The following is a 53,773-nucleotide window of genomic DNA, read 5'->3' on the forward strand; positions in this document are numbered from 1 at the left end:
GCTCCGAAAAGGCGCCGATCGTTCTCGAACGCATGGAATTCCCCGAGCCGGTTATCGAACTGTCGGTCGAACCCAAGACCAAGGCCGACCAGGAGAAGATGGGCGTCGCGCTCAACCGTCTCTCGGCCGAGGACCCCTCGTTCCGCGTCACCACCGACCACGAGTCGGGCCAGACGATCATCAAGGGCATGGGCGAACTTCACCTGGACATCATCGTCGACCGCATGCGTCGCGAGTTCAAGGTCGAAGCCAACGTCGGCGCTCCGCAGGTCGCCTATCGCGAATACCTCGCCAAGGCTGTCGATGTGGACTACACCCACAAGAAGCAGTCGGGTGGTACCGGTCAGTTCGGTCGCGTGAAGATCAAGGTCACGCCGGGCGAGCGCGGTGCGGGCATCACCTTCAAGGACGAGATCAAGGGCGGTAACATTCCGAAGGAATATATCCCCGCGATCGAAAAGGGCATGCGCGAAACCGCTGCCTCGGGCTCGCTGGTCGGCTTCCCGATCATCGACTTCGACATCGTCCTCTACGACGGTGCCTACCACGACGTCGACTCGTCGGCCCTGGCCTTCGAAATCGCCGGTCGCGGTGCTATGCGTGAAGTCGCCCAGAAGGCCGGCATCAAGCTGCTAGAGCCGATCATGAAGGTCGAAGTCGTCACCCCCGAGGAATACCTCGGCGACGTCATCGGCGACATGAACAGCCGTCGTGGCCAGATCCAGGGTACCGACAGCCGCGGTAACGCTCAGGTTGTCGAGTCCATGGTTCCGCTCGCGAACATGTTCGGCTACGTGAACCAGCTCCGCTCGTTCACCCAGGGCCGTGCAAACTACTCGATGTTCTTCTCCCACTATGACGAAGTCCCGGCGAACGTCGCGGCCGAGGTCAAGGAGAAGCTTGCCTAATCGGCAAGATCATTCTAGGGGCGGCGCCTGTTTCGGCGGGCGCTGCCTCACATTCCCGCAGATTACAATTCAAGCAAAGAAGGTTTGAAAATGGCGAAGGCAAAATTCGAGCGGAACAAGCCGCACTGTAACATCGGCACCATCGGTCACGTTGACCACGGCAAGACCACCCTGACGGCCGCCATCACCAAGGTGATGTCGGAAACCTTCGGCGGTGAAGCCGTTGACTTCGCGAACATCGACAAGGCTCCGGAAGAGCGCGAGCGCGGCATCACGATCTCGACCGCACACGTCGAGTACGAGACCGAAGCACGTCACTACGCGCACGTCGACTGCCCGGGTCACGCTGACTACGTGAAGAACATGATCACCGGTGCTGCCCAGATGGACGGCGCTATCCTCGTTGTGAACGCTGCTGACGGCCCGATGCCGCAGACCCGCGAACACATCCTGCTCGCTCGCCAGGTCGGCGTGCCGCAGCTGGTCGTGTACATGAACAAGGTCGACCAGGTCGACGACGCCGAGCTGCTCGAGCTCGTCGAACTCGAAGTTCGCGAACTGCTCTCGTCGTACGACTTCGACGGCGACAACATCCCCGTCATCAAGGGTTCGGCTCTGGCCGCCCTCGAAGGCCGTGACGACGAAATCGGCAAGAGCTCGATCCTCGAGCTCATGAAGGCTGTCGACGAGTTCATCCCGCAGCCCCCGCGTCCCACCGACAAGGCATTCCTGATGCCCGTCGAAGACGTGTTCTCGATCTCGGGTCGTGGTACGGTTGTGACCGGCCGCGTCGAAACCGGCATCGTCAAGGTTGGTGAAGAAGTCGAAGTCGTCGGTATCCGCGACACGCAGAAGACCACCGTCACCGGCGTCGAAATGTTCCGCAAGCTGCTCGACCAGGGTGAAGCCGGCGACAACATCGGCGCGCTGGTTCGTGGCCTGAAGCGCGACGACGTTGAGCGTGGCCAGGTTCTCGCCAAGCCGGGCACCGTGACCCCGCACACCGAGTTCTCGGCTGAAGTCTACGTCCTGTCGAAGGACGAAGGCGGCCGTCACACGCCGTTCTTCGCGAACTACCGTCCGCAGTTCTACTTCCGCACCACCGACGTGACCGGCGAAGTGATCCTTCCCGAGGGCACCGAGATGGTCATGCCTGGCGACAACGTCTCGCTGTCGATCAAGCTCATCGCTCCGATCGCCATGGACGAAGGTCTCCGCTTCGCAATCCGCGAAGGCGGCCGCACCGTCGGTTCGGGCGTCGTTGCCACGATCACGAAGTAATTCGTCGATCGTCAGCTTCGGCTAACGTGATTGGCCCGGCGTCTCGAAAGAGGCGCCGGGCTTTTCGCGTTGATGGGGTTTGAAGTTTGGCGGGCGCCTTTATCGCGCCCGCAATTCGCCTTGCCCGATCTTCCAGGCATCCGAACCCTTGGGGGCTTCGGGAATGGAACTGAGGTCGATGTAGTAGACCGGCTCCGGCACGCGGCCGAACGGGATTGTGATGCAGGGGCCGAGGCAGCCCGGCAGGTCCCAGAGGTCCGGCGGGTAGGCCGCGCCCGTGCGGGTGCTTTCGTCCAGCGACTTCGAGGCCGGAACCCGCTGGTTGGTGCCGTCGCCGCCGTGGGAGCAGACGACGATCGTGCCGTCGTTGCCGCCATTGCTTGCGCGGGCGGCTTCGCGGCAGGCATCGTCCACGGCGCCGCCCGTGGCATCGGGCATAGCGGCGTGGGCGGTAAGCACGTCGGTGTCGTCGAGGTTGATGGGGGTGCCCGTTCCGCTGGGGGTGTAGGCGGATCTGTCGGCTGCACTGGCACCGGGCGCCAGGTATGCAAGGGTCAGCGCGGCAAGCGCACTGGAAATTTTCGTGGCGATGGGGGACATGGAAAGCGGCTTCTGTTAGGCGTCGCCGGGTCAAGGTAGGATTCGGACCGGGCGCAGGGAAGGGCGGATGCGACGAACTGCGCCATCGGCCTTCTGGAAACCTGCGTGGCGGCGTGAAATCAGGGGTTGCCCGACTCGCCTTCACCGTGTAGGGGCGCGGTTCGAATTTGACGGGACTTCTGGTCCTATGGCTCTTTCTCATCGGTAGTAGGTAATGGAAGCTCAGAACATCCGTATCCGCCTCAAGGCGTTTGACCATCGCGTGCTCGACCAGGCCACTGGCGAAATCGCTGACACGGCCCGCCGCACCGGCGCTCTGATTCGTGGGCCCATTCCGCTTCCGACCAAGATCGAGAAGTTCACGGTCAACCGTGGTCCGCACATCGACAAGAAGTCGCGTGAGCAGTTCGAAGTCCGCACCTACAAGCGTCTGCTTGACATCGTGCAGCCGAACGCAGCTACCGTCGACGCTCTGATGAAGCTCGACCTGGCTGCCGGCGTGAACGTCGAGATCAAGCTGGCCTGAGCCGGTTTTTCGGGGTGACCTTCCAGGTTGCCCCGACAGTCTTTTGATCGGACTTGAAACGATCGGTGAATTTCGGATCCTCGGATCCAGATTACCTTGTCGGCCATGAGGCCGGCTTTGCGGGCGAAAGCCCGCAGAGACAGCGCCCCGAGAGGGGACACAAGGGATACCTCCGCCGTCTCCTTCGGGAAGCGTCGGGAATGCGTCCCCCGTCTCGTTTCCGCGGTCCATAGTGGGCTTGCAGGGAACACCTGACCCGGACGGGGTTCGTATCATAACAGGGTTGGACACGCGTACGAGGGATGGTCCTGCGTACGCCTCTGTAAGGAGAAAGGTCATGCGTACAGGCGTGATCGCCAAGAAAGTCGGGATGACCCGCCTGTTCCAGGAGGACGGTCGCCACGTGCCCGTCACTGTCCTGGCACTTGAAGACTGTCAGGTGGTTTCGGTTCGTACTGCTGATCGTGACGGCTACGTCGCGGTTCAGCTCGGTGCGGGCGAAGCAAAGCAGAAGAACGTTGCCAAGCCGCAGCGTGAACACTTCGCTAAGGCGCAGGTTCCCCTCAAGATGCGCGTCGCGGAATTCCGCGTCGCCGACGACGCCCTCCTCGAAGTTGGCGCCACGATCGCTGCCTCGCACTTCGTGCCCGGCCAGCTGGTCGACGTAGGCGGCCACACCCAGGGTAAGGGTTTCCAGGGCGCCATGAAGCGCTGGGGCTTCGGCGGTATGCGCGCCACCCACGGTGTTTCGATCTCGCACCGTGCGCACGGTTCGACGGGTAACCGTCAGGACCCGGGCAAGGTGTTCAAGAACAAGAAGATGGCCGGCCACATGGGCGACCGTCAGCGCACCCAGCAGAACCTCGAAATCGTCCGCGTGGACGACGAGCGTGGCCTGATCTTCGTCAAGGGCTCGGTCCCCGGTTCGAAGAACGCCTGGCTCACCGTTTCGGACGCCGTCAAGGTCGACCGTCACGCCGAGGCTCCGTACCCCGCCGGCATCAAGTCGGCCAGCAACACCAATGATACGGCCGCTGCCGTGACCCCGGCCGAAGCCGCGGCTCCCGAAGCGACCGAAGGCCAGGAGGGCTAATCATGAAGGTTCAGGTCCTCAACATCGACGGTTCGGCCGCCAACGCCGACATCGAACTGTCGGACGACGTGTTCGGTCTCGAACCGCGCGCGGACATCCTGCACCGCGTCGTCACCTGGCAGCTCGAAAACCGTCGCGGCATCGCCCGTGCGACCCGCGAGCGTTCGGACGTTGCCCGTACCGGCAAGAAGTTCGGCCGCCAGAAGGGTGGCGGTACTGCCCGTCACGGCGACCGTGCCGCTCCCGTCTTCATCGGCGGTGGTAAGGCTCACGGTGCCCGTCGCCGCGAGTTCAACATCTCGCTAAACAAGAAGATCCGTGCACTCGGTCTGAAGATGGCTCTTTCGGCCAAGGCTCAGAACGGTCTCGTGATCGTCGACTCGCTCGACGTTTCCGACGCCAAGACCAAGGCGCTCGCCGGTCAGCTCGCCAAGGCGAACTTCGGCAAGAAGGTTCTCGTCATGGACGGTGAGCAGGTCAACGAGGGCTTCGCCCTGGCTGCCCGCAACATCGTCGGCGTGAACGTGCTCCCGGCTGTCGGCGCGAACGTCTACGACATCCTGAAGCATGATACGCTGGTGTTGACGCGCGCCGCTGTCGAAAAGCTGGAGGCGCGTTTCAATGGCTAAGACCGTGGACATCCGTCACTACGACGTGATCCTCTCGCCGCACATCACCGAGAAGTCGACCCTGCTCTCCGAGCAGAACGCCGTCGTCTTCAAGGTTGCTGATAAGGCGACCAAGCCCGAGATCAAGGCCGCCGTCGAAGCTCTCTTCGACGTCAAGGTCACCGGCGTGAACACGCTGGTCGTCAAGGGCAAGACCAAGCGCTGGCGCGGTAAGGCTTACCGTCGCAGCGACGTGAAGAAGGCGATTGTCACGCTGGCCGAAGGCCAGTCGATCGACATCACCGAAGGCGCGCGGGGTTAATTTCCGATGGCACTCAAGCATTACAACCCGACCAGCCCCGCACGCCGCGGCCTGGTCCTCGTCGACAAGTCGTCGCTCTGGAAGGGCAAGCCCCTCAAGGCGCTGACCGAAGGCAAGAGCAAGACCGGCGGCCGCAACAACAAGGGTCACGTGACCTCGCGCGGCATCGCTGGCGGCCACAAGCAGAAGTACCGCTTCATCGACTTCAAGCGTCGTAAGTGGGACATGGAAGCGACCGTGGAGCGTATCGAATACGATCCCAACCGCACCGCTTTCATCGCGCTCGTGAAGTACACCGACGGTGAACTGACCTACATCATCGCGCCGCAGCGTCTCGCCGTCGGCGACGTCGTGATCGCCGGTGAGAAGACCGACGTGAAGCCCGGCAACGCCATGCTTCTGTCGCAGATGCCGGTCGGCACGATCTGCCACAACGTCGAAATGAAGCCCGGCAAGGGCGGTCAGATCGCACGTTCGGCAGGCACCTACGTCCAGGTCGTCGGTCGTGACCGCGGCATGGTCATCGTTCGCCTCAACTCGGGCGAGCAGCGCTACCTGCGTGGCGACTGCATGGGCACCGTTGGCGCCGTGTCGAACCCCGACAACGCCAACCAGACCCTCGCCAAGGCCGGTCGCGGCCGTTGGCTGGGCCGTCGCCCGCTGACCCGTGGTGTTGCCAAGAACCCGGTCGACCACCCGCACGGCGGTGGTGAAGGCCGTACCTCGGGCGGCCGTCACCCGGTCACTCCGTGGGGCAAGCCGACCAAGGGCGCTCGTACCCGCAACAACAAGCAGACGGACAAGATGATCATCCGTTCGCGCCACGCCAAGAAGAAGAGGTAAGACACGATGGCACGTTCCGTCTGGAAAGGCCCCTTCGTCGACCTGTACCTTCTCAAGAAGGCCGAGGTCGCGCAGGATGCCGGTGCAAAGGCTGCTCCGATCAAGACCTGGTCGCGTCGCTCCACCATCCTTCCGCAGTTCGTTGGCCTGACCTTCCAGGTCTACAACGGACACAAGTTCATCCCGGTCTCGGTCAACGAGGACATGGTCGGTCACAAGCTCGGTGAATTCGCGCCCACGCGCACCTTCCCGGGCCACGCTGCCGACAAGAAGGGCAAGCGCTAATGAGCAAGCAGGCAGCACCCCGCCGCGTCGGCGAGAAGGAAGCTCTTGCGGTCGGCACCACCATCCGTGGTTCCGCCCAGAAGCTCAACCTCGTCGCCGCCCTGATCCGCGGCCGCAAGGTCGAAGACGCGATGAACATCCTGGCCTTCTCCAAGAAGGCGATGGCCCAGGACGCGCGCAAGATCCTCGCTTCGGCGATCGCGAACGCGGAAAACAACCACAACCTCGACGTCGACGCTCTCGTCGTCGCCGAGGCGTCGGTCGGCAAGTCGATCACCATGAAGCGTTTCCATGCTCGTGGTCGCGGCAAGTCCACCCGTATCCTCAAGCCGTTTTCGCGCCTGCGGATCGTCGTTCGCGAAGTCGAGGAGGCCTGATCCATGGGTCATAAGAGCAATCCGATCGGTCTGCGTCTGCAGATCAACCGTACCTGGGACAGCCGCTGGTTCGCGGAAGGCCGGGACTACGGCAAGCTGCTTGAGGAAGACCTCAAGATCCGCAAGTTCATCGTCGCGAAGCTGCCCCAGGCCGCTATCTCGAAGGTGGTGATCGAGCGTCCGGCCAAGCTGTGCCGCATCTCGATCTATGCAGCCCGTCCCGGTGTGATCATCGGCAAGAAGGGTGCGGACATCGAGAAGCTCCGCAAGGAGCTGGCGAAGATCACCAGCAGCGAAGTGAAGCTGAACATCGTCGAGATCCGCAAGCCGGAAGTCGATTCGAAGCTCGTCGCTCAGGGCATCGCCGATCAGCTGATCCGCCGCGTTGCATTCCGCCGTGCGATGAAGCGCGCCGTTCAGTCGGCCCTTCGTCTCGGCGCCGAAGGTATCAAGATCACCTGCGGTGGTCGCCTTGGCGGTGCGGAAATCGCGCGTACCGAATGGTACCGTGAAGGCCGCGTGCCGCTTCACACCCTGCGTGCAAACATCGACTATGCCGAAGCCGAGGCGCTGACCGCCTATGGCATCATCGGCATCAAGGTCTGGATCTTCAAGGGCGAAATCCTTGGCCACGACCCGATGGCGCAGGACCGCCTGATGATGGAGGCACAGACCTCCGGCGTGCGTCCGGCACGCGATGACCGCAGGAACTAAGAGTCATGCTGCAACCGAAGAAGACCAAGTTCCGCAAGGCCTTCAAGGGCCGGATCAAGGGTGATGCCAAGGGCGGCACCGACCTGAACTTCGGCTCGTACGGCCTCAAGGCTCTCGAGCCCGAGCGGATCACCGCCCGCCAGATCGAAGCGGCTCGCCGCGCGATCACGCGTCACATCAAGCGCCAGGGTCGTCTCTGGATCCGCGTCTTCCCCGACGTGCCGGTTTCGAAGAAGCCTGCTGAAGTCCGTCAGGGTAAGGGCAAGGGTTCGGTCGAATACTGGGCAGCCCGCGTCAAGCCGGGCCGCATCCTGTTCGAACTGGATGGCGTCGCTGGCCCCCTCGCAGCCGAGGCTTTCAGCCGCGCTGCGATGAAGCTGCCGATCAAGACCAAGGTCGTGGCTCGCCTCGGCGACACCTCGCACCTTGGCGGCGAGTAAGGAAGTCGAATCATGGCTAACAAGATCGAAGACCTTCGCGCCAAGACCGACGACCAGCTCGCCGCTGATCTCGTCGAGCTGAAGCGCGAGCAGTTCAACCTGCGGTTCCAGGCCGCGACCAGCCAGCTTGAAGCGCCCGCGCGCATCAAGCAGGTGCGTCGTGACATCGCCCGCATCAAGACGCTCCAGGCCGAGCGTTCGGCGCAGGCCTAAGGAGGAAACACGATGCCCAAGCGTATTCTGATCGGGACCGTCGTTTCCGACAAGACCGACAAGACCGTGACCGTGCTGGTCGAGCGCAAGGTGAAGCACCCCCTCTACGGGAAGATCATCCGTCGCTCGAAGAAGTACCACGCTCACGACGAAGATAACGCCTTCAAGACCGGCGAACGCGTCCGGATCGAGGAGACGAAGCCCTTCTCGAAGACCAAGACCTGGAAGGTTCTTGACCGTCTTCAGGCGAGCAAGGGTACCGCGCTCGAAGCCGAGGTATAAGATTTGGACCGGCCATGTCCCTGAAGACATGGCCGGTTTGATCTGCCTCGGCCTCAGGGCCGGACAAGAGTGTTGACCTGGACGGACGAATGCGTCAAATGCGCGCACTTCGCCCGTCGGGGCGACTCGGGCCCCTCGTGGGCCTGTCTTTTTAGGAACTGCCGGACTTGTTCCGGCAAGCCAGTTGAGAAGGACTCGGATCGATGATCCAGATGCAATCCAATCTCGACGTCGCGGACAATAGCGGCGCAAAGCGCGTTCAGTGCATCAAGGTGCTGGGCGGGTCGAAGCGTCGTTTCGCAGGCGTCGGCGACATCATCGTGGTGTCGGTGAAGGAGGCGCAGCCCCGCGCTCGCGTCAAGAAGGGCGACGTTCACCGTGCGGTGATCGTGCGTACCCGCAAGGACGTCCGTCGTACCGACGGCAGCGTCATCCGCTTCGACAGCAACGCAGCGGTGCTCATCAACAAGAACGAGGAGCCGATCGGCACCCGTATCTTTGGCCCCGTCGTGCGCGAGCTTCGCGGCAAGGGCTTCATGAAGATCATCTCGCTTGCTCCGGAGGTGCTGTAATGGCTGCCGCGAAGATCAAGAAGGGTGACTCCGTCGTCGTCCTGTCCGGCAAGGACAAGGGCCGCACCGGCACCGTGCTTCAGGTTCTCCCGAAGGACGCCAAGGTCGTGGTCGAGGGCGTGAACGTCGCTACCAAGCACCGCAAGCCGACCCAGCAGAACCCGCAGGGCGGCATCGAGCGTACGCCGGCTCCGATGGCGATCTGCAAGGTTGCCGTTGCCGACAAGGACGGCAAGCCGACCCGCGTTCGCTTCGAAACCAAGGACGGCAAGAAGGTCCGCGTGGCCGTGAAGTCCGGGGAGACCATCGATGGCTGAGAAGTACACTCCGCGTCTGCGCTCGAAGTACGACGCTGAAATCGCGAAGGCGATGACCGAGAAGTTCGGTTACAAGAACGTGATGGAAGTGCCGAAGATCGAGAAGATCACGCTCAACATGGGCGTCGGCGAAGCGAGCCAGGACAAGAAGAAGGTCCAGACCGCTGCTGCCGAGATGGAAGCCATCGCCGGTCAGAAGCCCGTCGTGACCAAGGCCCGCAAGTCGATCGCACAGTTCAAGCTGCGCGAAGGCATGCCGATCGGCTGCAAGGTGACGCTCCGTCGTGAGCGCATGTACGAGTTCCTCGATCGTCTCGTCACCATCGCAATGCCCCGCATCCGCGACTTCCGTGGTCTGAACCCGAAGTCGTTCGACGGCCGCGGCAACTACGCGATGGGTCTCAAGGAGCAGATCATCTTCCCGGAGATCAGCTACGACAAGATCGAGAAGGTGCGTGGCATGGACATCATCGTCACCACCACCGCGAAGACCGACGAGGAAGCACGCGAACTGCTTCGTCTGTTCGGTTTCCCGTTCCCGGCTGAAGAGTCGGAACAGAAGGAAGCGGCGTGAGCCGCTGAGGAAGAGAGCTTAAGTCCATGGCGAAACTGAGTTCCGTGAACAAGAACGAGCGTCGCAAGAAGCTCGTCAAGAAGTATGCAGGCAAGTACGAGCGCCTCAAGGCGGTCGCTGACGATGAATCGCTCGATGAAACCGAGCGTCTCATTGCTCGCCTGAAGCTGGCCGAGATCCCGCGCAACGGCAACCCGACCCGGGTTCGCAATCGCTGCGCAACGACCGGCCGTCCGCGCGGTTATTACCGCAAGTTCGGCCTGTGCCGCGTCGAGCTGCGTGATCTTGCCAACAAGGGCATGATCCCCGGCGTGACCAAGTCGAGCTGGTAAGGGTTAGAAGCAATGGCATTGACCGATCCCCTGGGTGATATGCTCACCCGCATCCGTAACGGACAGCAGGCGAAGAAGGACACCGTCCTGTCGCCCGCTTCCAAGCTTCGTGCTCGCGTGCTCGAAGTGCTTCAGCGCGAAGGCTACATCCGTGGCTTCAGCGATGACGCCACCGGCGCGCACCCGCAGCTTCGCATCGAGCTGAAGTACTTCGAAGGCGAACCTGCCATCAAGCACATCGCTCGCGTCTCCAAGCCTGGCCGCCGCGTTTACTCGGGTTCGAAGGAACTCCCGGTTGTGCGCAACGGTCTCGGCATCACCATCGTCTCGACGCCCCGCGGCGTGCTTTCGGATGCCGAAGCCCGCTCGCAGAACGTCGGCGGCGAAGTGCTGGCGGAGGTGTTCTAATGAGCCGCATCGGCAAGAAGCCGGTCGTGATCCCTGGCGGGGTCACTGCCGCCATCGACAACGGCGTGCTCAGCGTGAAGGGTCCCAAGGGCACCCTGACGCTGGGTCTGTCGGATCTCGTGACCTACTCGGTCGAAGAAGGTTCGATCGCCGTTCAGCCCGCCAACCAGACCAAGGCTGCCCGCAGCCACTGGGGCATGCAGCGTACCCTCGTTTCGAACCTCGTTGAAGGCGTGACCAACGGCTTCTCCAAGGTCCTCGAAATCAAGGGCGTCGGCTACCGCGCCGCGGCTCAGGGCAAGAACCTGAAGCTCCAGCTCGGCTATTCGCACGACGTGGACATCGCTGTGCCGGAAGGCATCGAGATCAAGACCCCGGATAACACCACGGTCGAAATCTCGGGTATCGACAAGCAGAAGGTCGGCCAGCTCGCGGCCGAGATCCGTCGCTGGCGCAAGCCCGAACCCTACAAGGGCAAGGGCATCAAGTACCGCGGCGAATTCATCTTCCGCAAGGAAGGGAAGAAGAAGTAATGGCCAAGCTTTCCCTTTTCGAGCGCCGTCGCCGGCGCGTCCGCACGGCCCTCAAGGCCCGTGCGGGTGGTCGTCCCCGTCTGTCGGTGCACCGCACCGGCCGTCACATCTATGCGCAGATCATCGACGATGCGCAGGGTCACACCGTAGCTGCCGCCAACACGCTTGGCGCCAAGGGCACCGATACCGATGCCGCAGTTCGCGTTGGCAAGGAACTCGCCGAGGCCGCCAAGAAGGCGGGTGTTACCTCGGTTGTGTTCGACCGTGGCGGTTTCCTCTTCCATGGCCGCGTCAAGGCGCTGGCCGAAGCCGCCCGTGAAGGCGGGCTGGAGTTCTGATCATGGCTGACGAAAACACCGAAATCCAGACCGACGTTCCGGCCGCTGAAGGCCAGGAAGTCCGTGAAGGTCGCGGTCGCGGTCGCGGCCGTGGCGAACGCGGCGAGCGTGGCGGCCGTGGCCGTCGCGACGACCGTCGTGGTCGTGGCAACAACGAGGAAGAACAGGGCGAGGAGCTCATCGAGAAGCTCGTCCACATCAACCGCGTTTCGAAGACCGTGAAGGGCGGCAAGCGCTTCGGTTTCGCAGCTCTCGTCGTCGTTGGCGACGGCAAGGGTCGCGTCGGCTTCGGCCATGCCAAGGCTCGCGAAGTTCCCGAGGCGATCACCAAGGCCACTGCTTCTGCCAAGAAGAAGATGGTCCGCGTGGCGCTCAAGGAAGGCCGCACGCTTCACCACGACGGCAAGGGCCACTTCGGCGCCGGCAAGGTGAACGTGCGTTCGGCTCCGGCCGGTACCGGCATCATCGCCGGTGGCCCGATGCGCGCCGTCTTCGAGAGCCTCGGCGTCGCTGACGTCGTGACCAAGTCGGTCGGCACCTCGAACCCCTACAACATGATCCGCGCCACCTTCGACGCGCTCGTCAACCAGACTTCGCCGAAGTCGGTTGCCCAGCGTCGTGGCAAGAAGGTTGCCGACCTGCTGGGTCGCGGCGGCGCAAGCGAAGCAGAGGCCGAAGCCGCTGCTGAAGCCATCGCGGAGTAATCAGTCATGGCGAAGATCAAGATCAAGCAGATCGGTTCGCCGATCCGTCGCCCCGAAAGCCAGAAGAAGATCCTTATCGGTCTTGGCCTCGGGAAGATGCACAAGGTCGTCGAGCGCGAAGACACCCCGGAAGTCCGTGGTGCGATCGCCAAGCTGCCGCACATGGTTGTGGTGGTCGACTGATCGACCTGCTTCAGGCAAACAGTGAAAAGGCCCCGGCGGAAACGTCGGGGCCTTTTCTCGTTTCGGGGCTTTCGTTTACGCTGTGCTTATCGAGGCGGCGTAAAATCGTTCATTGGTTGCGTCTCTACCTCCCCTAACCGCCCGGACCTGTGCTAAGCGCGGCCAGATTTGGATTTCCCTGGGGGATACATTGCTTCGCAGGACCATCGCGGCCTCATCCTTGTGCCTGGCCGCTCTTGCCCTTTCCTCGTGCGAAGGCAGCGAGCCGAGCGATAATGGCGAGACTTACGTGCAGGAAAGCCCGGCAGCCGAGCCGGCGTGCAACGATCCGCTCGCCGATCCCGCCACGCTGGAGCGAGACCGCCTTGCCGACAAGGCGCTGAAGGGGCTGTTGGCCATGGGCAAGGCCGATCCCGTAGCGGAAGCGCACAAGGCCGCTGCGGCGGGTGATTTCCGCCTCGTGGCAGCCGTGACGCAGGACGGCATCGATACCGCCGAATTCGGCGCGCAATGCGTGCTGCGAGGGGGGCTCTCCCCGCGCATGGCCCGCGTCGTGACCTATTTCGGCGAAGATGCCGAGCCGACGCCCGCGCCCAGCGAGGCGCCGGGCGCCGCGGGTGAGGACAAGCTCGGCACGTTCGCGCGCACGTTCAACCAGACGCTGATTGCCGACCCGGCCTATCCCTATCGCGATGTCTGCCGCGCCGTTGCGGTTCCGGACGAAGCCGAGGGCGAAGAGGGGGCTGAGAAAACCGCAAAGGTGGCGGACAAGGACGCCGCCAAGGCCAAGTCCGTCGTTAAGGCCGCTACCAAGAGGCCGAAGCGGACTTACGGTTATGCCGATCTCGGGCCGATGCCGGAGAACCCGACACTTGCCGACGCCGCGCGCCGGGGCAATGTCGCGGTGCTGCGCCGTCTGCTGGAAGAAAAGCCATCGGCAGAGGCAACGGGCGATGCTCTGGACGCGCCGGCGACGATCGATTCGCCTGACCTCTTCGGCATGACGCCGCTTGCCTGGGCCATGGCCTATCGCCGCGACGCCGCCGTGCGCTTCCTGCTCTCGCGCGATGCCAGCCCCTCAGGCGCGCAGTGCCAGGCGCTGGTCGATCGCGATTCGCCGATGCAGATCGCGCGCGCGCAGCTGTGGCTGGCCATGGTGCAGCGTATGAAGGCGCTGGTCCCTGAGCAGGACTATGCAGGCCTTGCAGAAGACCCGGCGCTGCTTGACGGCAGCAAGGGCGCGTTCAATGCCGAACTTGCCAAGCTGGGCGAGCGGTACGGCACGATCTTCAACAAGGATTCGATGACGCGGCACGAATTGAAGTTCACCGTCGACCCCAAGGGCGCAGTCAAATCCTGCACTTTCGAGCCGAAGACGGTCTCGCCGGAATTCGATGCGGACATCTGCAAGCTGGGCCGCGAACAGCTCAAGTGGACGCCTGCTCGCGATCCCGAAGGACGCGTGGTCGCCGGAGGCACCAAACTCATGATCCGCCTGCGCGGGAGCTGAGGCCAGCTGTCCCACGCTGCTTTCCGATTCTTGAGGGGGTGACAACGAGGCGCGCTTCGCTTATGGGCGCGCCTTCCCATTAGCGCGACTAAAAGCGAAAGCGAGTGCAGACTATGAAACTGAATGATATCCGCGACAATGCTGGCGCCCGTCACCGTCGTATCCGCGTCGGTCGCGGCATCGGCTCGGGCAAGGGCAAGACCGCTGGCCGCGGCCAGAAGGGTGCCAAGGCACGTTCGGGCGTCTCGATCAACGGCTTCGAGGGCGGCCAGATGCCGCTTCACATGCGTCTTCCGAAGCGCGGCTTCTCGAACAAGAAGTTCGCCAAGGACTACGCAGAAGTGAACCTCGGCATGATCCAGAAGGCGATCGAATCGGGCAAGCTCGACATCTCGGGCGTCGTCGATCACGCCGTTCTCCAGTCCGCTGGCCTGGCCCGTGGCGGCAAGGACGGCGTGCGCCTCCTCGCCAAGGGTGAACTGACCGAGAAGGTCGAGTTCAACGTTGCCGGTGCTTCGAAGAGCGCCGTCGCCGCGGTCGAGAAGGCCGGTGGTTCGGTGATCCTTCCTGCCAAGGAAGCCGCCGAGGCCTGAGGCATCGCAACCGCGATATGCTCATAGGGAGAGGGCGGGCGCCATGCGCTTCGCCCTCTCTTTATTCCGACTTCCCGCCCGTTGTCTTTCCAGGCAGCTCTTCACGATACGGCGCGAATGTCTATATGGGCGGACCAGAACCGGGGTTCGACAAGCCTTCTTGCAGTCGCTAAGGCAGACCCGAACCGACTATCGAGGCTTTAAACATCGTCATGGCTTCACGCGCCGACAATATCGCCAGCACACTGAGCCTGGCCAACTTCTCGAAGGCGACCGAGCTCAAGAACCGAATCTGGTTCACCATCGGCGCCCTGATCGTTTTCCGCTTCCTCAGCTTCGTGCCGCTACCCGGCGTGAATCCGCTGATCCTGTCTCAGCTCTACAGCAAGACCCAGGGCGGCATTCTCGATCTCTTCAACACTTTCTCGGGCGGCTCGCTTTCGCGCATGAGCCTGATCGCGCTGGGTGTGATGCCTTACATCACCAGCTCGATCGTCGTGCAGCTTGCGGCCTCGCTCCACCCGGCGCTCGTCGCGCTGAAGAAGGAAGGCGAGGCCGGTCGCAAGAAGCTGAACCAGTACACGCGCTACGGCGCCGTGCTGCTCTGCGCGATCCAGGGCTGGTTCCTGGCCGTCAGCCTCGAAGCCTATGGTGCGTCGAGCGGTCTCCAGGCTGTGGTCGATCCGGGCATGGTGTTCCGAATCGGTGCGGTGATCTCGCTGGTCGGCGGCACGATGTTCCTGCTGTGGCTGGGTGAGCAGATCACCTCGCGCGGTATCGGCAACGGTGTTTCGCTGATCATCATGGCGGGTATCGTCGCGCAGATGCCGACGTTCGCCAGCAATGTCGGCCAGGCCTACAGCGCCGGTGATACCGGTTCGATCCTTATCATCTTTCTGATCGTGCTGATCGTGGCGATGATCCTGATGATCTGCTTTGCCGAGCGTGCGCAGCGCCGCCTGCTGATCCAGTATCCGAAGCGCGCGACCCAGCGCGGCATGATGCAGGCCGATCGCAGCCACCTGCCGCTGAAGATCAACACCGCGGGCGTGATCCCGCCGATCTTCGCCAGCTCGCTGCTGCTGCTGCCGCTGACCATCACGCAGTTCGCGGGCAAGTCGCTGAATCCCGAATCGACCGGCGGCAAGATCGTGATCGCGCTCAACCAGTACCTCGGTCACGGCAAGCCGCTCTACATGCTGCTCTATGCAGCCGGCATCATCTTCTTCTCGTTCTTCTACACCGCTGTCGTCTTCAATCCGGAGGAAACGGCCGAGAACCTGAAGAAGAACGGCGGCTTCATCCCCGGCATCCGTCCGGGCAAGAACACCGCGAACTATCTCGATTACGTGCTGACCCGCGTGACCGTGATCGGCGCGATCTACCTGACCATCGTCTGCACCGTTCCCGAGTATTTCCTCTCGATGACCGGGCTGCCGCTGCTGTTCATGGGTGGGACGAGCCTGCTGATCGTCGTCAACGTCACCGTTGACACGATCACCCAGATCCAGTCGCACCTGCTGGCGCACCAGTATGGCGACCTGATCAAGAAGGCGAAACTGAAGGGCCGTATGCGCTGAGGGCGCATTCAGGGACAGATGAGGGGTAAGACGTGAATATCATCCTGTTGGGCCCGCCGGGGGCGGGCAAGGGTACGCAGGCGCAGCGTCTGGTCGAGCGGCACGGCATGCGCCAGCTCTCGACCGGTGACATGCTGCGCGCCGCCGTCAAGGCGGGTACGCCCACGGGTCTTGAAGCCAAGGCGGTGATGGAGCGCGGCGAACTGGTGTCCGACGCCATCGTCTCGGCGCTGATCGGCGACGAACTCGACGCGATGGGTGCCGACACCGGCGCAATCTTCGACGGCTATCCGCGCACGGCCGCCCAGGCCGAATCGCTGGATGCGATCCTGTCTGAACGTGGTCGCAAGCTCGATCACGTCGTCGAACTGGAAGTGAACGAGGATGCGCTAGTCGAGCGCATCACCGGCCGCTTCACTTGCGCCACGTGCGGCAAGGGGTACCACGACAAGTTCGAGCAGCCGAAGGTTCCGGGTGTCTGCGACAAGTGCGGCGGTACGGAGTTCAAGCGCCGTCCCGATGACAATGCGGAGACCGTCCGCACCCGTCTGGCCGAATACCGCGCGAAGACCGCGCCGATCCTGCCGATCTACGAGGCGCGCGGGATCGTCGCCAAGGTGGACGGCATGGCGGACATGGATCACGTTTCCGCAGCGATTGAAGCTGTTTTCAAGTCCTGACATAACCGGCCGGGCTTTAGGTTCGGCCGGTAACAGGGGACTTATAATGGGAAGCGCCCGGCTTGGTTTCGTCGCCCTTCTGGCGGCAGGTGCTTTCTTCGGGCCATCCGCGCAGGCGCGGGTTGCCGAGACTTCGGATCAGGGCATCGTGCTGCGCTATGTCGCCGCGGTGCCCGGTTCTCCCGACCAGGCATGGAATGTTCTGGTCGCCCCCGCATCGTGGTGGGACGGCGCACACAGCTATTCCGGTGATTCTGCCAATCTGACCATCGATCCGCGCGCGGGCGGATGCTTTTGCGAAAGGCTTCCGGCGCCTGCAGGGGAGGGCGCAGGTGTGAGCGATCGCGGCAGTGTCGCGCACATGCGCGTCATCCACGCCGACAAAGCCAGGCTGCTGCGCATGAGCGGGGCGCTTGGTCCGCTTCAGGCCGATGCTGTGCAGGGCACGATGACCTTCAGTCTTTCGTCGATTCAAGGTGGCGGAAGCGCCGGCACGCGGATCGTCGTCGAATATGTCCTTGGCGGCTATCTCCGAGCCGGTCTTCCCCGAGTCGCACCGGCAGTCGATGCCGTGCTTGGTTCCCAGATCCAGCGGCTCGCCCGCAAGCTCGGCGGCCGGATCGAGCCGGAGGTGGCACAATAAAGTGCGGCACTGGCGGTGTGGATTCCCGCAAAGCGCCATATCGCCTTGCAACACCTGCCGATTCTTTGACTAAACTTCGCGGATACGGTACACGGTTTATGCGCAGTCGCTCTCCCAGGTTCGATGATGGGCCGGGATCGAGCGACCATAACTCGCAAGGATTGACTTGCCTTGCGAATCGTTTTATGCGCGCCCTTCACTCAAAAGGTTTCGGCTGGTCCGGATGGCGTTGGCATCATGTATGCTGCCGGACGGACTTTCGTCATTTATGCCTGGCGGGTGAATAAGCGTTGAGATAGGGGTCGTCCCTAGGGCGCTCCCTGTGGAGCATGGAGAATTAAGTGGCTCGTATTGCCGGGGTAAACCTCCCCACCAACAAGCGCGTTATCATCGCGCTCACCTATATCCATGGTATCGGTCGTACCAAGGCTCTCGAAATCGCCGACAAGCTCGGCATCGATCACAGCCGCCGCGTACAGGACCTGTCGGACGCCGAAGTCCTGCAGATCCGCGAAACCATCGACGCCGACCACACGGTCGAAGGTGACCTCCGTCGCGAAACCGCGATGAACATCAAGCGTCTCATGGACCTCGCTTGCTACCGTGGCCTGCGTCACCGCAAGGGTCTGCCGGTTCGTGGCCAGCGCACGCACACCAATGCGCGCACCCGCAAGGGCAAGGCCAAGCCGATCGCCGGCAAGAAGAAGTAAGCCGCTGGGGCCGAGCGATCGGCCCAGTCGGTTTCCCTCAGCGATTTTTCGACAGGATACACGGATATGGCACGCGAACCTCAGCGCATTAAGCGCCGCGAGCGCAAGAATATCACGAGCGGCATCGCGCACGTGAACGCAAGCTTTAACAACACCATGGTGACCATCACCGACGCCCAGGGCAACGCGATTTCGTGGTCCTCGGCCGGCATGATGGGCTTCAAGGGCAGCCGCAAGTCGACTCCCTACGCCGCCCAGGTTGCTGCCGACGATGCCGGCAAGAAGGCCGCCGAGCACGGCGTCCGCACTCTCGAAGTCGAAGTCAAGGGCCCGGGTTCGGGCCGTGAGAGCGCCCTGCGCGCCCTCCAGGCTGTCGGCTTCACCATTACCTCGATCCGCGATGTGACGCCGATCCCGCACAATGGCGTGCGTCCTTCCAAGCGTCGCCGCGTCTGATCGAGCTAATCCGGACGGCGAACCGGTCGCTGTCCGGCTTCGGAACGTCCCAGGCCCCTCCACCGGGCCTCGGGGCGTAACCGCCATCACTCCCAGGGGAAGTCCATGACTGTCAACATCAAGAACTGGCAGGAACTCAAGAAGCCGAACAGCCTTGAGATCAAGCCGGGACCCGACCCCAAACTGAAGGCGACGTTCGTTGCCGAACCGCTGGAGCGTGGCTTCGGTCTGACGCTCGGCAATGCGCTGCGCCGCGTGCTGCTCTCCTCGCTTCAGGGCGCCGCGATCACCTCGATCAAGATCGAGAACGTGCTGCACGAATTCTCGTCGCTTGCCGGTGTGCGCGAGGACGTCACGGACATCGTCCTGAACGTCAAGCAGATCGCTCTCAAGATGCAGGGTGAAGGCCCGAAGCGTCTCCAGCTCTCGGCCACGGGTCCGGCGGCTGTGAAGGCCGGCGACATCGCCGTCTCGGGTGACATCGAGGTCATGAACAAGGACCTCGTGATCTGCCACCTCGACGAAGGTGCGACGCTCAACATGGAACTGACCGCCGACACCGGCAAGGGCTACGTCCCCGCCGTGTCGAACCGTCCGGTTGACGCGCCGATCGGTCTTATCCCGGTCGACTCGCTCTACTCGCCGGTTCGCCAGGTCAGCTACAAGGTCGAGAACGCCCGTATCGGCCAGGAGCTCGACTTCGACAAGCTGAGCCTCACCGTCGAGACCGACGGCACCGTGGCTCCGGAAGACGCCGTGGCCTATGCCGCGCGCATCCTCCAGGACCAGCTGGCGCTGTTCGTCCACTTCGAGGACATCGCTCCGGTTGGTCAGTCGCCGATGATCGGCATGGCTGCCGGCGGTGCTGCCGCCTCGGAAGAGAGCGACACCAACCAGCTCAACCGCTACCTTCTCAAGAAGGTGGACGAGCTGGAACTGTCGGTCCGTTCGGCCAACTGCCTCAAGAACGACAACATCATCTACATCGGCGATCTGGTCCAGAAGACCGAAGCCGAGATGCTGCGCACGCCGAACTTCGGCCGCAAGTCGCTCAACGAGATCAAGGAAGTCCTTTCGTCGATGGGCCTGCGCCTCGGCATGGACATCCCGGGCTGGCCGCCCGAGAACATCGAAGAGATGGCTAAGAAGCTGGAGCAGGAACTGCTCGGCTGATCGGCACTCCCGATACCGAATTGAAGAGGGCCTCGCAGCGATGCGGGGCCCTTTTTCTTTGCCTTGAGATCGTGTGGTGCCGAAGCCTCTGGCGCGATGCGGCGGGACCCGTTTAGGATATCGTCATGACAGAACCCCTCGACGCGCTCTCACCCGAGATGCTGCCGGTGCAGAGCCGTTTCAGCCTTGCTGCGCGCCTGAAGAGCTTCACTTATGCGGTTCGGGGATTGCGCTGCCTGGTTCGGGATGAGCACAACGCCCGCCTTCATCTCGGCGCCTCTCTCGGCGTCATCGCGGCAGGCTGGTTCCTCGATGTTTCGGCAGAGGACTGGCGATGGCTGTTTCTGGCGATTGCGCTGGTCTGGCTGGCGGAGGCCTTCAATACGGCAATCGAAGTGCTTTGCGATCGGATCGAGCCGGGGTTCGATGAGGCGATAGGTCGCATCAAGGACATTTCGGCAGGCGCGGTGCTTATCGCTTCCATCGTTGCGGCGATCATCGGCGTTCTTACCCTGTGGCCGCGGATTCCTGCACTTCCGGCTTAGAGCCTGCCCTATGTGCTCTTGACTCTTCCGACGATTTCGTCTTGAGGGCAGCGCTTCACGATATGTGAGCTGGTTTTGGGCGGTGGCCGTACCACACCGCCCGGCAGGCAGTACCTGAAACGGCTGCCTGACGAACGGAGAAGAAATCATGCGTCATAAAATGGGCGGCCGCAAGCTGCAGCGCAAGTCCGGCCACCGCACTGCGCTGCTGCGCAACATGGCCGCTGCGCTCATCAAGCACGAGCAGATCAAGACCACCACGCCCAAGGCGAAGGAACTGCGCCCCTACATCGAGAAGCTGATCACGCTTGCAAAGCATGGCGGCCTTTCGAACCGTCGTCTTGCGCACGCGCGCATTCTTGACGAAGCACAGGAAGCCAAGCTGTTTGAAGTGCTCGCAGAGCGCTACAAGGGCCGTGACGGCGGTTACACCCGCATCATCAAGGCCGGCATCCGCGCTTCGGACGCCGCTCCGATCGCGATCATCGAACTCGTTGACCGCGACGTTTCGGAAAAGGGCAAGGACTCGGGTCCGGTTGCCGCCGAAACCGAAGAATACGCAGAAGCCTGATAGCTTCTGAGGACCGCTTTCCACAGGAAGGCGGACCGGACATTGCAAGGGCGGTCGCGAGTGCTAGGCTCGCGGCCGCTTTTGTTTTTTGGTTTCAGGGGAATGGGATGCCTTGGAAGGGTGGGCTCGGCGGGGCCCGAGGTGCGATCGCGTGCGTAACCACGTTGAGTTTGCTTGCAGCCATGCCGCTATCGGCCAAGACGGTGACGACGATGAACTATCCGGAAACCCGCCGCGACGACGTCGCCGAAACCCTCTTCGGGGAGCGCATCGCCGATCCCTATCGCTGGCTCGAAGCCGACGTTCGCCACGATGCCAAAGTCGCCGACTGGGTGGACCGCGAATCCCGCTTTACCGAAGCCTATCTCGAAACCCTGCCGCAGCGCGACTGGTTCAAGCAGCGGGTCAGTGCGCTGATGAACTTCGAGCGCTTCGGCCTGCCGATGAAGGCGGGGAAGCGCTATTTCTACACGCGCAATACCGGGCTCCAGAACCAGTCGCAGCTTTTCGTGCGCGAGGCGCTTCACGGCGAGGCGCGCATGCTGCTCGACCCCAATGCCTGGGCCAAGGACGGCGCGACCGCGCTCGACGCCTGGGTGCCGTCGCAGCAGGGCCGCTATCTGCTCTACAGTGTGCAGGACGGCGGCAGCGACTGGCGCATCCTCCATGTGATGGACGTGGCCAGCGGCAAGGTCCTGGAAGATGAACTGCGCTGGGTGAAGTTCAGCGCGCTCGCCTGGATCGGTGACGAGGGCTTCCTCTATTCGCGCTTCCCGGCACCGGAGGAAGGCGCGGCGTTCCAGAGCCTCAACTACAACCAGTCGATCTACTTCCACCGCCTCGGCACGTCGCAGAGTGCGGACGAGCTGGTCTATGCGACCCCCGACCATCCCGACTACGGCCACTCGGCGGAAGTCACGCAGGACGGGCGGCTTGCCGTCATCACCTCGCACATCGGCACCGATTCCCGCTACGACGTTCGGGTGATTGACCTGTCGAAGCGGGCGAAGAACGGTTGGGCCGCGCGTCCGATCGTTACCGGCTTCAAGGACGACTGGCGGCTCGTGGAAGGGGCAGGGCAGAAGCTCTGGTTCGTCACCAACGAAGCTGCGCCGCGTTACCGTCTGGTGAGCTTCGATCTTGCGGCGCGCGATCCGGTCTTCACCGAAGTCGTGCCGCAGCGCGAGGATATCCTGGAGAAGGCGGGCATCGTCGGCCGCCAGCTCGTGCTCAATTACATGCGCGATGCCGCCAGCCATGCCGAGATCGTCGGGCTGGACGGAAAACCGGCGCGGGCGCTGGCGCTGAACGGGATCGGCACGGCCTCGGGCTTCCACGGCAAGCCGGGCGATCCGGAGACTTTCTACTCCTTCACCAGCTTCAACCGCCCGGCCTCGATCTTCCGGATGAACCTCGATACCGGCGCTTCGGAGCCGTTCGCGGAACCGGCGATGGACTTCGACCCGGCGGACGTCGTCGTCGAGCAGCGCTTCTACACCTCCAAGGACGGTACGCGGGTGCCGATGTTCCTGGTGCGCCGCAAGGACGTGGTGAAGGCGGGCAAGCCGGTGCCGACGCTGCTCTACGGCTACGGCGGTTTCGACATCTCGCTGACGCCGGGCTTCTCCGCCAGCCGCATGGCCTGGGTGCAGGCGGGCGGCGCTTTCGCCATGGCGAACTTGCGCGGCGGCGGCGAATATGGCCGCGAGTGGCACGATGCCGGTCGCCGGGCCAACAAGCAGAACGTCTTCGACGACTTCATTGCGGCGGGCGAATACCTGAAGGCGGAAGGCATCGCTGCGAAGGACGGTCTTGCCGTGCAGGGCGGCTCGAACGGCGGTCTGCTGGTGGGGGCGGTGCTCAACCAGCGACCCGACCTCTTCGCGGCGGGCGTGCCGCAGGTCGGGGTGATGGACATGCTGCGCTTCGACCGCTTCACCGCGGGCCGCTACTGGGTGGACGACTACGGCTATCCCGACCGCGAGGCCGACTTCAAGGTGCTGCGCGCCTATTCGCCCTATCACAACATCAAGGCGGGCGAGGCCTATCCGGCGATCCTGGTGACGACCGCCGATACCGACGACCGCGTGGTGCCCGGCCACTCGTTCAAGTACGCCGCCGCGCTCCAGGCCGCGCCTCTGGGCGACAAGCCGCATCTGATCCGCGTCGAGACGCGCGCCGGGCATGGCTCCGGCAAGCCGACCGACAAGGTGATCGAGGAAAGCGCCGACGTTCTCTCGTTCGTCGCGCAATGGACCGGGCTGCAAGTGCCCAAGTAAGCCGGGATCGAGGGCCGGGTGCTTGCCGTCCGGTCCTCAGTCCGCGCCTTCGTGGGCGGGCAAGCCCAGCGACCAGTGAATCGCCGCCCCGCGCAAGGCGAAACCGGCACTGGCGGCGATCGCCCAGGTGAGCGTCGGCGCGAATCCCAGACTGAGGCCTGCCGCTGCCGTCGCGGCGGTCAGCGCACCTGCCGTCACATAGAGTTCCGGGCGCATCAGGATCGAGGGCTGTCCTGCCACGACGTCGCGCACGATGCCGCCGACACAGCCGGTGACGACGCCCATGACGATTGCCGGGATCGGCGGCACACCCCAGGCCATCGCCTTGATCGTGCCGAAGCCGGAATAGACCGTGAGGCCGATCGCGTCGGCCCATTCCAGCAGCCGCCCCTGCCACCAGCGGACCGGGGTGAACCAGGCGATCACCGCCACGGTCAGGCAGACCGGGACCACGAAAGGATCGCGCACCCAGAACACCGGGGCGCCGATCAGCAGGTCGCGCAAGGTGCCGCCGCCGACCCCGGTCATGAAGGCGAAGAAGGCCATCGTCACGAAAGTCTGCCGCATCTGCGCGGCCGAAAGCGCGCCGGTCAGCGCGAAGACGGCGATGCCGAGAATATCGAAAGCGGCCGGCAGGGCAGGGGTCTCAGGCGGAATGATCGTCGGCATCGCCAAGCCATAGCGGCGCCTTTGGGAAAGCGGGAGCGAAAGCTCGTTCCATCGGCGCAGAATTGCATCCGTTGGAAGGGGATTACCCGCGAAGGGGAATTCCCAGCCGCCGCACTCTGGCCTATTCCGGCGCGATGACCAGTTCCGCAAGCAACGAAGCCGAAGCCGCCAACGAATTGATGCGCCTGGCGCGCCAGATCAACCGCGCCAATCGCCTCTACCATGCCGACGATGCGCCGGAGATATCGGACGCCGAATACGATGCGCTCGTCCGCCGCAATGCCGAACTGGAGGCGGCCTTTCCGAATCTGGTCCGCCCCGACAGCCCGACGAACAAGGTCGGCCACGAAGTCGCCGCCTCGCCGCTGTCCAAGGTGACGCATGAGGTTCGCATGATGAGCCTCGACAATGCCTTCACCGACGAGGAAGTCGCCGATTTCGTCGGCCGCGTGCGGCGGTTCCTGTCGCTCCCGGCGGAAGAGCCGGTCCTGGTGACGGCGGAAGACAAGATCGACGGGCTGTCCTGCTCGCTGCGCTACGAGCACGGCAAGCTGGTCCGCGCCGCGACGCGCGGGGATGGGCAGGTCGGCGAGGACGTGACCGCCAACGTCTCCCATATCCCCGACGTGGTACAGGAACTGAAGGGCGAGGATATCCCCGAGGTCTTCGAGGTGCGCGGCGAAGTCTATATGGAGAAGGGCGCCTTCCTCGCGCTCAACCAGACGCTGATGGCCGAAGCCCGCGCGTTGGCCGAGAGTAAGGGCGAGGCCTTCGACGAGAGCAAGGTCCGCCAGTTCGCCAACCCGCGCAATGCCGCCGCCGGATCGCTGCGCCAGAAGGACGCGGGCGTCACGGCAAAGCGCCCGCTGCGGTTCTGGGCCCATGGCTGGGGCGCGGCGAGCCGGGTTCCCGGCACTAGCCAGCACGAGGTGATCCGCCGGATCGAATCCTGGGGTCTGCCGGTCTCCCCGCAGTTCCGGCTCTGCGGGTCGCTGGAAGAGATGCTGACCGCCTATCGCACCATTCGCGATGGACGCGCGGGCCTGCCCTTCGAGATCGACGGGGTAGTTTATAAGGTCGACCGGCTCGACTGGCAGCAGCGCCTCGGCTTCGTGGCCAAGGCGCCGCGCTGGGCCATGGCCCACAAGTTCCCGGCGGAACGGGCCGAGACCACGCTCGAATCGATCGACATCCAGGTCGGCCGTACCGGCAAGCTCACGCCGGTCGGGCGGCTGAAGCCGGTGCTGGTCGGCGGCGTCACCGTCACCAATGTCACCTTGCACAACCGCGACGAGATCGGGCGCCTCGGGGTTCGTCCCGGCGATACCGTGGTGCTCCAGCGTGCGGGCGATGTGATCCCGCAGATCGTCGACAATCTCACCCGCGAGGTGGAGCGTCCGGCCTTTGACTTCCCCGATCACTGCCCGGAATGCGGCAGCGAGGCGGTTGCCGCCGAAGGCGAAGTCGATGTGCGCTGCACCGGCGGGCTGATCTGCCCGGCGCAGAGGACCGAACGGCTCAAGCACTTCGTCAGCCGCGCCGCGCTCGATATCGAAGGGCTGGGCGAGAAGACCATCGACGAGTTCTTCGCCAGGGGCTGGCTGGAAAGTCCCGCCGATATCTTCCGCCTCCGCCGCCGCCGCGAAGAGATTCTCGCGCTCGACGGGTGGAAGGACAAGTCTGTGGACAATCTGTTGGCCGCTGTGGAAAGCAAGCGCAGCCCCGATGCCGCACGGCTGCTGTTCGGCCTCGGTATCCGCCATGTCGGGGCGGTGACCGCGCGCGATCTGCTCAAGCGCTTCGAGACGCTTGCGGCACTGCGGGAGATCGCCGAAGCCTCCCACGCCAAGGAAGGTGAGGAAGCCGCCGCGGCGGGGAGCGAGGCCTATTCGGAACTGGTCTCGATCGACGGTATCGGCCCGGCGGTGGTCGAGGCGCTGGGCGACTTCTTCCACGAGGAGCACAACCGCGCGGTCTGGGACGATCTGCTCTCGGAAGTCTCGCCGCCTGCCTACCGCGTCGAGACGGTGGACAGCGAAGTCGCGGGCAAGACCGTGGTCTTCACCGGCAAGTTGGAGACGATGAGCCGTGATGAAGCAAAGGCCCAGGCCGAGCGGCTTGGGGCCAAGGCGGCGGGTTCGATCTCGGCCAAGACCGACATTCTCGTGGCGGGACCGGGGGCAGGGTCGAAGCTGAAGAAGGCCGCCGATCTCGGTATTCGCGTGATCGACGAGGCGGAGTGGGCGCAGATCGTGAAGGCGGCGGGGTAAGGCGCCAGAGGGGGGATAGGCTCCAGTCCTACGAGACCCAAACTCCCATGCCTCCACGCTCCGATGTCCCAACCCCGTCATCCCCGCGTAGGCGGGGATCCCGCTTCTCTTGCGCCAAAACGAGAGGTTGGAAAAGAAAGCGGGGCCCCCGCCTGCGCGGGGGCGACGAAGAGTGTGTCGGGGGCAGGGGCTGAAGAAACGAGAAGGGCCGCCGGTGCGATACCGGCGGCCCTTGTTGTTCTCGGCGACCTGTCAGGCGCGGCGCGATTGCCGCTCGTGCAGGTGCCGATAATGTTGAACCCGGGTGGCGCGCAGTCCTGCCATGCCCTCGCGCTCGACGGCGCGTTGCCAGGATGCCAGTTCCTCAAGCGTGAGGTCGTAGCGGTCGCAAGCCTCGGCAATCGTCAGCAGGCCGCCGTTCACTGCCGCCACGACTTCCGCCTTGCGGCGGACGACCCAGCGAGAAGTGCCGCGCGGCGGCAGGCTGCTCTTGTCGAGAGCTTCACCCAGGGGTCCGACGACCTGCCGCGGCCGGTCGAGATCAGATTGAAGCATGTTGGCCTCTTGAGCTGTTGTTACCAGCCCCCCTTGGCCTTAATTCTTGGTGGAAACCCTTAATTCGAAGTTAATTCGATGGGTTAACGGCTAGCCCCGTGGTCCCGCTTAGTCCTATGAATTAAAACGATAAAGGCTCGGAGAAATTCCTGCCGATACTTATGCGCCGCGTTTATAAGTCTTAACGTGCATAGGCTGCGCCGAATGGAGTAGAGCGCTGTGCGCGGATGCGAAACCGGCTGGTCCCGCATCCGTCACCACCTGCGCTTATCTCCGGCGCGCCCGCATCCACAGGATCGACCAGTCGCCGTTCACCAGCCTCGCCGCAAGGCGCAGACCGGCGCGGCGGCAGGCGCGGCGGACGGCCTCTTCCTGCGTTTCCAGCAGACCCGCCAGGACCAGGCTACCGCCCGGCGCCAGCGAACGCGCGAAGTCCGGCGCCAGCGAGACCAGTGGCCCGGCGAGAATATTCGCCATGATGAGGTCGTAAGGCCCGCGCGCCGCGATCAGCGGGTGGTCCATGCCGTCGGCCACGGTCATGACCAGTTCGCCGCCGCGCGGCCCCATCTTCACCCCGTTGGCGGCGGCATTGTCTTCCACCACGCCGACGCAGACCTGGTCGATGTCGCTGGCGGTCGCGAGCGCGCGCGGCCAGAGCGCCATCGCCGCGAAGGCGAGCAGGCCGGTGCCGGTGCCGATATCGGCATGGTTGCGGAAGATCAGCCCCTGCGCCTTCATGTGGGTGAGCATGGCGAGGCATCCGGCGGTCGTCGCGTGCTGGCCGGTGCCGAAGGCCTGGCTGGCGGGGATCGCGAAATCGATGACGCCGGGTTCGTCGCTGGCCGGGTGATCCGGGGTGTGGACATAGAAGCGACCGGCGCGGATCGGTTCCAGCCCCTGCTGGCTCGTCACCAGCCAGTCGGTTTCCGGCAGTTCCTCGACGATGAATTCGGGCACGTCGCCGGGGAAGAGCGCGGCGATGGCCTGCTTCTCCACCTCGCCCGGCTCGTCCGCGAACCAGGCTTCGAGCTGCCAGTCGTCCGGTTTGTCCTCGGCGATCTCGCTGCCGGACAGGACGATGCCTTCATCCCAGTCGAAGGCATCTTCATGGGCGACGAGGGCGGCCTCGATAGTGGCGCGCGGGGCGAAGGCGGTGATTTTCCAACTCACGAACGGATCTCCTGCGCTTCGAACCCGGCCTTTTCGCAAGGAAGGGGCGGGCGAAGCGGACATGGGCATCGGCCGTCTGTCAGCGACCGGAAAGGGATACGACCGAAAACCGCGCGATTCGCGCACGGCTTTCGCGGACGATATGTTTTGTCGGCGCTTTAATTCCACTGCGCCGCTCTGACCAGTGGCCAGCCCAGAGAAGGGTATCGCGATGAACCGGCGGTTGACCGATCGCCGGGGACGCTTGTGCGGGATGCATCTGCGATGTGCTTCGCGGAACTTGCGCCAAGCCGTGATTTGTCTAAGGGGACTTTCGACAGGGGCAGCCTCGAGGCTGCTACATAAGGCAAAAGGGATTCGAAAGAGCCATGGCCAAAGACGGCACCAGGAACCGTCCGCTTTCGCCCCATCTCCAGATCTGGCGTTGGGGCCCTCACATGTTCGTCTCGATTCTGCACCGCGTGACGGGCGATGGCATGGCATTCGCCGGCCTCGCCCTGCTGCTGTGGTGGCTCGGGGCGCTTGCTGGCGGACCCGAAGCTTACGCACTGCTCACCAAGTGCATGACCTCGATTCCCGGCTACGTGGTGCTCGTCGGCATCTCCTGGGCGTTCTTCACCCACATGATGAGCGGCCTTCGCCACTTCGTGCTCGATGTCGGCGCGGGCTTCGAACTCAAGACGAACAAGACCTGGTCGATCGTCTGCCCGATCCTGGGCGTGCTCGCCACCGTCGCCTTCTGGGCGATCCTGCTGCTTCGCTGAGGAACGGGAAACATGGGTAACGGAACTTCCATCGGCCGCGTGCGCGGCCTCGGCTCGGCAAAGACCGGCGTTCACCACTGGCTGCTCCAGCGCTTCACCGCGATCGGCAACCTGCTTTCGGTCCTGTTCCTGGCCGTCTCGATCTTGCTTCTGCCCGATCTGAGCTATGCCACCGTGGTCGAATGGATTGCCCGCCCGGTTCCGGCCGTGGTGATGATCCTGCTCGTCGTCACGACGTTTTGGCACGCGCGCATCGGCCTCCAGGTCCTGGTTGAGGACTATGTCCACGATCACGCCAACAAGTTCGCCTGCATTGCCGCGCTGAACCTTGCCGCCTGCAGCGGCATCGCCTTCGGCGCCTTCTGCGTCATTCGTCTCGCGCTGGGAGCTCATTGATGTCCGCGCCTGCTTACAAAATCATCGACCACGTCTATGACACCGTCGTCGTCGGCGCCGGTGGCTCGGGTCTGCGCGCCACCATGGGCTCGGCCGAAGCCGGCCTGAAGACCGCGTGCATCACCAAGGTCTTCCCCACCCGCTCGCATACCGTCGCGGCGCAGGGCGGCATCGCCGCCTCGCTCTGCAACAACACGCCGGACCACTGGACCTGGCACATGTACGACACCGTCAAGGGGTCGGACTGGCTGGGCGACCAGGACGCCATCGAATACATGGTGCGCGAAGCCCCGGCTGCGGTCTACGAGCTGGAGCACGCGGGCGTGCCCTTCAGCCGCAATGCCGACGGCACGATCTACCAGCGCCCGTTCGGCGGCCACATGCAGAACATGGGCGAAGGCCCGCCGGTGCAGCGCACTTGCGCCGCCGCGGACCGTACCGGCCACGCCATGCTGCACGCGCTCTACCAGCAGTCGCTGAAGTACGACGCGGACTTCTTCATCGAATACTTCGCCATCGACCTCATCATGGACGGCGGCAAGTGCGTCGGCGTGATCGCGCTCTGCATGGATGACGGTTCGATCCACCGCTTCCGCTCGCAGGCCGTCGTTCTGGCGACCGGCGGCTATGGCCGCAGCTACTTCACTGCCACTTCGGCCCATACCTGCACCGGCGACGGCGGCGGCATGGTGCTGCGCGCGGGCCTGCCGCTGCAGGACATGGAATTCGTGCAGTTCCACCCGACCGGCATCTACGGCGCGGGCGTGCTCATCACCGAAGGCGCACGCGGCGAGGGCGGCTACCTCACCAACTCCGAGGGTGAGCGCTTCATGGAGCGTTACGCGCCTTCCGCGAAGGACCTCGCCTCGCGCGACGTCGTCTCGCGCTCGATGGCGATGGAAATCCGCGAAGGTCGCGGCGTCGGCCCGCACAAGGACCACATTTACCTGCACCTCGATCACATCGATCCCAAGGTGCTGGCCGAGCGTCTGCCGGGCATCACCGAAAGCGGCAAGATCTTCGCGGGCGTGGACCTTACTCGCCAGCCGCTGCCGGTCGTCCCGACCGTCCACTACAACATGGGCGGCATCCCCTGTAACTACCACGGCGAAGTCGTCACCATCGGCCCGGATGGCAATCCGGACACCGTGGTGCCGGGCCTCTTCGCAGTCGGCGAGGCAGCCTGCGTCTCGGTCCACGGCGCCAACCGCCTGGGTTCGAACTCGCTGATCGACCTCGTGGTCTTCGGCCGCGCCACCGGCCACCGTCTCAAGGAAATCGTCAAGGCCGGTGCCAACCAGCCCGAGCTTCCCAAGGACTCGGCTGACCTGGCGCTCACCCGCCTCGACCACTTCCGCAATGCGAGCGGCGGTTCGTCGACGGCGGAAGTCCGCACCGAGATGCAGCGCACGATGTCGGGCCACGCAGCAGTGTTCCGCACCGACGAACTGATGGTCGAAGGCAAGGAAAAGCTCGCCGCGACCTATCAGCGCATGAACGACATCAAGGTCACCGACCGTGGCCTGATCTGGAACTCGGACCTGGTGGAAACGCTGGAGCTCGACAACCTGATCTCGCAGGCCTCGGTCACGCTGCACGGCGCCCAGGCGCGCAAGGAAAGCCGCGGCGCCCACGCGCACGAGGACTTCCCGAACCGCGACGACGCGAACTGGATGAAGCACACCGTGGGCTGGTTCGACGGCTGGGGCGGCAAGGGCGGCGAAATCCGCCTCGATTACCGCCCGGTCCACGAATATACGCTCACCGACGACGTACAGTACATCAAGCCCAAGGCCCGCGTGTACTGATCCGATTTGCCGGATAGAGTTCGAAAAGGCGGCGTACCGGAAGGTGCGCCGCCTTTTTTATTGCGGTTTTTCATTCGAGCACGTGAAGTGAAAGGGCGAAGTCCTGGGGGATGATCCCCCAGACCCTCGGAATGTCTACCTTGCGCCCAGCCTATCCGTAGTGCGCTCCCTGCGGCGCAGTCATTATGTCTTCCGGCGCCGCCATGGGCGCGGGACGGATAGGGCAGGGCGTGATTTCGACAGTGACGGGGTGCAGGGGCGATGGTCCCGGCTTTTGGATGCACTTTCATTCGCAACCTGATGGCATTTCGTGCATTTTCCAGCACGGACATCTGGCCGCGCAGGAGGCAGGCGCATGAATCCCACGGATATGGACCCGCTACTCGAACCCCGCATCGAGAACGACCCGCTGGTGCAATCGCTGGTCCAGGCTTCCGGCAAGGCCTGGGGCTGGGTTCTGGCCTACGGCATCCTTCTGCTGCTCATCGCGCTGGTGGTGATCGCCAATCCGCTGGTGGCCGGTGTCGCGACCGGGCTGCTGATCGGCGTCGTCCTGGTGATCTACGGCATTGCCGCCATCGCCGCAGGGTTGACTTCGCTGTCGCAGCGGGCGCGCTGGGTGGAAGTGCTGCTGGGGCTGCTTGCGCTCGTCGCGGGAATCTTCGCGATCCTCAATCCGGTGGCCGGGGCGCTCTCGCTGGTCTGGGCGATCGGGGCCTGGCTGACCGTCTCGGGCGGCTTCCAGATCGCCTTCGCGCTCAAGGCGCGCCATGACCGGGGTTGGCGCCTGTTTCTCGGCGTTCTCGATGTCGTGCTCGGCCTGATTCTGTTGTTCTCCAATCCGGCGACGGGACTGGCTTTCCTGGCCGTCATCATCATGATCAGCCTGGTGGTGCGCGGCGTATTCCTGATCCTGCTGGCCAATACCCTGCGTAAGTTGAGTCAGTGACCCATTCATTTGGCATTCATGTTTACAGACGTAGTCGATTACGTATGTAAACGATGGAGGCCAAGGTGCCCGAGTCTACTCAAGTCCAATCCGGCGACCAGCCCGAGCGTATCTCGGATGCCGAACATGCGGTGATGGAGGTGCTCTGGCAGCGCAGCCCGCTCACCGCCGCCGAAGTCTGCGAACAGGTCTGCGAACCGCGCGGCTGGAGCCTTGCCACCGTCAAGACCCTGCTATCGCGCCTTGTGACCAAGCAGGCGCTTGCCACTGAGCCGGACGGCAAACGCTTCCTCTACTCCCCCCGCGTCGCCCGCGAGGCCTATGTTGGCAGCGAAAGCCGCCGCCTCGTCGACCGCCTGTTCGGCGGCCGGGCCGCGCCGCTCTTCGCGCATCTTGCGGAATCCGACGCACTGACCGAAGATGACATCGCCGAGATCGAAGCCCTCCTGAAGGAGCTGAAGTCATGATCGAATGGCTTACCGATACGCTCGTGATGACCGGCGTGCTGATGGCGCTGGTGCTGCTGGTTCGCCGCCCGGTGTCGCGCTGGTTTGGTCCGGGCGCCGCCTATGCGCTCTGGGCCTTGCCGGTCCTGCGACTGGTGCTGCCGCCACTGGCCCTGCCGAAGGGGCTGTTCGCCCGGCCGCAGATCGCCGTGGAGCCGATCACCGCGACCGCTCAAGCGGTACTGCCCTCCGCCGCGTCGCCGTCGGTCGTGGATACCGTGGTCACGGCGGCCCCTGCCTCCGCCGTCCCGGCACAGGCCGCGGTTCCGGTCGAACCGGGCCTGCTCACTCAAGTTCCTTGGTTCTCGGTGCTGATCGCCGTCTGGCTGCTCGGCGCGGCGATCTTTCTCTTCCAGCGCCTGCGCAACTACCGGCTGATGCGTGCGGAACTGATGGCCGATGCGCGGCTCGTGGCCCATTCGGGCGATATCCGTATCGTCGAGACATCGGCTGCTGCCTCGCCGCTGGCGTTCGGCGTGCGCGACCGGGTAGTGGCCTTGCCGCAGGGCTTTCTCGCGACAGTCGACTCGGAAAGCTCGGACTTCGCGATCGCTCATGAACTGGAGCATCATGCGGGCAATGATCTGCTGGCGCTGATCGTTCTCCAACCGCTTTTCGCGCTTCACTGGTTCAACCCGATCGGCTGGGCCGCCTGGCGGGCTTTGCGCGCCGATCAGGAAGCCGCTTGCGACGCGCGTGTCATGACCGGCTGCACCCGCGAGACGCGTGCCCGCTACGGCCGCGTGATCGCCTCTTTCGCCGCCGGAAGCCGCCTGACGCTCGCCGCTCCGATCGCCGGCGCTTTGGCGGGGGAAAAGCCGATCATCCAGCGCCTCAAGGCGCTCGCGATGCTGGATGTTTCGCCCGCAAGGCGGGTGATGGCACGCAGCCTGTTCGCTTTCGCCGTCGTTGCGGTGCCTTGTACGGCAACGGTCACTTATGCGGCCATTGAGGAACCGGACGTGCCGGAAGCACCGGCAGCCCCGCAAGCGGCAGCCGCTCCCGTCGCTCCGATGGCACCGGCCGCGCCGTCGCTTTCGGGCTGGCAGGATGCGCCGGAGGCACCTGAAGCACCCGAGGCACCAGAACCGGCCCATGCGGTCGTCGCTCCCGAAGCGCCTTGGGCACCGACACCGCCACCGCCGCCTGCGCGCGTGAGCGAAGTGGACGTGCCGCCTGCGCCCCCGGCTCCCCCCGTGCCGCCCGTCGATCTGTCGCGGACCCGTGCGATTGCAGATCGCGCAGCCGCGCGCGCTATGGCTGAAGCCAGGCGCAACATGCCGCAAGTGGAACAATCGACTTCTTCGAACGGCAAGATCCAGACGATCCGTATCGTCCGCAAGGACGGCGAGGGCGGGTCGAAGATCCAGCAGACGATCACGATCGACAGCACTTGCCCGGCGGATCGTTTAGGCGGCAACCGAGGTTCCGCTTCGAGCACTTACGTCTGCACCGGTGTCCCCCGCGAGGCGATGAACGCAGCGGCTCGGGCGATTGCCTCGGTCAAGGCGACTGTTGCGGCCAATCACGGGCTGGATGCGATGATCCGTAACCAGATCCTTGCGGAACTCGACAAGGAATTGGCGGACGCCCGGGCGGAAATGCAGGGCGAAACGAACTGACGATGGCCGGACTTGCCCGCTGGGGCAGTCCGGCCTTCAGCCTTTAGGGAATCTTCTGAACGACGGGCTGCGAGGTGTAGGCGACGCCGTCCGATCCGGTGCTGCGCTCGGCCTTCGATGACTTCTGTTCGGCCTTGGCGTCGCTCTTTTTCGCGTTTTTCGCATCCTCCTCGTGCTGCTGAAGCGCCTTGGCCTGGATGATCGCAGGCGTTGCAGGTGAGGCGGGATAGGCGCAGCCGCGCTGGGCGCCGACGCCCTTGAGGAAACCGCGCCGGGCGACGCCCGCTTGGATTGCTGCCAGAACTGCGCGCTCCTGTGCATTGGCGCCGGAAATCTCGCGGATCAGGCCCCGGAACGGGATGAACGAGCCGACCACCCACTTCGCGACTTTGCCGGTGCTGACCCGGTCGCGCGCTTCCTGCGGCAGGTCGAGATCGTCGCCGAGGATGCCGTCCAGTTCTTTCACCGCCGCGCCGAGCTGGCGGCATGAACGCAGGGACGTGAGATCGTAGGGCTTCTTGGTGGCGGCGATCAGGACCGGCGGAATTTCGGTCTTGTCGAGATTGAGGTCCGTCACCGGCGTTTTGGCCACGTCCACGGCATCTGGTTCGTTATCGGTGATCGGCTTGTCCTGCCGCGCCTCGACGGTGGTCGCAGTCAGCGTTCCGGCCATGGCCGCAAAAATCAAGAAGTGGCGCATCGTTTCCTCCATTGCCCCCTTGGGCGGCACAGTCGCACCCACGGGGAAGGAGGGAAGCGCCGCCTCTGAACGAGTTACTGCTGGTTGAACGTGTCGCAGGCGTCCTCGTTCCCTGTTTCGAGACCGCGTCGCAGCCATGCCATGCGCTGGGCGCTGGAGCCGTGGGTGAAGCTCTCCGGGCTGACGCGCTGACCGGCGTTCTTCATCAGGGTATCGTCGCCGATGGCGCTGGCGGCGGTCAGGCCTTCCTCCATGTCGCCCGGTTCGATGCGGTCCTTGTTGCGGGCCGCCCAGACCCCGGCGTAGCAGTCCGCCTGAAGCTCCATGCTTACCTGAAGCGCATTCGCCTGTTGCGGGTTCTGTCGCTGGGCGCGGCGGACCTGGCCGTCCAGCCCGAGCAGGTGCTGGATATGATGCCCGTACTCGTGCGCGACGACGTAATAGCGTGCGAAATCGCCCCTGGCACCGAGCTTGCGGTCCATCTCGTCGTAGAAGCTGGTGTCGATGTAGATGCCCTGGTCGGCGGGGCAGTAGAAGGGCCCCATCGCACTTTGCGCGGCGCCGCAGCCGGACTGGTCGGAGCCGTTGTAGAAATGCAGGGTCGGCTGCTCGAAGGCGATGTTCGCTTTCTGGAACAGCGGCTGCCAGGTCGTGTTGAGCGAGGACAGCGCGTTGCACGACTCCAGCGCATAAGCGTTCTGGCGGCAGGTGGATGAAGTATCCTGCGGCTGGCCGGGAGGCTGGGCAGGCGCAGGCGCCTGCTGTTGCTGGACGTTCTCCAGCGTGCCGAGCATCTGTCCAGGATCGACCCCGAAGACGAGCGCGCCGATCAGCACGATCACCAGCGACCCGCAGCCCAGCTTGCCGCCCGAGCCACCGGGAAAACTGCGCCCGCCGCCCTGGCTGACGCGGATGTTGTCGGGATTGAAATCGTCGAGCCGCATCGCGTCTGATCCTTGTTCGAAAGATTGCCGGAGGCTGGCACCGGGAGACTAGCCGTAGCCCGGAGGCTTGTTCAATCGAATTTGGCGCGGCGTTGTTCCGGCTCTTCCGTGGCGTCACAGTCACAAATGCGACCGCCCGTTCGCAATTAAGCGAGAAATTGTAACAGCCCAGCGAAATCCGTCGTATAGGCTGAGGCACGATGCACAGGGGATTCACGGTAGGACTGGCACGCGCGGTCGGCGCGGTGACGCTTGGCGCGCTGCTTGTCAGCGGCAATCCCTTGTTGTCTGCGATCTCCCGCGCCGATCAGGAGCTGGCCTTACGGCTGCGCGCGCATATCCAGGTTCTGGCCAGCGACGATTTCGACGGGCGTGAGCCGGGCACGGCGGGCGAGGCGAAGACCCTGCGCTACCTGGGCAAGCAGTGGTTCGACATCGGGTTGGTTTCCGGCACCAACGACCCTGGCCACGAATGGTTCGCCCCGGTCACGCTCGTCGCGCGCGAACCCGATTCCTCGGCGGCGCGGTTCCTGCGCAAGGGCGCGCGTTCTACGGTCTCGCCCGATGGGGTGCTGGTGCTGACGTCGGGCAAGCGCAGCCTCGTGCGCAATGTGCCGATGCTTTTCCTCGGCAAGGGCCGGGGGCGGGACTATACCCGCAACGAACTGGCGGGCCGGGTCGCGGTGGTGCTCGACGGCGACACGCCGGATGGCGAGCGCCAGAACGACCTGCTGGCGCTGGGCGCTTCGGCGGTACTGACGGTGCTCGACGGGGATCGAAGTCTCGATCAGGTTGCGGCGCGCCGCAAGCGGACGGGCTACGCGCTTTCGGACGATACCCTGGGCGGCGATCTCGAAGCCTTTATCACGCGGGAGGCCATGGCCTCGTTGCTCAAGGGCACCTCGCGCACGCTCGACAGTCTCGAAACCGCGGCGGCCAAGCCCGATTTCGTGCCGCTGGTGCTCGACGTGACCGCCTCGCTTGAAGCGACCACGCGCGAGACGACGATCCGCACCCACAACCTGATCGGCAAGCTGCCGGGGCGCCGTTCGGAATCGGGCGCGGTGCTGTTCCTGGCCCATTGGGACCACTTCGGAGAATGCGGCGAGGCGCCCGCCGAGGACGTGATCTGCAACGGCGCGATCGACAATGCCAGCGGTGTCGCGGCGCTGACCGAAGTGGCGCGGCGGCTGGCGCGCGGTCCGCAGCTTGACCGCGACGTCTATTTCCTGGCGACGACCGGCGAGGAACTCGGGCTGCTGGGCGCCCATGCCTTCGCGGAAAACCCGCCGCTGCCGCCGGAACAGATCGTCGCCGCCTTCAATATCGATTCCATCGCGATCGCCCCCAGGGGCACGCCTTTCGCCATCGTCGGGCGCGGCATGACGGCGCTGGACGGCGAGATCGCCAAAGTCGCCAAGGCCGAGCGCTTCAAGCTGCGCGCGAACGACGATGCCAACGAATATCTGCGGCGGCAGGACGGTTGGGCGCTGATCCAGCACGATATTCCCGCGGTCATGGTGACGACCGCCTATGGCGATATCGACCGCATGCGCGCCTTCTTCGACGGCGATTATCACCGCCCGAGCGACGATCTGGCACATATGGCCCATCCGCTGGAACTGGGCGGGGCGGTGGACGACGTGAAGATGCTCACTGCGCTGGGCCGCTGGTTCGGCGACTTGCGGCGGGTGCCGAGCAATCCGGTCCAGCCTTCGGCACCGGCGACGGGCAGGAAGACGAAATAGGGCGCCGCCCGGCGCCGTTTCGGCCCGGTACGAAAAGGCTCTAGCCCTGACGCCCCCCTTTGATTACATGGGCCGCCACGATTCTCCCCGGTAAAGGTTATGGTGGCGCTCATGGATATCCAGCTCGGACTCACTTTCGACGACGTATTGCTTCGTCCCGCCAAGTCCGACATCGTCCCCACCCAGGCCGATACCCGCAGCCGCCTGACACGCGGCATCTCGCTCAATATTCCGGTGATCTCCTCGGCGATGGACACCGTGACCGAGGCCGACATGGCCATCGTCATGGCCCAGCTCGGCGGCATCGGCGTCCTTCACCGCAACCTCACGATCGAGGAACAGTGCGCGGCGGTCCGCGCCGTGAAGCGCTTCGAGAGCGGCATGGTCGTCAACCCGATCACGATCTCGCCCGATGCCACGCTTGGGGAAGCGCAGGCGATCATGTTGGCGAACAAGATCAGCGGCATTCCGGTCGTGGAGAATTCGGGCAAGCTGGTCGGCATCCTTACCAACCGCGACGTGCGCTTCGCCGCCAACCCGGCCCAGCCGGTGCGCGAGCTGATGACGCATGAGGACCTCGCCACCGTCAAGGTCGGCGTCGATCAGGACGAGGCGCGCCGTCTGCTGCACGCCCGCCGGATCGAGAAGCTGCTGGTGGTCGACAACGACTTCCGCTGCGTCGGCCTCATCACCGTCAAGGACATCGAGAAGGCCGTCACTTATCCGGACGCCACCAAGGACGCCGCCGGTCGCCTCCGCGTTGCCGCCGCGACCACCGTGGGCGACAAGGGCTTCGCCCGCACCGAGGCGCTGCTGGCCGCCGAGTGCGATGTCGTCGTCATCGACACCGCCCACGGCCACAACAAGGACGTGGCGCTCGCGGTCGAGCGCGTGAAGAAGCTGTCGAACTCGGCGCAGGTCATCGCCGGCAACATCGCCACCGCCGAAGCGGCGCGCGCGCTGATCGACGCCGGTGCGGACTGCGTGAAGGTGGGCATCGGACCCGGCTCGATCTGCACCACGCGCATCGTCGCCGGTGTCGGCGTGCCGCAGCTGACCGCGATCATGGATGCCGCCGAAGAGGCCGACAAGTCGGGCGTGCCGGTGATCGCCGACGGCGGTCTGCGCACTTCGGGCGACGCCGCCAAGGCGCTGGCCGCCGGTGCCTCGACCATCATGGTCGGCTCGATGCTTGCGGGCACCGAGGAAGCGCCGGGCGAAACCTTCCTCTACCAGGGCCGTGCCTACAAGTCGTACCGCGGCATGGGTTCGGTGGGCGCGATGGGCCGTGGTTCGGCCGACCGCTACTTCCAGGGCGACATCAAGGACCAGATGAAGCTGGTTCCCGAAGGCATCGAAGGCCAGGTCGCCTACAAGGGCCCGGCCAAGGACGTCATCCACCAGCTGGTCGGCGGCGTGAAGGCGGCGATGGGCTATACCGGCTCGGCCACCATCGAGGACCTGCGCAAGAACGCCCAGTTCGTCCGCATCACCAATGCCGGTCTGCGCGAGAGCCACGTTCACGACGTGACCATCACGCGCGAAGCGCCGAACTACCCGACGCGCTGATTTCCGCAGCGTCGAGGGCAGGGCAATGACGCCGGGTGCGCGCGTTCAGGCAGCGATCGAGGTTCTCGACCTCGTGATCGCGGCGGCGCGCGCGGGTGGCGCACCTGCCGACCGGCTGATCGGTGACTGGTTCCGCACCCGCCGCTTCGCGGGCAGCAAGGACCGGCGCGCGATCCGGGAACTCACTTATCGGGCGATCCGGGCCTGCGGCGAAGTGCCGGAAACGGGGCGCGCGGCCATGCTGCGCGTCGCTGCGGAAGATCCGGAACTCGCGGCGCTGTTCGACGGTAATGGCCATGCGCCCGCCACGATCGTTCCGGGCGAGCCGGTCGCCGAAGCGGGCCTTGCGCCGCGCTGGCTGGTCGAGCGCTTTGCGGCAAGCGATGTGGCCGAAGCCGATGCCATGGCACTGCTCGACCGCGCGCCGCTCGACATTCGCGTCAATACGCTGCGCGGCGGGCGTGTCGAACTCCCCGAAGGCGGCGAGCGCTCGCTGGCCGCGCATGGCTGGCGCTATCCGCCCGAAACCAGCATCGAACAGTCCGACGCCTATGTCCACGGCGCCATCGAGGTGCAGGACACCGGCTCGCAGCTGACCTGCGAGGCCGTCGTCGCCAAGCCCGGTGAGACGGTGATCGATCTCTGCGCCGGAGCCGGGGGCAAGACGCTGGCGCTGGCCGCCGCCATGGAGAACAGCGGCACGCTGGTCGCCTGCGACGTGGACCGCACGCGGCTGTCCCGACTCGCGCCGCGTGCCGAGCGGGCCGGGGCGACGGGAATCGAGACCGTTCTGCTCGATCCGAACAAGGAAGTGCAGGCGCTCCAGCGCTTTGCCGGTGCAGCCGACGCCGTGCTGGTCGATGCGCCGTGCTCGGGAACGGGCACCTGGCGCCGCAATCCCGAAGCGCGCTGGCGTCTCACCGAGGCGCAGCTCGCCCGCTATGTGACGGTGCAGGCGCGCCTGCTCGATATCGCTGCCGGTCTGGTGAAGCCGGGCGGGCGGCTGGTCTTCGTCACCTGCTCGCTGCTCGACGACGAAGGCGCGAGCCAGGCGGAAGGCTTCCTGAAGCGGAACCCCGGCTGGCAGGTGGTCATGCCGCAATTGCCCGCCGGAACCCCGCGCGGTCCCGGTCTCAGGCTCTCGCCGTGGCAGGACGGGACCGACGGCTTTTTCGTCGCGCGCTTCGAACGGCTGTGATAGCGTCCGCGTCATGATGAGGACGAAGCCCTCGGCCAAGGACATTTTGATGCGTTACACGCCTGTCGCGATTGCTCTTTCCCTTGTAGTCGCCGTTTCCTCCAGCGCGATCCTTTCCGCGCCGACCGCCGCGCTCGATCCGCGCGCGGCGACGCTGATGACCGAAGGACATGCGGCGATTGGCGCGGGCAACGTCAATGGGGCGATCGATGCTTTCGAGGCCGCGCTGACGGTCGAGCCGGGCAATGTCTCGGTGCTGCTGGCGCTGGCCGATGCCACCCGCAAGCAAGGCCTTCAGGGCAAGGCGCTGCGTTACTACCGCGTGGCCCTGATCAGCGATCCGCGCAATGTGGCGGCGCTGGCCGGTGAAGGCATGGCGCTGGCGGAAAAGGGCGCGACGGACAAGGCCAGCCGCAATCTCGCGCGGCTCCAGACGCTCTGCGGCAAAGATTGCGCCGAGACCGAGGAACTGGCTGCGGCCATCGCCAAGGTTCCGGCGACTCGCGTCATGACCGCCGAGGCTTCGGCGCCCAAGCCGGTGGTTTCCGAAAACTGAGGCCTGTGAACCGAGGTTTGTGGCTGGGCTTCGACAAGCTCAGCCTGAGCGGGGTTGGGTGTTTTTCCCTGACCCGCTCATCCTCAGCTTGTCGATTCCTGCGCTTGTCGAAGGATCAGATCAGCGCACGGAATTCTTCCAACACGGTGCGGTAGACGCGCTTCTTGAACGGCACGATCAGCTCCGGCAGCAGTTCCGGATCGACCCACTTCCAGTCGGAGAATTCCGCAGGTGTGTGGGCTTCCAGGTCGATATCGCCGTCCTTGCCTTCGAAGCGGGCGAGATACCAGGTCTGGCGCTGGCCGCGATACTTGCCCTTCCAGAGCTTGCCGATCAGTTCTTCCGGCAGGTCGTAGAGCAGCTCCTCCTTCGTGTGCGAGAGGATCGTGACATGGGCCTCGGTGGCGCCGGTCTCTTCCCAGAGTTCGCGCAGCGCTGCGGCTTTCAGGTCTTCGCCGTCGTCGACGCCGCCCTGGGGCATCTGCCACCAGTCGCCTTCCTTGGTGTCGATCCGCTTGCCGACGAAGACCTTGCCGTCGGAATTGACGAGCATGACGCCGACGCAGGGGCGGTAGGGGAGGGACGCGAAGTCTTTCATCGGTGAACGGGATTCCATGTTCGTTGGGAGAAGCGTGAGTTCGGACGATCTGAGACGATGACCGGAGCGCATGCCGGTAGAATGACCCAAGCCCGGACGCAATGCCAGCGCCATTTATGGTTCCCCGTTTGCTAACCGAAGGCAGGCGTCCGGCTGGAAGCAGGGCGCGGTTTGTCGGCTAATGCGTTTTTCCATTTTGCAGCGGCAGAGAGCGGGCCTAGTCTGCGCGAAGGGAAACAAGCTTCGTCGGCGCAAGACCGGCATTCCCTGGAGAGGACGATGATGGCGACAATCTCATCGGAATATGTGGAAGCCGTCGTCGTTCGGTTCGCGGGCGACTCGGGTGACGGCATGCAGCTTACCGGGGGGCAGTTCACGCTTTCCACCGCGCTCGCCGGGAACGATCTGGCGACGTTCCCGGACTTTCCCGCCGAGATTCGCGCGCCGCAGGGCACGTTGTTCGGAGTCTCGGCCTTCCAGATCAACTTCGGGTCCAGCGAGATCACCACGGCAGGCGATGCGCCGGACGTGCTGGTGGCGATGAACCCCGCGGCGCTCAAGACCAACATCCCGGCGCTGAAGCCGGGCGGCATGGTCATCGTCGACAGCGGCGAGTTCGGAAAGCGCAATCTCGAAAAGGCGAAATATGCCGAGAACCCGCTGGAAGACGGCAGCCTCGCCAAGTGGGATGTGCTGGCTTTCGATATTTCCGCGCTGACCCTGGAAGCGGTGAAGCCGTTCAGCCTCGGCAACAAGGAAGCGCTGCGCTGCAAGAACATGTGGACGCTGGGGCTGGCGCTCTGGATGTTCGACCGCGACCGGCAGCCGCTTGTCGACTGGCTGAAGGCCAAGTTCGCGAAGAACCCGGTGCTGGCCGAGGCCAATATCGCCGCGCTCAATGCCGGGCATGCCTATGGCGAGACGGCGGAACTGTCCGGTCCCCTGCGCAAGCAGCACATCGATCCGGTCCCCAGCGAGCCGGGGCTGTACCGCACGGTCACGGGGGCCGAGGCGATCTCGCTGGGGCTGGTCGCGGGGTGCCGGCTGGCGGGGCTGTCGATGTTCTTCGGCGGCTATCCGATCACTCCGGCCTCCGCGATCCTGCACCATCTGGTGAAAATGAAGGAATTCGGCGTCACCACCTTTCAGGCCGAGGACGAGATCGCCGCGATCTGCTCGGCGATCGGGGCAAGCTATGCCGGGCAACTCGGCGTCACCTCCTCCTCCGGCCCCGGCATCGCGCTCAAGGGCGAGGCGATGGGGCTGGCGGTGATGACCGAACTGCCGCTGGTGATCGTCAATTCGCAGCGCGGCGGTCCCTCGACCGGCCTGCCGACCAAGACCGAGCAGTCGGACCTCTATCAGGCGGTCTACGGGCGCAACGGCGATGCCCCGCTGCCGGTGATCGCCGCGCGCTCGCCCGCCGATGCCTTCGAATGTGCGATCGAGGCCTGCCGCATCGCCACGCAGTACATGACGCCCGTGATCCTGCTGACCGACGGCTATATCGGCAATGCTTCCGAGCCGTGGAAAGTCCCCGATCCCGAGACCTTCGCGCCGTTTCCTGTCCGCTTCCTGGAGGAGAAGAACGGCGGCGACCGCGTCCTGCCCTACAAGCGTGACGCGCGCGGGGTACGGCCCTGGATCAGGCCTGGCACGCCCGGCCTGATGCACCGGATCGGCGGGATCGAGAAGGCGGTGGACAGCGGCAATATCGACTATGCCCCAGACGTCCACCAGCTCCAGACCGACTCCCGCAAGGCCCGGATCGACGGCATCGCCGGGACTATTCCGCCGCAGGAAGTCTGCCTTGGCGAGGCGCAGGGCACGCTGGTGGTGGTCGGCTGGGGTTCGACTTACGGGCCAATCCATCAGGCCGTGCGCCGCGCCCGGCGCCGGAGGCTGGCGGTGAGCCATGTCCATGTCTGCCATGTCTGGCCGCTGCCCGGAAATCTCGGCGAAGTGCTCGCCGGTTTCGACCATGTGCTCGTGCCGGAAATGAACACCGGGCAGTTCAAGACGGTGCTGCGCGACCGCTTCCTGATCGATGCGGTGCCGCTGAACAAGACCAGCGGCCAGCCTTTCGCCATCGCCGAACTGGAGGAGGCCATCGGCCGCTTCTTCGACCGGATTCCCGGCAACGAAGGCGGTGAGGTCGTGGTCAACGAGACCCAGTTTCCCGCGCCCGAAATCGAGCAGCCCTGACACGGGAGTGTGCATCATGAACGACATGACCCCGATCGAGACCACGCTCAAGGACTGGGAAACCGACCAGGAAGTGCGCTGGTGCCCCGGCTGCGGCGACTATGCGATCCTGAAGGCGGTGCAGCGCACCCTGCCGATGCTCGGCGCAGACCCGAAGAACACCGTCTTCGTCTCCGGCATCGGCTGTTCGAGCCGGTTTCCCTACTATGTCGAAAGCTATGGCTTCCACTCGATCCACGGCCGCGCTCCGGCGGTGGCGACGGGGATCAAGCTGGCCAATCCGCAGCTCGATGTCTGGCTGGTGACGGGCGACGGCGACGGCATGTCGATTGGCGGCAACCACACGATGCATGTGCTGCGGCGCAATCTCGATTGCCAGATCATGCTGTTCAACAACGAGATCTACGGTCTGACCAAGGGCCAGTACTCGCCGACCAGCCGTACCGGCACGCCTTCGCCGACTTCTCCCGCCGGATCGGTCGATCGCCCGGCCAGTCCCTGTGCCTTCGCGCTGGGTTCCGGCGCGCGCTTCGTGGCGCGGGGATACGATGTGTCCAAGGACTTACCGGAGGTGCTGAAAGCGGCCTATCTCCACAAGGGCGCGGCCTTCATCGAGATTTTCCAGAATTGCATCGTCTACAACAAGGACCGCTTCGACGATTTCACCGACAAGGCCGTGGCGGCGGATCGGCAGGTCCAGTGCCGCGACGGTGAGCCGCTGCTTTTTGCCAAGGGCACCAAGGGGCTCGCGCTCGATCTGGAGACGCTGTCGCTCAAGGTGGTGGATGTCGTGGAGGGAGACTGGCAGGCGGCGGGGGTGCTGTTGCACAATGTTCGCAATCGCGCGCTGGCGCATATGCTGGTGGAGATGCCCTTCGGCCCGTTCCCGATGGCGCTCGGCGTCATTTACGACGATCCGGCGCCGACTTTCGAATCTGCCGTCATTGCCGAGCGGGAAGGGCTGATCGCGGGCAAGAGCGCGGATATCGCCAAGTTGCTCGCGCGGGGACAGACCTGGACGGTCAGTTGAGCTTGTCCGGAGCGGTCAGCTCGTCGGCGGCGTGGACCACGGTTGCGGCGGGGCGGTAGAGCAGGGCGCTGGCGAGGAAGGCCCATCCGGCGCCGCCCAGCCATCCGGCCATGACGTCGCTCGGCCAGTGGACGCCCAGCCAGACGCGGCTCCAGGCGATGGCGAGGCTCAGCAGCATGGCCGCCGCGACCAGCGTGTACCGCACCGAGGCGCGCGGGGCTAGCGCGGCGAAGGCGAGCGCGAAGGCGATGTAGGACGAGGCGGCGTTGAAGCTGTGGCCGCTGGGGAAGCTGGCCCCTCCGGCCTCAGTAAGGTGCGGGACGATCTCCGGGCGAGGGCGGCCGAACACGGCCTTGAAGGCGACGTTGACGAGGCTGGCGCTCAGCACGGTCAGTGCCAGCAGCACGCCCTCGCGGCGGCAGCGCAGCCAGAACAGCGCGACCACCGCGAAGATCGTATAGAGCTTGAGCTGCAGGAACCCGCCCATCGCGGTGAGGTCGCGGACCCATTCGAGCAGCCAGGTCGGGCCGAGTGGGCGCAAGTCGTGGGTGCGCCAGAACAGCAGGCCCAGCCGGTCGAATTGGGCGGTCTTGCCTGCGGGCATGGCCCAGGCGAATGCCGCGAAGCCGCTCCAGCAGGCGAGCGCGGCGATCAGGGCCTTGCGCGGATCGATGCGATGGCGCGGTGCGACGGGTCTTTCGGGAGACGCTGGCATTGGACTAGGGAACGAGCATGAGTGAAAAGCGTTCCGGCAGCATGAATTCCCCTGTCATCGTCTGGCTGCGGCGCGACTTGCGCCTGTCGGACCAGCCTGCCATCGCCGAGGCCGCCCGCCAAGGCCCTGTCGTTCCTGTCTATGTCCTCGACGACGAGACCCCCAAACATCGCCGCATGGGCGGGGCTTCGCGCTGGTGGTTGCACCATTCTCTGCAAAGCCTCGACGCGGCGCTGCGCGAGAAAGGCTCGCGCCTGATCCTGCGGAAGGGGCGCAGCGAGGACGTTCTGAAGGCAGTGGCGGAGGAAGTGGGCGCCCGCTCGGTCCATGCCCTCCATCACTACGAGCCGTGGTGGCGCAATGCCGAGAAGGCGGTCGGCAAACTGCTCGACCTGCAGCTTCACCACGGCAACTACTTGGCGCCGCCGGGATCGGTGCTGAACGGCTCCGGGCGGCCCTACAAGATCTACACGCCGTTCTGGCGGGCGCTGCACGAGCGCCTCCCGCCGATCCCGGCGCACCCGCGTCCGCACCGGATCGAGGCGCCTGCGGAATGGCCGAGGTCCGACGATCTGGCCGACTGGAACCTGCTCCCCAGCAAGCCCGACTGGGCGGGCGGCATGCGCGATATGTGGGAGCCGGGCGAGGAAGGCGCGAAGAAGCGCCTCCACGCTTTCGTCGACAAAGCCTCGGCCTATGAGGCGCAGCGCAACCTGCCGTCGGTCGAGGGCACTTCGTTCCTCTCGCCGCATCTGCACTTCGGCGAGATTTCTCCTTCGCAGGTCTGGCATGCGGTGGCCGATGCGGGCGGCTCGGTCGAGACTTTCCTCGGCGAGCTGGGCTGGCGCGACTATGCGCAGAACGTGATCCTGCAATTGCCGGCATATGGCTCGCGCTCCGCCAAGGAGGACTTCGCGCATCTGCACTGGCGCACGGGGCAGCAGGCCGAGTCGGACCTGAAAGCCTGGCAGCAGGGGCGCACCGGCTATCCGATCATCGATGCCGGGATGCGCCAGCTCTGGCACACCGGCTGGATGCACAACCGGGTGCGGATGATCACCGCCAGTTTCCTGATCAAGCACCTGCTGATCGACTGGCGCGAGGGCGAGCAGTGGTTCTGGGACACGCTGGTCGATGCCGACTACGGCTCCAATGCGGTGAACTGGCAGTGGAGCGCAGGCTCGGGCGTGGATGCGCAGATGTTCGTGCGGATCATGGCGCCGCTCACTCAGTCGGAGAAGTTCGATGCGGCGACCTATATTCGCGAATGGGTGCCCGAACTCGCCGATGTGAGCGATGCCGAGATCCACGATCCCTCGCCGGGGCACCGGCCGCGTGGCTACCCCGCCCGACTGGTCGAACACCGCGCCGGAAGGGAGCGGGCATTGGCCGCCTGGGCTAAGACCAAGGTCAAATGAGCTGTCCGCCTAAGCGATTGCCCGAGGACGATTTACGGATAATATTCGGGGCATGAACGCAGAGGCGCCAGGCAGGGGAGAGGAGCTGGTCGAAGGCGGCCGCTCCATCGGCGTCGGCCCGCAGTGGCTGGCGAAGTTCTGGTCCGGCGGGGTGTCGCGGGTGCTCGATCGCATCGATGCGGGGCTGGACCGCGGCTCCATCGAGACCATTCTGCCCGATGGCGAAACCCGGCTGCTCGGCGGACGCGCGCCCGGTTTCGCGGCCACCGTGCATATCCGCAGCTGGCGGGCGCTGCTGCGGCTGGCAACGGCGGGTTCGGTCGGCTGGTATCAGGCCTGGGAAGCGGGCGAGTGGGATAGCCCGGACCCGGTGCCGATTTTCGCCCTGTTCATGGAAAACGCCGTGAGCCTCGGCAATGTCGGCCGCGCGCAAGGCCCGTGGCGGGCCATCGCGCGGTTCCTGCACTGGCTGCACCGCAATACGCGCTCGGGTTCCTTGCGGAACATCCACGCCCATTACGACCTCGGCAACGATTTCTACGAGCAGTGGCTGGGCGAGACGATGCTCTATTCCAGCGGCATCTTCCCGCGCCCAGACGGCGGCCCCAATGCGCTCAGCCAGTTCGTGACCGAACTCGACGTGGCCCAGTCCAACAAGATAGGCGCCATCGCCCACCGGCTCGCCCTGCCGGAAGCGGGGCGGGTGCTGGAGATCGGCTGCGGCTGGGGCACGCTCTCGGCGTTCCTGGCCGAGACCGAAGGCGCGCGGGTCGATGCCATCAGCCTTTCCGACGAACAGCTCGCTTATGCCCGCCACCGCTGGAACGGGCGGGTGGAAGGGGCAGGGGGACGCGTCGATTTCCTCAAGCAGGACTACCGCGATGTCAGCGGCGCTTACGACGCAATTGCCTCGGTGGAGATGGTGGAAGCGGTCGGGCGCCGGTTCTGGCCCGATTTCCTCGACTGCGTGGCCCGCAATCTCAAGTCCGGCGGCCGGGCGGCTATCCAGTACATCGCCATGCGGAGCGAGATATTCGAGGCCTATGCCCGCAGCGCGGACTTCATCCAGACCTTCATCTTCCCCGGCGGCCTGCTGATCCACGAGCCGGAATTCCGCCGTCTGGCCGAGGAGCGGGGCCTCTCGTGGGAAGACCGGCACGGGTTCGGTCAGGACTATGCGCGCACGCTCCACGCATGGCGGCGCAATTTCGACGCGGCGGTCAAGGACGGGCGGCTGCCCGCTGGGTTCGACGAGCGCTTCGTGCGCCTATGGCGCTTCTATCTGATGTACTGCGAGGGCGGCTTCAGGGGCGGCGGGATCGACGTTGCTCAGGTCACGCTGGTGAAGGCCTAAGCTCAGGCCTTCCGGTCGCGCACTGCGCGGCGCCATTGCTCGAGCACATTGTCGAGGATGATCGGGTTCAGCAATTGCTCGAAGGCGCAGCCGACCAGGCCGTCTTCCCACCAGACCACGCGGGCGGGCAGGGCTTCCATGCCGGGCAGGGTCAGCCAGCAGTAAGTGCCCGGATGGATGCGGCTGATCGCCGTGGCCGAGAAGCCGGAAAGTGAGAGATCGCGCACCGCCGTCTGGAATCCCTTGGTTCCGGAGGCCCGGAAACCGGCGGGAATCGAGATGCGCTGGCGAACCGCGCTGCGGTCTTCCTGCGCGGCGAGTTCGTAGATATCGCGCGGGGCTTTCGTCATCATTGTCCCGAGACCCCCATTCCTGAAGCGTGTCATGAAAGGGGCGACAGATGCCCCGACCATGGCAGGAAATCAGGAATGGGTTACCACAGGGTTAAAATCAGGAGCCGACGGTTTCGCGGTGGCGGGTTTCGAACGGCTCGCCCAGCAGGGCGACCAGACGCTCGGCCACGACTTCCGGCGGCTTGACCGAGGCCGGGGCCTCGCCCGGATAGGCGCGAGCGCGCATGGCGGTGCGGGTGGCGCCGGGATTGACCACGGCGACGCGCACTTTCGCGGTGTTGCGGGTTTCCTCGGCATAGCAGTCGAGCAGCATGTCGCTGGCGGCCTTGGTGGCGGCATAGGCCCCCCAGAACGCGCGGGGCTTTTCCGCGACGCTGGTGCTGAGGCCGATCACGCGGGCATCGTCGCTTTTGCGCAGGAGACCGTCGAAGTTGGCGATCAAGGCCTGCGTCGCGAGAACGTTGGTGGTGAGCGCCTTGTTGAAGGCGCGCTGGTCGATATCGGCCACGCTCGTCAGTTCGGGCAGGACTGCCGCGTTGACGACGAGAATGTCCAGCTTGCCCCAGCGCTGCGAGACGGCGGTGGCAAGGCGGGCGATGCCGTCCGGCTCGACCAGATCGACCGGCGCGATCGTCGCCGAGCCGCCCGACTGGTAGATCCGGTCCTCGATCGCTTCGAGCGCCTTGGTGTCGCGCCCGGTCAGCAGCACATGCGCCCCGGCTTCCGCAAGGGCGACGGCCGTGGCCGCGCCGATGCCCCGGCTGGAGCCGGTTACGAGCGCGACCTGACCTTCGAACGGCTTCCCGCCTGCATTATCGCTCACGCCGCGTTACGCTCCCCGGCGAAACGGTCGGTGAAGTCGGTCAGCTTGGTGGGGTATTCGCCCGAGAAGCAGGCATCGCAGAACTGCGGGCGCTTCTTGTTGCGCTTTTCCTCGCCGACCGCGCGGTAGAGACCGTCGATCGAGACGAAGGCGAGGCTGTCGGCCTTGATGAAGTCCGCCATGGCGGCGATGTCCATGTTGGCGGCCAGCAGCTTCGAGCGCTCAGGGGTGTCGACGCCGTAGAAGCACGAATGCTCGGTCGGCGGGCTGGCAATGCGCATGTGCACTTCGGCGGCGCCCGCGTCGCGCATCATCTCGACGATCTTCATCGAGGTGGTGCCGCGCACGATCGAATCGTCGATCAGGATGATGCGCTTGCCTTCGACGATGGCGCGGTTGGCGTTGTGCTTGCGCTTCACGTCAGCATGGCGGGCCGCGTCACCCGGCTGGATGAAAGTGCGGCCGACATAGTGCGAGCGGATGATGCCCAGTTCGAAGGGAATGCCCGACTGCTGGGCATAGCCGATGGCGGCAGGGACGCCGCTGTCCGGAACCGGGATCACCACGTCGGCGAGGGCCGGCGCTTCCTTGGCCAGTTCCATGCCGATCTGCTTGCGCACGCCGTAGACCGAAAGGCCGTCCATCACCGAGTCGGGACGGCTGAAGTAGACGTGCTCGAAGATGCAGGGGCGCGGGGCCGGATTGCCGAAGGGGCGGTGGCTGGAGATCGTGCCCTTGTGGTCGACCTGGACCAGTTCGCCCGGCTCGATCGAGCGGATGAACTCGGCGCCGATCACGTCGAAGGCCACGGTTTCCGAGGCGAAGACGGTGGCATCGCCGATGCGGCCCATGACCAGCGGGCGGATGCCCAGCGGATCGCGGCAGGCGATCATGCCTTCCGGGGTCATGCAGATCAGCGAATAGGCGCCTTCCACCATGCGCAGCGCATCGACGAAGCGATCGAGCAGCGTGGGATAACGGCTGGTGGCGACGAGGTGGATGATCACCTCGGTGTCGGAAGTCGACTGGAAGATCGACCCCTTCGACACGAGATCGCGCTTCAGCGTCATTGCGTTGGAAATGTTGCCGTTGTGGGCAATCGCGAAACCGCCCGCGGCCAGATCGGCGAAGAGCGGCTGCACATTGCGCAGGCCCGATCCGCCGGTCGTCGCATAGCGGACGTGACCCGAGGCCATGGTACCCGGCAGGGTGTCCAGCTCACGCTGGGAGAACACCTGCGCCACATGGCCGAGGCCGCGATGGGAGTGGAACTCCTCGCCGCTGAAGCTGGTGATGCCCACGGCCTCCTGGCCGCGATGCTGAAGGGAATGAAGCCCGGCCGCAGCGATGTTCGCTGCGTCCTTGGAGCCGATTACGCCGAAAACGCCGCACTCTTCGCGCAGCTTGTCCCCATCGGCGTCTCGAAAGGGATGTGTCATGTTCATGGATGTCGTCCGGGCTGCCGTCGCGCCAAATCGCCCGCGCATTTGGAGCGAGTTGGCTTCAAATGCAAGGCCCAGCAGCGAAACGCCCGAGACTCGGCGCGGGAGGTGGCCTTGCGCGGCTTCGATGACGGCCTGATGACGATGCCAAGGGAGCCGAATCGCCCGCCGGACGTTTGGTCAGCTTCGATGGGCACCCTTTCAGGCGCTCCCGTTCATCCTGCCGACACGCGGATACCCCCATCAGCTTGCCAGCTTTCCGACATGTGCTTAATGCCGGGCTTACCTGCCCGATCTCAGACGGACCCGTCGCTTGATCCTATCCCCTTTCGAATGGACCATCGCCAAGCGCTACATGCTGCCCGGAAAGGGCGAGCGCTTCATTGCCCTTGTCGCTGGCATCAGCCTGGTCGCGGTCATGCTGGGCGTCGCCGCGCTGGTGATCGTCATGAGCGTGATGAACGGCTTCCGCGCCGAACTGTTCGACAAGATCGTCGGGCTCAATGGCCATGCCATCATCCAGGCCTATGGCGGTCGTCTCGACGACTGGCAGGGCGTGCTCAAGGACGTTCGCGCGACGCCGGGCGTCACCCGGGCCTCGCCGCTGATCGATCAGCCGCTGATGACTACTTTCAACGGCCGGGTCGAAGGGATCCTCGTCCGCGGTAATACGAGTGAAGACCTTGCACGGCTCATGGACAAGGTGAAGGCGGGGGACCTCGCCGAAGTTGCTCCGGGCAGCGACAATGTTGCGATTGGCGCTCAGCTCGCGCAGAATCTCGGCGCGCAAGTGGGCGACACGATCACCGTCATCAATCCGCTCGGCCGCTCGACGCCGTTCGGCACGGTGCCGCGCCAGATCGCTTACCGGGTCGCCGCGATCTTCGAGATCGGCATCTACGACTACGACAAGGCCTATGTGGTCATGCCGCTCAAGGACGCGCAGACGCTCATGCTGACCGGCGACACCATCGGCATGATCGAAGTGACCACCAACAATCCCGACAAGGTCGGCGAAATCCTCGCGCCGCTCGAACGCCAGCTCAAGGGCCGGGCGATCGTCACCGACTGGAAGACCATCAATGCCTCGCTGTTCGAGGCGCTGGCGGTCGAGCGGGTGGCGATGTTCGTGGTGCTCTCGATCATCGTGCTGGTGGCGGTGTTCAACATCCTCTCCTCGCTGATCATGCTGGTGCGCGCCAAGACCCGCGACATCGCGATCCTGCGAACGATGGGCGCGACCCGGCGCTCGCTGCTCAAGGTCTTCGTGACGACCGGCTTCTGCATTGGCGCGCTCGGCACCGTGGCAGGCGTGCTGCTGGGCATGATGTTCCTCTACTTCCGCCAGCCCATCGTCCATTTCGTGGAGATCGTGACCGGCCAGAACCTCTGGGACCCTTCGATCCGCTTCCTGACCGAGCTGCCCTCGCGGCCCGATCCGGTGGAGATCGCGGTGATCTGCGTGATGGCCCTGATCTTCAGCTTCCTCGCCACGCTCTACCCCGCCTTCAAGGCGGCGAGCACCGATCCCGTGCAGGTGCTGCGCTATGAATGATCCTGTAGTTCGCCTCGACAAGCTGACCCGCAGCTTCGAGCAGGGCGGTGTCCGCATCGACGTGCTGCGCGGCGTCGATCTCAATGTCCAGCCGGGAGAGATCGTCGCGCTGCTGGGGCCTTCGGGTTCGGGCAAGTCGACGATGCTCCAGGCCATCGGTCTCCTCGAAGGCGGCTTCGGCGGTCGGATCGAGATTGCCGGGATCGACGCCTCGAAGCTCGGCAAGGACCGCCGCGCGGCGGTGCGGCGCGATCACATCGGCTTCGTCTACCAGTTCCACCACCTCCTGCCCGACTTCAACGCGATAGAGAATGTGGTTCTGCCGCAGCTCATCACCGGCAAGTCGCGCGAGGAATGCGAGGCACGGGCGACCGAACTGCTCGGCGCGCTCGGCCTTGGCCAGCGGCTCGACCATCGCCCGAGCAAGCTCTCCGGCGGCGAGCAGCAGCGCGTGGCCGTGGCCCGCGCGCTGGCGAACAAGCCGCGACTGGTGCTGGCCGACGAACCGACCGGCAATCTCGATGAGAAAACCGCCGACAAGGTCTTCGCCCAGTTCCTCGAACTGGTGCGCGGGCAGGGCAGCGCCGCGCTCGTGGCTACTCATAACGAGCGTCTGGCTGCCGCGATGGACCGCGTGGTAAGACTGCACGATGGGGTGCTGACCTGATGTTCATCGAAGGAACATCCTGCGTGGTCTAAGCGTTTTAGCCTTAGAGGCAAGGCGCGCGAAAGGAGCGTTTTATGAGCGACTTTCCCACTACCATCCAAGGCCATCCGGCGGGCGAAGGTCCCGGCTGGAACGACAGTGCCGAACTGCACAAGACGGCCGACGGTGGAGGTGTATTCAATGTGTTCAAGGCCATCCGCAGAGATACGCTGGCCAACCTGATCCGCTACGTCATGCACTTGCCCGAAGCGGACCAGGGCAACTATTCCGTTCAGAAGGACGGTGACAGGCTGCTGGAAATCGTTGAGATACGCCGTCTTTATCGAAGGACGGATTTCCCCCATGGCGTCACCGGCTGACCCGCGCACGATCGCGGATTTCGAAGCGCAACTGCCCGGCGGCGAGGCGGTAAGTCTCGCCGGCCGGCTCGGCAAGGTTCTCTTGGTCGTAAATACTGCCAGCAAGTGCGGCTTCACCCCGCAATATGCTGGGCTTGAGAACCTCTGGCGCAAGTACCGCGATCGGGGCTTCGAGGTCATCGCCTTTCCCTGCAACCAGTTCGGCGCGCAGGAACCAGGCTCGGCTGACGAGATCGCCTCGTTCTGCGAGGTGAATTTCGGCCTCTCGTTCCCGCTCATGGGCAAGATCGACGTCAACGGCGAGGATGCCGTGCCACTCTGGACCTGGCTCAAGAGCGAGGCGCCCGGCCTGCTCGGCAGCAAGTCGATCAAGTGGAACTTCACCAAGTTCCTGATCGGCCGCGATGGCAAGGTCGTGCGCCGCTATGCCCCGACCGACAAGCCCGAGCGGCTGGAAAAGGACATCGAGGCGCTGCTCTAGGGACTGAGGCAGCGCCTCGCGTGGTTCAGTAGAACGCGCCGTAGATGACATCGACGACACGGCGGCTGCGGCGGTTCACCAGCAGGAGATCGGGACCGTAACGGACCCAGTAATAACCTGCGGGCGGCGGGCCGACGCCGATCATGCCGTAATCCT

The 53,773-nt window shown here is 64.7% G+C and carries 64 protein-coding genes (2 of these 64 only partly in view); 52 read left to right on the forward strand and 12 right to left on the reverse strand.

Annotation, left to right across the window (positions count from 1 at the left end):
• On the forward strand, positions 1-908 hold the final stretch of the coding sequence (gene fusA, locus ACZ1II_RS11375; protein WP_465146538.1) for an elongation factor G. It extends 1,165 nt beyond the left edge of the window; 908 of the gene's 2,073 nt are visible here — the last part of the coding sequence; its start codon lies beyond the left edge, outside the window; it ends in the stop codon at positions 906-908.
• A gap of 90 nt (positions 909-998) precedes the next feature.
• On the forward strand, positions 999-2,189 hold the full coding sequence (tuf, locus tag ACZ1II_RS11380; protein ID WP_465146539.1) for an elongation factor Tu: 1,191 nt from the start codon (positions 999-1,001) through the stop codon (positions 2,187-2,189).
• A gap of 99 nt (positions 2,190-2,288) precedes the next feature.
• Here the strand turns inward: tuf and ACZ1II_RS11385 are convergent, their stop codons facing one another.
• Entirely contained in the window at positions 2,289-2,789 is a 501-nt protein-coding gene (locus ACZ1II_RS11385) for a hypothetical protein (RefSeq protein ID WP_465146540.1), read from the reverse strand.
• Between the two features lie 214 nt (positions 2,790-3,003).
• On the opposite strand from ACZ1II_RS11385, the gene rpsJ reads away from it, so the two are divergent.
• The 31 genes from rpsJ (at position 3,004) to ACZ1II_RS11540 (ending at position 23,193) form a co-directional block, all read left to right on the forward strand.
• Complete coding sequence (gene rpsJ / locus ACZ1II_RS11390) at positions 3,004-3,315, forward strand: 30S ribosomal protein S10 (RefSeq protein WP_007011873.1); 312 nt, start codon at positions 3,004-3,006, stop codon at positions 3,313-3,315.
• 337 nt (positions 3,316-3,652) lie between these two features.
• On the forward strand, positions 3,653-4,408 hold the full coding sequence (gene rplC, locus ACZ1II_RS11395; protein WP_465146541.1) for a 50S ribosomal protein L3: 756 nt from the start codon (positions 3,653-3,655) through the stop codon (positions 4,406-4,408).
• Between the two features lie 2 nt (positions 4,409-4,410).
• Positions 4,411-5,037, forward strand: coding sequence for a 50S ribosomal protein L4 (gene rplD / locus ACZ1II_RS11400; RefSeq protein ID WP_021233445.1), 627 nt, complete (start codon positions 4,411-4,413; stop codon positions 5,035-5,037).
• Positions 5,030-5,338, forward strand: coding sequence for a 50S ribosomal protein L23 (locus ACZ1II_RS11405; protein ID WP_147219107.1), 309 nt, complete (start codon positions 5,030-5,032; stop codon positions 5,336-5,338). Before rplD ends, ACZ1II_RS11405 begins: the two co-directional genes overlap by 8 nt.
• A 6-nt stretch (positions 5,339-5,344) precedes the next feature.
• The gene (gene rplB, locus ACZ1II_RS11410) at positions 5,345-6,181 is read left to right on the forward strand and encodes a 50S ribosomal protein L2 (protein ID WP_147219109.1); all 837 of its coding nucleotides are present in this window, start codon (positions 5,345-5,347) and stop codon (positions 6,179-6,181) included.
• Between the two features lie 6 nt (positions 6,182-6,187).
• Positions 6,188-6,466, forward strand: coding sequence for a 30S ribosomal protein S19 (gene rpsS / locus ACZ1II_RS11415; protein ID WP_086490053.1), 279 nt, complete (start codon positions 6,188-6,190; stop codon positions 6,464-6,466).
• Positions 6,466-6,843 carry a 50S ribosomal protein L22 gene (rplV, locus tag ACZ1II_RS11420; RefSeq protein ID WP_132386855.1) on the forward strand — a complete coding sequence of 126 codons (378 nt, stop codon included), beginning with the start codon at positions 6,466-6,468 and terminating at the stop codon, positions 6,841-6,843. The genes rpsS and rplV overlap by 1 nt, the downstream gene beginning before the upstream one ends.
• A gap of 3 nt (positions 6,844-6,846) precedes the next feature.
• Positions 6,847-7,557 carry a 30S ribosomal protein S3 gene (gene rpsC, locus ACZ1II_RS11425; RefSeq protein WP_147219111.1) on the forward strand — a complete coding sequence of 237 codons (711 nt, stop codon included), beginning with the start codon at positions 6,847-6,849 and terminating at the stop codon, positions 7,555-7,557.
• Positions 7,558-7,562: 5 nt separating this feature from the next.
• Positions 7,563-7,997 carry a 50S ribosomal protein L16 gene (gene rplP / locus ACZ1II_RS11430; protein WP_021233439.1) on the forward strand — a complete coding sequence of 145 codons (435 nt, stop codon included), beginning with the start codon at positions 7,563-7,565 and terminating at the stop codon, positions 7,995-7,997.
• A gap of 12 nt (positions 7,998-8,009) precedes the next feature.
• Complete coding sequence (gene rpmC / locus ACZ1II_RS11435) at positions 8,010-8,210, forward strand: 50S ribosomal protein L29 (RefSeq protein ID WP_465146542.1); 201 nt, start codon at positions 8,010-8,012, stop codon at positions 8,208-8,210.
• Positions 8,211-8,222: 12 nt separating this feature from the next.
• Positions 8,223-8,492 carry a 30S ribosomal protein S17 gene (gene rpsQ, locus ACZ1II_RS11440; RefSeq protein WP_021233437.1) on the forward strand — a complete coding sequence of 90 codons (270 nt, stop codon included), beginning with the start codon at positions 8,223-8,225 and terminating at the stop codon, positions 8,490-8,492.
• A gap of 203 nt (positions 8,493-8,695) precedes the next feature.
• Positions 8,696-9,064: a 50S ribosomal protein L14 gene (rplN, locus tag ACZ1II_RS11445; RefSeq protein ID WP_086490050.1), complete on the forward strand. Its 369-nt coding sequence runs from the start codon at positions 8,696-8,698 to the stop codon at positions 9,062-9,064.
• Positions 9,064-9,381, forward strand: coding sequence for a 50S ribosomal protein L24 (gene rplX, locus ACZ1II_RS11450; protein ID WP_334185183.1), 318 nt, complete (start codon positions 9,064-9,066; stop codon positions 9,379-9,381). The genes rplN and rplX overlap by 1 nt, the downstream gene beginning before the upstream one ends.
• A complete protein-coding gene (gene rplE, locus ACZ1II_RS11455; protein WP_021233434.1) occupies positions 9,374-9,955 on the forward strand; it encodes a 50S ribosomal protein L5 in 582 nt (193 codons plus the stop codon). The genes rplX and rplE overlap by 8 nt, the downstream gene beginning before the upstream one ends.
• Positions 9,956-9,981: 26 nt before the next feature.
• Positions 9,982-10,287 (forward strand): 30S ribosomal protein S14, encoded by a 306-nt coding sequence (rpsN, locus tag ACZ1II_RS11460; protein WP_021233433.1) that lies wholly within the window; start codon positions 9,982-9,984, stop codon positions 10,285-10,287.
• Between the two features lie 12 nt (positions 10,288-10,299).
• The gene (gene rpsH, locus ACZ1II_RS11465) at positions 10,300-10,695 is read left to right on the forward strand and encodes a 30S ribosomal protein S8 (protein ID WP_021233432.1); all 396 of its coding nucleotides are present in this window, start codon (positions 10,300-10,302) and stop codon (positions 10,693-10,695) included.
• On the forward strand, positions 10,695-11,228 hold the full coding sequence (rplF, locus tag ACZ1II_RS11470; RefSeq protein ID WP_132386843.1) for a 50S ribosomal protein L6: 534 nt from the start codon (positions 10,695-10,697) through the stop codon (positions 11,226-11,228). Before rpsH ends, rplF begins: the two co-directional genes overlap by 1 nt.
• Complete coding sequence (rplR, locus tag ACZ1II_RS11475) at positions 11,228-11,566, forward strand: 50S ribosomal protein L18 (RefSeq protein WP_147219117.1); 339 nt, start codon at positions 11,228-11,230, stop codon at positions 11,564-11,566. The genes rplF and rplR overlap by 1 nt, the downstream gene beginning before the upstream one ends.
• A gap of 2 nt (positions 11,567-11,568) precedes the next feature.
• Complete coding sequence (gene rpsE / locus ACZ1II_RS11480; protein ID WP_465146543.1) at positions 11,569-12,270, forward strand: 30S ribosomal protein S5; 702 nt, start codon at positions 11,569-11,571, stop codon at positions 12,268-12,270.
• A gap of 6 nt (positions 12,271-12,276) precedes the next feature.
• Positions 12,277-12,453: a 50S ribosomal protein L30 gene (gene rpmD, locus ACZ1II_RS11485; RefSeq protein ID WP_132386837.1), complete on the forward strand. Its 177-nt coding sequence runs from the start codon at positions 12,277-12,279 to the stop codon at positions 12,451-12,453.
• Between the two features lie 190 nt (positions 12,454-12,643).
• The gene (locus ACZ1II_RS11490) at positions 12,644-13,963 is read left to right on the forward strand and encodes a hypothetical protein (protein ID WP_465146544.1); all 1,320 of its coding nucleotides are present in this window, start codon (positions 12,644-12,646) and stop codon (positions 13,961-13,963) included.
• A gap of 113 nt (positions 13,964-14,076) precedes the next feature.
• A complete protein-coding gene (gene rplO / locus ACZ1II_RS11495; RefSeq protein WP_465146545.1) occupies positions 14,077-14,556 on the forward strand; it encodes a 50S ribosomal protein L15 in 480 nt (159 codons plus the stop codon).
• Positions 14,557-14,768: 212 nt separating this feature from the next.
• A complete protein-coding gene (gene secY / locus ACZ1II_RS11500; protein ID WP_465146546.1) occupies positions 14,769-16,136 on the forward strand; it encodes a preprotein translocase subunit SecY in 1,368 nt (455 codons plus the stop codon).
• Positions 16,137-16,168: 32 nt separating this feature from the next.
• Positions 16,169-16,816, forward strand: coding sequence for an adenylate kinase (locus ACZ1II_RS11505; RefSeq protein ID WP_465146547.1), 648 nt, complete (start codon positions 16,169-16,171; stop codon positions 16,814-16,816).
• Between the two features lie 46 nt (positions 16,817-16,862).
• Positions 16,863-17,459: an SRPBCC family protein gene (locus ACZ1II_RS11510; protein ID WP_465146548.1), complete on the forward strand. Its 597-nt coding sequence runs from the start codon at positions 16,863-16,865 to the stop codon at positions 17,457-17,459.
• A gap of 341 nt (positions 17,460-17,800) precedes the next feature.
• Positions 17,801-18,169 carry a 30S ribosomal protein S13 gene (gene rpsM / locus ACZ1II_RS11515; RefSeq protein WP_147219131.1) on the forward strand — a complete coding sequence of 123 codons (369 nt, stop codon included), beginning with the start codon at positions 17,801-17,803 and terminating at the stop codon, positions 18,167-18,169.
• A gap of 66 nt (positions 18,170-18,235) precedes the next feature.
• Positions 18,236-18,625 (forward strand): 30S ribosomal protein S11, encoded by a 390-nt coding sequence (gene rpsK / locus ACZ1II_RS11520; protein ID WP_007011846.1) that lies wholly within the window; start codon positions 18,236-18,238, stop codon positions 18,623-18,625.
• A 105-nt stretch (positions 18,626-18,730) separates the two neighbouring features.
• The gene (locus ACZ1II_RS11525) at positions 18,731-19,798 is read left to right on the forward strand and encodes a DNA-directed RNA polymerase subunit alpha (protein WP_334185177.1); all 1,068 of its coding nucleotides are present in this window, start codon (positions 18,731-18,733) and stop codon (positions 19,796-19,798) included.
• 125 nt (positions 19,799-19,923) lie between these two features.
• Entirely contained in the window at positions 19,924-20,343 is a 420-nt protein-coding gene (locus tag ACZ1II_RS11530; RefSeq protein WP_465146549.1) for a diacylglycerol kinase family protein, read from the forward strand.
• Positions 20,344-20,491: 148 nt separating this feature from the next.
• Positions 20,492-20,914 carry a 50S ribosomal protein L17 gene (gene rplQ / locus ACZ1II_RS11535; protein WP_465146550.1) on the forward strand — a complete coding sequence of 141 codons (423 nt, stop codon included), beginning with the start codon at positions 20,492-20,494 and terminating at the stop codon, positions 20,912-20,914.
• Between the two features lie 182 nt (positions 20,915-21,096).
• Positions 21,097-23,193 carry a prolyl oligopeptidase family serine peptidase gene (locus ACZ1II_RS11540; protein ID WP_465147285.1) on the forward strand — a complete coding sequence of 699 codons (2,097 nt, stop codon included), beginning with the start codon at positions 21,097-21,099 and terminating at the stop codon, positions 23,191-23,193.
• 36 nt (positions 23,194-23,229) lie between these two features.
• Here ACZ1II_RS11540 and ACZ1II_RS11545 read toward each other — a convergent pair whose 3' ends face one another.
• Positions 23,230-23,862 carry a trimeric intracellular cation channel family protein gene (locus ACZ1II_RS11545; protein WP_465146551.1) on the reverse strand — a complete coding sequence of 211 codons (633 nt, stop codon included), beginning with the start codon at positions 23,860-23,862 and terminating at the stop codon, positions 23,230-23,232.
• A 134-nt stretch (positions 23,863-23,996) separates the two neighbouring features.
• On the opposite strand from ACZ1II_RS11545, the gene ligA reads away from it, so the two are divergent.
• Positions 23,997-26,132 (forward strand): NAD-dependent DNA ligase LigA, encoded by a 2,136-nt coding sequence (gene ligA, locus ACZ1II_RS11550; protein ID WP_465146552.1) that lies wholly within the window; start codon positions 23,997-23,999, stop codon positions 26,130-26,132.
• A gap of 252 nt (positions 26,133-26,384) precedes the next feature.
• Here the strand turns inward: ligA and sciP are convergent, their stop codons facing one another.
• Positions 26,385-26,687: a CtrA inhibitor SciP gene (sciP, locus tag ACZ1II_RS11555; protein ID WP_334185170.1), complete on the reverse strand. Its 303-nt coding sequence runs from the start codon at positions 26,685-26,687 to the stop codon at positions 26,385-26,387.
• Positions 26,688-26,954: 267 nt separating this feature from the next.
• Positions 26,955-27,857, reverse strand: coding sequence for a 50S ribosomal protein L11 methyltransferase (locus ACZ1II_RS11560; protein ID WP_465146553.1), 903 nt, complete (start codon positions 27,855-27,857; stop codon positions 26,955-26,957).
• Between the two features lie 368 nt (positions 27,858-28,225).
• Here ACZ1II_RS11560 and sdhC point away from each other — a divergent pair, with 368 nt between their 5' ends.
• The 6 genes from sdhC (at position 28,226) to ACZ1II_RS11590 (ending at position 33,902) form a co-directional block, all read left to right on the forward strand.
• Complete coding sequence (gene sdhC, locus ACZ1II_RS11565) at positions 28,226-28,621, forward strand: succinate dehydrogenase, cytochrome b556 subunit (RefSeq protein WP_465146554.1); 396 nt, start codon at positions 28,226-28,228, stop codon at positions 28,619-28,621.
• A gap of 12 nt (positions 28,622-28,633) precedes the next feature.
• A complete protein-coding gene (sdhD, locus tag ACZ1II_RS11570) occupies positions 28,634-29,017 on the forward strand; it encodes a succinate dehydrogenase, hydrophobic membrane anchor protein (protein ID WP_465146555.1) in 384 nt (127 codons plus the stop codon).
• Entirely contained in the window at positions 29,017-30,825 is a 1,809-nt protein-coding gene (gene sdhA, locus ACZ1II_RS11575; protein WP_465146556.1) for a succinate dehydrogenase flavoprotein subunit, read from the forward strand. Before sdhD ends, sdhA begins: the two co-directional genes overlap by 1 nt.
• A 355-nt stretch (positions 30,826-31,180) precedes the next feature.
• Positions 31,181-31,774 carry an HdeD family acid-resistance protein gene (locus tag ACZ1II_RS11580; protein WP_465146557.1) on the forward strand — a complete coding sequence of 198 codons (594 nt, stop codon included), beginning with the start codon at positions 31,181-31,183 and terminating at the stop codon, positions 31,772-31,774.
• 53 nt (positions 31,775-31,827) lie between these two features.
• A complete protein-coding gene (locus ACZ1II_RS11585; RefSeq protein WP_465146558.1) occupies positions 31,828-32,241 on the forward strand; it encodes a BlaI/MecI/CopY family transcriptional regulator in 414 nt (137 codons plus the stop codon).
• On the forward strand, positions 32,238-33,902 hold the full coding sequence (locus ACZ1II_RS11590; protein ID WP_465146559.1) for a M56 family metallopeptidase: 1,665 nt from the start codon (positions 32,238-32,240) through the stop codon (positions 33,900-33,902). Before ACZ1II_RS11585 ends, ACZ1II_RS11590 begins: the two co-directional genes overlap by 4 nt.
• 43 nt (positions 33,903-33,945) lie before the next feature.
• On the opposite strand, the gene ACZ1II_RS11595 is transcribed toward ACZ1II_RS11590, so the two are convergent.
• Positions 33,946-34,602: a hypothetical protein gene (locus ACZ1II_RS11595; RefSeq protein ID WP_465146560.1), complete on the reverse strand. Its 657-nt coding sequence runs from the start codon at positions 34,600-34,602 to the stop codon at positions 33,946-33,948.
• A gap of 74 nt (positions 34,603-34,676) precedes the next feature.
• Positions 34,677-35,546: a KPN_02809 family neutral zinc metallopeptidase gene (gene ypfJ / locus ACZ1II_RS11600; RefSeq protein WP_465146561.1), complete on the reverse strand. Its 870-nt coding sequence runs from the start codon at positions 35,544-35,546 to the stop codon at positions 34,677-34,679.
• A 200-nt stretch (positions 35,547-35,746) separates the two neighbouring features.
• On the opposite strand from ypfJ, the gene ACZ1II_RS11605 reads away from it, so the two are divergent.
• From ACZ1II_RS11605 to ACZ1II_RS11620, 4 genes are all read left to right on the forward strand, one after another.
• Positions 35,747-37,294, forward strand: coding sequence for a M28 family peptidase (locus ACZ1II_RS11605; protein ID WP_465146562.1), 1,548 nt, complete (start codon positions 35,747-35,749; stop codon positions 37,292-37,294).
• Between the two features lie 111 nt (positions 37,295-37,405).
• On the forward strand, positions 37,406-38,863 hold the full coding sequence (gene guaB, locus ACZ1II_RS11610; protein WP_465146563.1) for an IMP dehydrogenase: 1,458 nt from the start codon (positions 37,406-37,408) through the stop codon (positions 38,861-38,863).
• A gap of 25 nt (positions 38,864-38,888) precedes the next feature.
• Positions 38,889-40,061 carry an RsmB/NOP family class I SAM-dependent RNA methyltransferase gene (locus ACZ1II_RS11615; RefSeq protein ID WP_465146564.1) on the forward strand — a complete coding sequence of 391 codons (1,173 nt, stop codon included), beginning with the start codon at positions 38,889-38,891 and terminating at the stop codon, positions 40,059-40,061.
• A 49-nt stretch (positions 40,062-40,110) separates the two neighbouring features.
• Complete coding sequence (locus tag ACZ1II_RS11620; protein WP_465146565.1) at positions 40,111-40,617, forward strand: tetratricopeptide repeat protein; 507 nt, start codon at positions 40,111-40,113, stop codon at positions 40,615-40,617.
• Between the two features lie 115 nt (positions 40,618-40,732).
• Here ACZ1II_RS11620 and ACZ1II_RS11625 read toward each other — a convergent pair whose 3' ends face one another.
• Positions 40,733-41,215: an RNA pyrophosphohydrolase gene (locus ACZ1II_RS11625; RefSeq protein ID WP_465146566.1), complete on the reverse strand. Its 483-nt coding sequence runs from the start codon at positions 41,213-41,215 to the stop codon at positions 40,733-40,735.
• A 282-nt stretch (positions 41,216-41,497) separates the two neighbouring features.
• Here ACZ1II_RS11625 and ACZ1II_RS11630 point away from each other — a divergent pair, with 282 nt between their 5' ends.
• On the forward strand, positions 41,498-43,420 hold the full coding sequence (locus ACZ1II_RS11630) for a 2-oxoacid:acceptor oxidoreductase subunit alpha (protein WP_465146567.1): 1,923 nt from the start codon (positions 41,498-41,500) through the stop codon (positions 43,418-43,420).
• 16 nt (positions 43,421-43,436) lie between these two features.
• Positions 43,437-44,450 (forward strand): 2-oxoacid:ferredoxin oxidoreductase subunit beta, encoded by a 1,014-nt coding sequence (locus ACZ1II_RS11635; protein ID WP_465146568.1) that lies wholly within the window; start codon positions 43,437-43,439, stop codon positions 44,448-44,450.
• Here the strand turns inward: ACZ1II_RS11635 and ACZ1II_RS11640 are convergent.
• Positions 44,443-45,165 carry a phosphatase PAP2 family protein gene (locus tag ACZ1II_RS11640; protein ID WP_465146569.1) on the reverse strand — a complete coding sequence of 241 codons (723 nt, stop codon included), beginning with the start codon at positions 45,163-45,165 and terminating at the stop codon, positions 44,443-44,445. The two genes, ACZ1II_RS11635 and ACZ1II_RS11640, sit on opposite strands and share 8 nt — an antisense overlap.
• Before the next feature lie 41 nt (positions 45,166-45,206).
• Between ACZ1II_RS11640 and ACZ1II_RS11645 the strand changes: the two genes are divergently transcribed.
• Together ACZ1II_RS11645 and ACZ1II_RS11650 are read left to right on the forward strand one after the other, a co-directional pair.
• Positions 45,207-46,583, forward strand: a complete 1,377-nt coding sequence (locus ACZ1II_RS11645; RefSeq protein WP_465147286.1) for a cryptochrome/photolyase family protein — start codon at positions 45,207-45,209, stop codon at positions 46,581-46,583.
• Between the two features lie 52 nt (positions 46,584-46,635).
• Positions 46,636-47,937 (forward strand): class I SAM-dependent methyltransferase, encoded by a 1,302-nt coding sequence (locus tag ACZ1II_RS11650; protein ID WP_465146570.1) that lies wholly within the window; start codon positions 46,636-46,638, stop codon positions 47,935-47,937.
• Between the two features lie 2 nt (positions 47,938-47,939).
• Here the strand turns inward: ACZ1II_RS11650 and ACZ1II_RS11655 are convergent, their stop codons facing one another.
• The 3 genes from ACZ1II_RS11655 to purF form a co-directional block, all read right to left on the reverse strand.
• Positions 47,940-48,287, reverse strand: a complete 348-nt coding sequence (locus tag ACZ1II_RS11655) for a PilZ domain-containing protein (RefSeq protein ID WP_465146571.1) — start codon at positions 48,285-48,287, stop codon at positions 47,940-47,942.
• A gap of 100 nt (positions 48,288-48,387) precedes the next feature.
• Positions 48,388-49,113: an SDR family NAD(P)-dependent oxidoreductase gene (locus tag ACZ1II_RS11660; RefSeq protein WP_465146572.1), complete on the reverse strand. Its 726-nt coding sequence runs from the start codon at positions 49,111-49,113 to the stop codon at positions 48,388-48,390.
• On the reverse strand, positions 49,110-50,558 hold the full coding sequence (gene purF / locus ACZ1II_RS11665; protein WP_465146573.1) for an amidophosphoribosyltransferase: 1,449 nt from the start codon (positions 50,556-50,558) through the stop codon (positions 49,110-49,112). The genes ACZ1II_RS11660 and purF overlap by 4 nt, the downstream gene beginning before the upstream one ends.
• Before the next feature lie 310 nt (positions 50,559-50,868).
• Here purF and ACZ1II_RS11670 point away from each other — a divergent pair, with 310 nt between their 5' ends.
• The 4 genes from ACZ1II_RS11670 (at position 50,869) to ACZ1II_RS11685 (ending at position 53,617) form a co-directional block, all read left to right on the forward strand.
• On the forward strand, positions 50,869-52,110 hold the full coding sequence (locus ACZ1II_RS11670) for a lipoprotein-releasing ABC transporter permease subunit (protein ID WP_465146574.1): 1,242 nt from the start codon (positions 50,869-50,871) through the stop codon (positions 52,108-52,110).
• A complete protein-coding gene (locus ACZ1II_RS11675; protein WP_465146575.1) occupies positions 52,103-52,777 on the forward strand; it encodes an ABC transporter ATP-binding protein in 675 nt (224 codons plus the stop codon). The genes ACZ1II_RS11670 and ACZ1II_RS11675 overlap by 8 nt, the downstream gene beginning before the upstream one ends.
• 74 nt (positions 52,778-52,851) lie before the next feature.
• On the forward strand, positions 52,852-53,136 hold the full coding sequence (locus ACZ1II_RS11680; protein ID WP_465146576.1) for a hypothetical protein: 285 nt from the start codon (positions 52,852-52,854) through the stop codon (positions 53,134-53,136).
• Positions 53,120-53,617, forward strand: coding sequence for a glutathione peroxidase (locus tag ACZ1II_RS11685; RefSeq protein WP_465146577.1), 498 nt, complete (start codon positions 53,120-53,122; stop codon positions 53,615-53,617). Before ACZ1II_RS11680 ends, ACZ1II_RS11685 begins: the two co-directional genes overlap by 17 nt.
• A 25-nt stretch (positions 53,618-53,642) precedes the next feature.
• Here the strand turns inward: ACZ1II_RS11685 and ACZ1II_RS11690 are convergent, their stop codons facing one another.
• Positions 53,643-53,773, reverse strand: partial view of an RcnB family protein gene (locus tag ACZ1II_RS11690; protein ID WP_465146578.1) — the 3' end only. 535 nt of this gene lie beyond the right edge of the window; 131 of the gene's 666 nt are visible here — the last part of the coding sequence; its start codon lies beyond the right edge, outside the window; the stop codon is at positions 53,643-53,645.

Source organism: Novosphingobium sp. BL-S-20 (assembly GCF_055521635.1).

Excerpts from the sequence above, each read along its gene's own strand:
- purF (WP_465146573.1), bottom strand. The coding sequence starts at position 50,558 with ATGAACATGACACATCCCTTTCGAGACGCCGATGGGGACAAGCTGCGC.
- ACZ1II_RS11680 (WP_465146576.1), top strand. The coding sequence starts at position 52,852 with ATGAGCGACTTTCCCACTACCATCCAAGGCCATCCGGCGGGCGAAGGT.
- rpsE (WP_465146543.1), top strand. The coding sequence starts at position 11,569 with ATGGCTGACGAAAACACCGAAATCCAGACCGACGTTCCGGCCGCTGAA.
- ACZ1II_RS11580 (WP_465146557.1), top strand. The coding sequence starts at position 31,181 with ATGAATCCCACGGATATGGACCCGCTACTCGAACCCCGCATCGAGAAC.
- ACZ1II_RS11630 (WP_465146567.1), top strand. The coding sequence starts at position 41,498 with ATGGCGACAATCTCATCGGAATATGTGGAAGCCGTCGTCGTTCGGTTC.
- rpsC (WP_147219111.1), top strand. The coding sequence starts at position 6,847 with ATGGGTCATAAGAGCAATCCGATCGGTCTGCGTCTGCAGATCAACCGT.
- ACZ1II_RS11615 (WP_465146564.1), top strand. The coding sequence starts at position 38,889 with ATGACGCCGGGTGCGCGCGTTCAGGCAGCGATCGAGGTTCTCGACCTC.
- ligA (WP_465146552.1), top strand. The coding sequence starts at position 23,997 with ATGACCAGTTCCGCAAGCAACGAAGCCGAAGCCGCCAACGAATTGATG.
- rplB (WP_147219109.1), top strand. The coding sequence starts at position 5,345 with ATGGCACTCAAGCATTACAACCCGACCAGCCCCGCACGCCGCGGCCTG.
- sdhD (WP_465146555.1), top strand. The coding sequence starts at position 28,634 with ATGGGTAACGGAACTTCCATCGGCCGCGTGCGCGGCCTCGGCTCGGCA.
- ACZ1II_RS11595 (WP_465146560.1), bottom strand. The coding sequence starts at position 34,602 with ATGCGCCACTTCTTGATTTTTGCGGCCATGGCCGGAACGCTGACTGCG.
- rpsH (WP_021233432.1), top strand. The coding sequence starts at position 10,300 with ATGGCATTGACCGATCCCCTGGGTGATATGCTCACCCGCATCCGTAAC.
- ACZ1II_RS11635 (WP_465146568.1), top strand. The coding sequence starts at position 43,437 with ATGAACGACATGACCCCGATCGAGACCACGCTCAAGGACTGGGAAACC.
- tuf (WP_465146539.1), top strand. The coding sequence starts at position 999 with ATGGCGAAGGCAAAATTCGAGCGGAACAAGCCGCACTGTAACATCGGC.
- rplN (WP_086490050.1), top strand. The coding sequence starts at position 8,696 with ATGATCCAGATGCAATCCAATCTCGACGTCGCGGACAATAGCGGCGCA.
- guaB (WP_465146563.1), top strand. The coding sequence starts at position 37,406 with ATGGATATCCAGCTCGGACTCACTTTCGACGACGTATTGCTTCGTCCC.
- rpsN (WP_021233433.1), top strand. The coding sequence starts at position 9,982 with ATGGCGAAACTGAGTTCCGTGAACAAGAACGAGCGTCGCAAGAAGCTC.
- ACZ1II_RS11625 (WP_465146566.1), bottom strand. The coding sequence starts at position 41,215 with ATGAAAGACTTCGCGTCCCTCCCCTACCGCCCCTGCGTCGGCGTCATG.
- ACZ1II_RS11640 (WP_465146569.1), bottom strand. The coding sequence starts at position 45,165 with ATGCCAGCGTCTCCCGAAAGACCCGTCGCACCGCGCCATCGCATCGAT.
- ACZ1II_RS11545 (WP_465146551.1), bottom strand. The coding sequence starts at position 23,862 with ATGCCGACGATCATTCCGCCTGAGACCCCTGCCCTGCCGGCCGCTTTC.
- sciP (WP_334185170.1), bottom strand. The coding sequence starts at position 26,687 with ATGCTTCAATCTGATCTCGACCGGCCGCGGCAGGTCGTCGGACCCCTG.
- ACZ1II_RS11685 (WP_465146577.1), top strand. The coding sequence starts at position 53,120 with ATGGCGTCACCGGCTGACCCGCGCACGATCGCGGATTTCGAAGCGCAA.
- rpsS (WP_086490053.1), top strand. The coding sequence starts at position 6,188 with ATGGCACGTTCCGTCTGGAAAGGCCCCTTCGTCGACCTGTACCTTCTC.
- rpsK (WP_007011846.1), top strand. The coding sequence starts at position 18,236 with ATGGCACGCGAACCTCAGCGCATTAAGCGCCGCGAGCGCAAGAATATC.
- rplC (WP_465146541.1), top strand. The coding sequence starts at position 3,653 with ATGCGTACAGGCGTGATCGCCAAGAAAGTCGGGATGACCCGCCTGTTC.
- rplR (WP_147219117.1), top strand. The coding sequence starts at position 11,228 with ATGGCCAAGCTTTCCCTTTTCGAGCGCCGTCGCCGGCGCGTCCGCACG.
- ACZ1II_RS11620 (WP_465146565.1), top strand. The coding sequence starts at position 40,111 with ATGCGTTACACGCCTGTCGCGATTGCTCTTTCCCTTGTAGTCGCCGTT.
- ACZ1II_RS11655 (WP_465146571.1), bottom strand. The coding sequence starts at position 48,287 with ATGACGAAAGCCCCGCGCGATATCTACGAACTCGCCGCGCAGGAAGAC.
- rplV (WP_132386855.1), top strand. The coding sequence starts at position 6,466 with ATGAGCAAGCAGGCAGCACCCCGCCGCGTCGGCGAGAAGGAAGCTCTT.
- rpmC (WP_465146542.1), top strand. The coding sequence starts at position 8,010 with ATGGCTAACAAGATCGAAGACCTTCGCGCCAAGACCGACGACCAGCTC.
- ACZ1II_RS11605 (WP_465146562.1), top strand. The coding sequence starts at position 35,747 with ATGCACAGGGGATTCACGGTAGGACTGGCACGCGCGGTCGGCGCGGTG.
- ACZ1II_RS11585 (WP_465146558.1), top strand. The coding sequence starts at position 31,828 with ATGGAGGCCAAGGTGCCCGAGTCTACTCAAGTCCAATCCGGCGACCAG.
- rpmD (WP_132386837.1), top strand. The coding sequence starts at position 12,277 with ATGGCGAAGATCAAGATCAAGCAGATCGGTTCGCCGATCCGTCGCCCC.
- rplX (WP_334185183.1), top strand. The coding sequence starts at position 9,064 with ATGGCTGCCGCGAAGATCAAGAAGGGTGACTCCGTCGTCGTCCTGTCC.
- ACZ1II_RS11530 (WP_465146549.1), top strand. The coding sequence starts at position 19,924 with ATGACAGAACCCCTCGACGCGCTCTCACCCGAGATGCTGCCGGTGCAG.
- ACZ1II_RS11510 (WP_465146548.1), top strand. The coding sequence starts at position 16,863 with ATGGGAAGCGCCCGGCTTGGTTTCGTCGCCCTTCTGGCGGCAGGTGCT.
- rpsQ (WP_021233437.1), top strand. The coding sequence starts at position 8,223 with ATGCCCAAGCGTATTCTGATCGGGACCGTCGTTTCCGACAAGACCGAC.
- ACZ1II_RS11650 (WP_465146570.1), top strand. The coding sequence starts at position 46,636 with ATGAACGCAGAGGCGCCAGGCAGGGGAGAGGAGCTGGTCGAAGGCGGC.
- rplO (WP_465146545.1), top strand. The coding sequence starts at position 14,077 with ATGAAACTGAATGATATCCGCGACAATGCTGGCGCCCGTCACCGTCGT.
- ACZ1II_RS11675 (WP_465146575.1), top strand. The coding sequence starts at position 52,103 with ATGAATGATCCTGTAGTTCGCCTCGACAAGCTGACCCGCAGCTTCGAG.
- ACZ1II_RS11590 (WP_465146559.1), top strand. The coding sequence starts at position 32,238 with ATGATCGAATGGCTTACCGATACGCTCGTGATGACCGGCGTGCTGATG.
- ACZ1II_RS11385 (WP_465146540.1), bottom strand. The coding sequence starts at position 2,789 with ATGTCCCCCATCGCCACGAAAATTTCCAGTGCGCTTGCCGCGCTGACC.
- rplP (WP_021233439.1), top strand. The coding sequence starts at position 7,563 with ATGCTGCAACCGAAGAAGACCAAGTTCCGCAAGGCCTTCAAGGGCCGG.
- ypfJ (WP_465146561.1), bottom strand. The coding sequence starts at position 35,546 with ATGCGGCTCGACGATTTCAATCCCGACAACATCCGCGTCAGCCAGGGC.
- rpsJ (WP_007011873.1), top strand. The coding sequence starts at position 3,004 with ATGGAAGCTCAGAACATCCGTATCCGCCTCAAGGCGTTTGACCATCGC.
- sdhC (WP_465146554.1), top strand. The coding sequence starts at position 28,226 with ATGGCCAAAGACGGCACCAGGAACCGTCCGCTTTCGCCCCATCTCCAG.
- rplE (WP_021233434.1), top strand. The coding sequence starts at position 9,374 with ATGGCTGAGAAGTACACTCCGCGTCTGCGCTCGAAGTACGACGCTGAA.
- secY (WP_465146546.1), top strand. The coding sequence starts at position 14,769 with ATGGCTTCACGCGCCGACAATATCGCCAGCACACTGAGCCTGGCCAAC.
- sdhA (WP_465146556.1), top strand. The coding sequence starts at position 29,017 with ATGTCCGCGCCTGCTTACAAAATCATCGACCACGTCTATGACACCGTC.
- rplF (WP_132386843.1), top strand. The coding sequence starts at position 10,695 with ATGAGCCGCATCGGCAAGAAGCCGGTCGTGATCCCTGGCGGGGTCACT.
- rplQ (WP_465146550.1), top strand. The coding sequence starts at position 20,492 with ATGCGTCATAAAATGGGCGGCCGCAAGCTGCAGCGCAAGTCCGGCCAC.
- rplD (WP_021233445.1), top strand. The coding sequence starts at position 4,411 with ATGAAGGTTCAGGTCCTCAACATCGACGGTTCGGCCGCCAACGCCGAC.
- ACZ1II_RS11540 (WP_465147285.1), top strand. The coding sequence starts at position 21,097 with ATGCCGCTATCGGCCAAGACGGTGACGACGATGAACTATCCGGAAACC.
- ACZ1II_RS11405 (WP_147219107.1), top strand. The coding sequence starts at position 5,030 with ATGGCTAAGACCGTGGACATCCGTCACTACGACGTGATCCTCTCGCCG.
- ACZ1II_RS11645 (WP_465147286.1), top strand. The coding sequence starts at position 45,207 with ATGAATTCCCCTGTCATCGTCTGGCTGCGGCGCGACTTGCGCCTGTCG.
- ACZ1II_RS11525 (WP_334185177.1), top strand. The coding sequence starts at position 18,731 with ATGACTGTCAACATCAAGAACTGGCAGGAACTCAAGAAGCCGAACAGC.